Here is a 56,199-nt window from a genome sequence, read left to right as displayed (position 1 = left end):
GGATATCGGCGCCCATCAGCACCGGGTACATGAAAAGGCCGGCGCTGACATCGGCATCGGGGTCGTTGCCGGCGGCGGTATTTTTATCGACCGAAGCCTTGTAGGCATGGGCGCGGTTGAGTACGCCCTTGGCGGTCACACATGTCAGCAGCCAGGTCAGCTCGGGGATTTCCGGAATGTCCGACTGGCGGTAAAAAGTGACGCGCTCCGGGTCCAGCCCGGCGGCCAGCCAGCTTGCGGCGATTTCCAGGGTGGATTGCTGGATGCGCGCCGGCTCGTCACATTTGATGAGGGCGTGGTAGTCAGCCAGAAAATAAAAGCTCTCGGCGCCGACGCCCGTGCTGGCTGCCACCGAAGGGCGAATGGAGCCGACATAGTTGCCCAGGTGGGGTGTGCCGGTGGTGGTGATGCCGGTGAGAAAGCGCTGCGGCGCGGAGTTTTGTTTGTTTGTCATGGCAGTCATCGAACCAGCATCGCCAGCGGCGTCAACACAATTTCAAGAACGGCGTAGGACAGGGTCATCAGCGGTCGCATCCACCAGTCGGTCAGCACACCGGCAATCACCAGCGCCATCACCACAAAAAAGCCCCAGGGCTCGACGCGCGACACCAGCTCGGCCTGGCGCCAGGGCAGCAGGCCCACCAGCACGCGTCCACCGTCCAGCGGTGGCAGGGGGAACAGGTTGAACACCATCATCACGATATTGACCAGGATGCCGGCCTGGCACATCTTGATGAAGAAAGGCTCGGTCACCGTTGCGCCTTGCAGCAAGTAAAGCGCGATACCCCACAGCAGGGCTTGAGCCAGGTTGGCGCCCGGGCCAGCGAGTGCGACCCAGATCATGTCGCGCTTGGGGTTGCGCAGGTTGCCGAACTGCACCGGTACCGGCTTGGCATAACCAAACAGGAAGGCGCCCGAGGTGGCGAAATACAGCATCAGCGGCATCACGATGGTGCCCAGCGGGTCTATGTGTTTGATCGGGTTGAGGGTCACGCGGCCGAGTGTCCATGCGGTGTTGTCGCCAAAGTAGCGGGCCACATAACCGTGGGCCGCTTCATGCACGGTGATGGCAAACAGCACAGGCAGCGCGTAGATGGCGACGGTTTGAATCAGGTTGGCAATGTCCATGCGGCAATTGTCTCAGACGCGCGTCCCGGAAAGGGCGCTGGCCCGGGCAAAAGCCCCCACGGCCCCGCGCGGTTGTGCGCTTGTCTAAAGTAAGCCCCATGGATTCCTTGTCTCAAATTGCCTTGGGGGCTGCTGTTGGTGTGGCGGTGATGGGCCGCCGTACCGCGGTGTGGAAGTCTGCCCTGTGGGGGGCGGTGGCAGGCACGCTGCCCGATCTGGATGTGCTGATCGACCATGGGGATGCCATTTCCAACATGGTGCTGCACCGGGCTGAAACCCATTCACCGTTCTGGCTGACGCTGGCCTCGCTGCCTCTGGCCGCAGGCGTGGCGCGCCTGCATGGTCAGATGGCGCTCTGGCGCCGCTGGTGGCTGGCGATCTGGCTGGCGCTGGTCACTCACCCGCTGCTGGACGCGATGACGGTGTATGGCACGCAACTGGGTCTGCCGTTTACCAACCATCCCTACGGCGTGGGCAGTGTGTTTATTGTGGACCCGCTCTACACCCTGCCCCTGCTGGTGGGTGCGGGCTGGGCGCTGGCCGGCCGTGGCAACAGCCGTGGACTGCGCGCCAACGCGGTCGGCCTGGTGCTGAGCAGCGCCTATCTGGCGTGGGGTGTGATCGCGCAGGCGCAGGCCACCCGCGTGGCCGAACAATCGCTGATGGCGCAGGGCATCCCGGCGCAGCTGCTGCTGGTCACCCCCACGGCTTTCAACTCGCTGTTGTGGCGCGTGGTGGCGGTGGACGGGGAGCACTATCACGAAGGTTTTTATTCGCTGTTCGACGCGCAACCCCACGTGGACTTTGATCGCTTTCCGCGCGGGGCTGCCCTGGCCAATGAGTTGTCTGGCATCCCGCACGTGCAGCGGCTGAGCGCTTTTACCAAAGGGTTTTACAAGCTGCGTGAAGAGGCCGGGCGGGTCTTCATCACCGACTTGCGCATGGGTCAGGAGCCGCGCTACATCTTTGATTTTGCGGTGGCACAGCGACACAGTGCCTTGAGGGCGCTGGAGCCGCCCGAGCAGCTCGGTGCGCGCCCTGACCTGGCGCGCGGGCTGCCTTGGCTTTGGCGGCGCATGTGGGGCGAGGAGCTGCCGCCACCACGCTGAGTTGTGCAAGGGTTCGCCCGAACTCCTAAAGCCCCAGGCGCTGCAGCCCGCCGCGCCCCAGCCGCACGACCAGCGCCTCGCCGCCTTCGCCCATGGGGGTCAGGTCGATCACGGTGGTGGCCTCTTTGGGGCAGGCGCCTGCGTCGATCACGGCGGCCAGATCGTGGCCCATCTGTTCGCGTATCTCAGCCGCGTCGTTGAGTGGCTCGGTTTGCCCGGGCGGGATCAAGGTGGTCGCCAGCAGCGGCGCGCCATGCAGTTCCAGCAGGCATTGCAGGGTTTTATGGGCCGGCACCCGCAGGCCTATGGTTTTGCGCGAGGGGTGGCTCAGGCGCCGCGGGACTTCCCTGCTGGCTTCCAGAATGAAGGTGTAGGGCCCGGGTGTGGCCGCCTTGATCAGCCGGTACTGTTTGTTGTCCACCCGAGCGTAGCTGGCCAGCTCGCTGAGGTCGCGGCACAGCAGGGTCAGGTGGTGTTTGTCGTCCACCCCGCGTATGCGGCGCAGGCTGTCGGCGGCGGTTTTATCGTCGAGGTGGCAGACCAGCGCGTAGCTGGAGTCGGTGGGCACGGCCACAATCGCGCCGCGTGTCAGCAAGGCTGCTGCCTGCCTGAGCAGACGCACCTGCGGGTTATCGGGGTGGATGTCAAAAAACTGGGCCATCGGGGATTATCCGCAAGGGATCAGGATTCTGCCGGCCGCACATTGAACTGGCTCAGCGCGCGGCTTTCGCGGGCGGTCAGCCAGGCACCCACGGCGCCGCAGACAGCAATCAACAGCACACCGGCCATGGACCAGCGATCCGGCACGTGCGCAAAGGCCACCCAGCCGCCCAGCATGGCAAAGGCGATCTGGGCGTAGAGATAGGGGGTCAGTGTGGCCGCCGGGGTACGCATGTAGGCCAGGATCAGCATGAAATGGCCTACGGTGGCTGCCGCGCCCATGAGCACCAGCCAGCCCCACAGCGACCACGAAGGCAGGCTGGTCCAGACAAAGGGCAGGGCGGCAGATGCCAGCAGCGTGCCGACCCAGCCGGTGTACAGGTGCATGGTGATCGGGTCCTCGGTACGCGCCAGTTTGCTGGTGAGGACCTGAAAACCGGTGTTGGTGACCACCAGGCACAGGGGCAGCAGCATGGTCCAGTCAAAATTTTCGCCTCCGGGGCGGATGATGACCAGCGTGCCGACAAAGCCGCCTACGACCAGCGACCAGCGCAGGGCAGACACCTTTTCGCCGAGTGCGGTGGCTGCCAGCAAGGTGATGACCAGCGGCACAATCGCCCCGATGGCGGTGAACTCGGCCACCGGCATGTACTTCAGGCTTAAAAACGCAAACAGGCTGCTGAGCAGCAGCAGCAGGCCGCGCAGGCACTGGAATTTTGGATGCGCGGTGCGCAACACACTCAGGCCCCTAAGCGGCAGTACCACCGCGGTGGTGGCGGCTGCCTGGAAAAAATAGCGAAACCACAGCGCCATCAGGATGGGCACACCGGCGCTGACAAATTTGGTGGTGGTGTCCAGCACGGCAAAACACGCGACGGCCGCTATGACGAGTGCGATACCCGCCAGGACAGAGGGCGACTGCCTCACTGAATACGGTCTTCCAGCAGCTCCCAGACGGGTATCAGACCGCCAGGTAAAAAGGGCAGGGAGCCCAGGTCGGTATGGCTTTCATCGGGGCTGTGGAAGTCGCTGCCGCGCGACGCCGCCAGGCCGAACTCTTTGGCGGTTTCGGCGTACTTCACATACTCCTGCACGGTGTGGCTGCCGGTCACCACCTCCACAGCCTGGCCGCCATGCGACTTGAATTCGGTGAACAGCGCGTATTCTTCATTGGCGGTGAATTTATAGCGCCCCGGATGGGCGATGACCGCCACGCCTTTGGCGCTGGTGATCCAGTTCACCGCATCACGCAGGCTGGCCCAGCGGTGCGGCACATAGCCAGGCTTGCCTTCGGTCAGGTATTTGCGAAACACCTCGGAGGTTTCCTTGCAGACACCGGTCTCCACCAGAAAGCGGGCAAAGTGCGTGCGCGAGATCAGCTCCGGGTTGCCGACAAACTTGAGTGCGCCTTCATACGCACCCTGTATGCCGACTTTGGCCAGGCCGTCCGACATTTCCATCGCGCGTTGTTCGCGGCCGCCCCGGGTGGTGTGCAGGCCGTTCAGCATGGCGGTGTCGTCCGGGTCAAAACCCAAGCCAACAATGTGCACAGTTTCGTTGGCAAAGGTCACCGATATTTCGGTACCGGTCAGGTAGCGCAGGCCTTGCGCCCTGGCCGCGGCGGCCGCCCGGTGCTGCCCGCCAATTTCATCGTGGTCGGTCAGGGCCCAGAGTTCGACGCCATTGGTTTTGGCGCGTTCGGCCAGCGCCTCGGGGGTCAGGGTGCCGTCTGACACGACGGAGTGGCAATGCAGGTCGGCGTTCAGTATGTTTTTGGCTGTCACTGGCTCATTTTAGGCTTGAAGCCCCGCCCCTGCCGCCGCCCGCCCCTTGGCCTTGCCAATCGCCTACCATGGCGGTTTCACTTGCATTTCTGGGCCTTGGCATGATCACTGTTCACCACCTCAACCACTCCCGCTCGCAACGCATCCTCTGGTTGCTGGAAGAACTGGGGGTGCCCTATGAGATCAAGCGTTACGAGCGCGATGCCAAAACCATGCTGGCGCCGCCTTCGCTGCGCAAGGTGCATCCGCTGGGAAAATCGCCGGTGATCACCGACGGTGAGCTGACGCTGGCCGAATCGGGCGCCATCATTGATTACCTGATTGAGCGTTATGGTGCGGGGCGCCTGAGCCCTGCGGCGGGCACGCCGGAAAAGCTGCGTTACACCTACTGGCTGCATTACGCCGAGGGCTCGGCCATGTCGCCGTTGCTGCTCAAGCTGGTGTTCGACAAAATCGAAACAGCGCCCATGCCGTTTTTTGTCAAACCGATTGCGAAGGCCATCAGCGGCAAGGCCAAAAGCAGTTTTATCGAGCCGCAGATCCGCCAGCACCTGGACTACCTGGAGGCCGAGCTGGGCAAGGGCGCGTGGTTTGTCGGTGATGAATTCAGCGGTGCGGACATCCAGCTGAGTTTTGCAATCGAGGCCGCAGCCGCGCGTGGCGGCCTCAACAAAAGCCGGCCGCGCCTGATGAATTATCTGGAGCGTATCCATGCACGCCCGGCCTATGCGCGCGCGCTGGAGCGTGGCGGTGAATACACCCTGCTGGCTTGAGCTTCAAGGCTTTCAGGCCCTCAGCCCTTATGGAGCTTGTGTAGGCAGCTATCAATTGCATAGCGTCTGACTGCTCCGCCCTATCTCAGCGAAAGCCGAAATACGACAGGATGAAGCCGATGATCACGACAAGGCCGACGATGTAAATGATGGTGTTCATGCTGTCCTTTTGAGTTGCAGTGGCGCGCCGACGGGTGCGCCTTGTGAAACAGAGCATGACCGGGGCCATGGCGACTGGCTGTAGGCAGCGTCACCCGCGCGCAGTCAGACAAGCACTACAGCTCGGCCGCTTCCACCAGAAAACGCACCCGCTTCACACCCTGCCATTCATCGGCATCCAGCCGGAAAGCCAGCTTGACGCGCGCCGGCAAAGACTCGGTGTGACCAAACCAGATGCCATCTACCGGCTGGCCCTGGTGTTTGAGCTTGAGGGCCAGGTGTTTGTCGCCAACCAGGCGCTGCGACACCACTTCGACCTCTTCGCTGAAGGTGGGGGCTGCAAAACCCTGGCCCCAGACTTCCTTGTGCAGCGTGTCCACCAGGTCAGCGCGGCGGTACTGCGGTGCCAGCGGTCCGTCGGTATCGAGGCGGCGCAGCAGGGTAGCAGCGTCCAGCCATTCATGCGCCACCTGCTGCAGTGCCTGTTCAAACACTTCAAAGTGCTCTTCGGCAATCGTGCAGCCCGCTGCCATGGCGTGGCCGCCAAAACGCAGCAATACGCCGGGGTGGCGCTTGGCCACCAGGTCCAGCGCGTCGCGCAGGTGAAAGCCAGGGATGGACCGACCCGAGCCCTTGAGCTCGTGCTCCTTGCCCGGCGCCTGGCTGGCGGCAAACACAAAGGTCGGGCGGTGCAGCTTGTCCTTGATGCGAGAGGCGACGATGCCAACCACGCCTTCGTGAAAGTCCGGATCGAAAATGGCGATCGCCGGCGGCGGCTCATCGTCCATGTCGATCATGGCGTCGGCCGCGTACTGCGCCTGCTCGCGCATGTCGGCCTCTATCGCGCGGCGCTCACGGTTGATACCGTCCAGCGTTTTGGCGAGCTCGTCGGCGCGGGCGGGGTCGTCGGTCAGCAGGCATTCGATGCCCAGCGTCATGTCGCTGAGCCGGCCAGCGGCATTGATACGCGGGCCCAGGGCAAAACCAAAGTCAAAGCTGGTGGCCATGGCCGCCACACGTCCTGCGGCGGTGAACAGGGCCGCCACCCCGGCTGGCAGGGCGCCTCTGCGTATGCGTTTGAGGCCCTGTGCCACCAGTCGGCGGTTGTTGGCATCGAGCCTGACCACGTCGGCGACCGTGCCGAGGGCCACCAGCGGCAGCAGGGAATCCAGCTTGGGCTGGGTGACCGCATCAAACACACCGCGCTGGCGCAGTTCGGCGCGCAATGCCAGCAGCACATAAAACATCACGCCCACGCCGGCAATGGATTTACTCTCAAAGCTGCATCCAGGCTGGTTCGGATTGACGATCACTTCTGCGTCGGGCAACACGATGTGGCCGTCTATCAGCGCAGGCAGGTGGTGGTCGGTCACCAGAACCTGCATGCCCAGCACACGTGCACGCGCCACCCCGTCCATGCTGGCAATCCCGTTGTCCACCGTGACCAACAGATCGGCGCCCGTCGCCTTGACCCGTTCGGCGATCGGTGCCGTCAGGCCATAACCATCGACGACCCGATCGGGCACGATGTAGCTGACGTGTGTGGCGCCCAGCAGACGCAGGCCGCGCAGCGCTACGGCGCAGGCGGTGGCGCCGTCGCAGTCGTAGTCGGCCACCACGCAGATTTTCTTGTGTGCGGCCATCGCGTCGGCCAGCAGCACCGCCGCCTCTGCCGTACCTTTCATGGACGCAGGGGGTAACAATTTGCCCAGGTCAGCGTCCAGTTCGTTGGCCGACACCACACCGCGCGCGGCATAAAGCTGGGCCAGCAGGGGGTGAATACCGGCCTGCTCCAGTACCCAGACACTGCGCGGGGGTACTTCACGTACTATTATTTTCATAGCTGCTCAAGCACACCAACAAAGGGCTGGTGGCCAAAAAGATTCCTGACTTTGGCCCAAAGGCCAGTGTGGGTCGATTCAAAGCTCAAGGCGTTGCGCTCGCCGCACAGGCTCAGGCGGACCGTGTCACCACCTTGCTGTAGCGCCAGCAGGCGTGCGCCTTCGCCTGCGTCCAGCGCGGACCAGGCTTGCGTGTAGAGCGGCCAATCGTCATAAAAGACCGCCTGTGCCAGGTCTTGCGCAAGCGTGGCTTCGGGTTGCGACTGCGGCAGAAAGGTGTCGGGCAGGGCACCCGTGCCACTGATCCAGAAAGAGTTGATGCCGGCCTGCTTTCTCGCTGCGCGTGCATCGTTGACCGCATGGGTATAAAGCAGCATCTGCATCTCGTTCTGCAGCAGGCGGATCTGTCGGGTGGCGGGCATCCAGGGCTCCACATTGCGGCCCAGCACGCGGTCCAGTGAGGCGCTGGGCAGCATCCTGAAAAGTTCGCCCTCGGCCAGCCAGCGTGTTGGCTCTGCGTAGTGCAGGGTGATGCCCTCGGTCGCAAAGTAGGGTTGCATCGCGACCAGCAGGGCGCGTGAGTCTTGTTCCTGCAAACCCAGCGCAGCCGGGTCGGTCAGGGTGGCGTGGTCCCGGCCCATGGCCCAGTGGCAGGGGGTGATGAGCGCCCAGGCCCCTTCGCCGGGGGTGCCACCGTTTTTCAGTAGTTGCCAGGCGGCCCAGGGTATCAGCCCATCTGTCATCGGCAGGTTCAGCGCACGGGCCAGTACCCGCTCGTGGGGTGGCGACAGCGAGCGCTCATCCCCGTTGTCGGTATGGATCGGCTTCATGCCCTGCAGCAACTGGTTGAAGTTGCGAAAGGCCGCAGGCGGCAGGGCTTTCATGGCGGGCAGCCAGTCGGCGGCCGAACAGGCGGCAAAAGGCAGCACCAGGTGGTGGCAGATCGGGGGCGGCGTCACAGGCATGGCCCTATTGTCCGGGATGCCACAATTGGCGCCATGCAAATTCCCTACGAACTGATTTTGGGCTGGCGCTACACCCGCGCCGGCCGCGCCACGCGGCGCAACGGTTTTATTTCCTTCATCTCCGGCGTTTCCATGCTGGGCATCGCGCTGGGCGTGGCGGCGCTGATCATTGTGCTCAGCGTCATGAACGGCTTCCAGAAGGAAGTGCGCGACCGCATGCTGGGCGTGATCTCGCACATCGAGGTGTTTGCGCCTAATGGCGCGGCCCTGCCCGATGTGGCCAAAACCCTGGCCGAGATCAAGCAAAACCCGAATGTGCTGGGCGCCGCCAGTTTTATTGCGGCCCAGGCCCTGCTGGCGCGCGGCGAAGACATGAAGGGCACCATCGTGCGCGGCATAGACCCGGCGCTGGAGGGGCAGGTCACCGACCTCGCGGTGGACCTGAAGGACACCGCCTTGCCAAAGTTGGTGCCTGGCGGCTTTGGCGTGGTGCTGGGTGGCGAGCTGGCACGCGCGCTGGGCGTGCGTGAGGGAGATCTGGTGACACTGATTGCCCCCAGCGGGCAGGTCACGCCCGCCGGTGTGGTGCCGCGCCTGAAACAGATGACGGTGGTCGGCACTTTTGATTCCGGCCACTTTGAGTACGACTCGGCGCTGGTGATGCTGCACCAGGACGATGCTGCAAAAATTTTCAGGCTGGAGGGCCCGACTGGCATCCGCATCAAACTCAAGGACTTGCACCAGGCGCGCGAGGTGGCGGCAGAACTGTCGCGCAGCCTCAGCGGCGATTTGTTGATACGTGACTGGACGCGGCAAAACAAGACATGGTTTGCCGCCGTGCAGCTTGAAAAACGCATGATGTTCATCATCCTGACGCTGATTGTTGCGGTGGCCGCCTTCAACCTGGTCAGCACGCTGGTGATGACGGTGACCGACAAACGCGCCGACATCGCGATCTTGCGCACCCTGGGCGCCAGCCCGAAAAGCATCATGGGCGTGTTCATGGTGCAGGGCGCCATGGTGGGTGTCATCGGTACCTTCTCGGGCCTGCTGCTGGGCCTGGTGATCGCGCTGAACATCGACGTGCTGGTACCCGCCCTGGAGCGCCTGCTGAACGCCAATTTTTTACCCAAAGACATCTACCTGATCAGCCGCATGCCGAGTGACCCCCAGTACGCCGACATCATGCCGATTGCGGTGATTGCGCTGGTGCTGGCATTTCTGGCGACCATTTATCCGAGCTGGCGCGCCAGCCGCGTGAACCCCGCAGAGGCTTTGAGATATGAATAAAAGAATTTGTGGGTGCGCGTATGAGTGATGTAGTTTTAAAAGCGCAAGGCCTGACCAAACGCTTCCACGAAGGCCCGATTGACCTGACTGTGTTGCACGGCGTGGACCTGCAGGTGATGGCCGGCGAAACGCTGGCCATCGTCGGCGCCTCAGGCTCCGGCAAAAGCACCTTGCTGCACCTGATGGGCGGGCTGGACGCACCGACCAGCGGGAGTGTCGAACTCAAGGGGCAACAGATGTCGTCACTGTCGGCGGCCGAACAGGGCGATTTGCGTAACCAGCACCTGGGCTTTGTCTACCAGTTCCACCACCTGCTGCCAGAGTTCAGCGCGCTCGACAACGTGGCGATGCCGCTTTGGATACGGCGCCAGGACCGCGACAAGGCGGCACAGACCGCCACTGCCATGCTGGCCAGCGTGGGCCTGAAAGACCGCATCCACCATCGCCCTGCCGAGCTGTCGGGCGGTGAACGCCAGCGTGTGGCCATTGCCCGCGCGCTGGTCACACGTCCGGCCTGCGTGCTGGCCGATGAACCCACCGGCAACCTGGACCGGACCACCGCCGACGGCGTCTTTGAACTGATGCTGCAACTCGCCCGGGATCACGGCACGGCCTTTGTGATGGTGACCCACGACGAAACCCTGGCGGCGCGTTGCGGTCGGCGTTTCCGGCTGGTCGAGGGACGGCTGTCGGAATGGGCATGAAGCCGCTGGCCAGCCAGAACCCGCTTCGGTAGCCGGTCAGTCCGGCATAAGGGCATTGGCCAGCCTGCCGCCCTGAAAAGGGCCGGGCGTGCATAATCCTTGGTCGCCTCGCGGCGCGCCTGCGCGTTTCCTCAGCCGGGTGAGCCCTTTAACACGCCGTGGCATTACCTTGCTTGCTTGCGGTCCAGGACAACACCACCCGCGCATGACCGATCACTACACCGCCCTTGGGTTGGACAGCGCTGCAACGCTGGCTGACATCAAGAAGGCCTTTCGCCAGAAGGCGTCGTTCTGGCACCCCGACAAAAATGCCGATCCCCAGGCGCCGGCGCGTTTTCGGGCGGTGCAGGAAGCGTATGAAGTGCTGTCGGACGCGGAAAAACGCCAGGTCTACGACGACAACCGCCGTCGCAACCTGCTCGACAGTCCGCTTGCCACCGCAACCGAGATCTGGAAGAGCTATTTAAACCCGCTGCTGTGATACCGGCCGGCACCATGACCCATCACATGAAAAAACCTGCAGCATGAGCATCTCCCCCTATTTCCTCGACCTGCGCTCGGCTTACCAGTCCGAAATGGACGACCTGCGCTTCGACACCGAGGGGCGCGACGTCTTGCGCCAGCGTCTGGCCGGCAAACGCCAGGAAATCGGTTTTTTGGTCCAGATGATGGAGCTCAGTCCCGAGATGGTGGCGGTGGTGTTTCACCAGGGTTTTGATTTCACCAGGCGGGAGGCCATGGATCATCTGCTCACGCATGACGGCGCTGGCTTTCCGGCATGGAGCAGCCTGGCGGGCAGCTTTGAGATGGCGCCCTGGGCCAGTGACCTGGCCAGGATCGTTCTGCAGGCGCCGGGCGGGGACAAATTCCTGACACTGACTGCAGGCCTGGAATACATGGCCGGCCTGCCGGTCCCCGCCGGGATGATGGTCGCCGGCGAAGACGAGGATGACGACGAAGACGAAGGCAGCGACCAGGACGGCGACGATGACCTGGTGATCTTTGATGACGACGGAGACGGTGGGCAAGGCAGCGATGTCCGTGCACGCCAGGAGGCTGCTGCCTCCTGGCTGGTCCAGCAAGGCTTCGATCAGAAAGACTGATGCAGCCACCCCTGACATGGAAGATGAAACCCTGATGACAACGCACCTCGCCCTGATCGAAAGAACCCAGACCCTGATAGCGGCCGGCGATATCGTCGGTGCCGAGTCGGCTCTGGTGGAGCTCGCCGACGCTGAAGGTGATGCCGCGCTGATGGTGGTGCTGGAACAGTTGCCGCCCAAGGACGTCCTGGCCGTCATCCGCGAGTACGACAACTCGCGCGAGTCGGTGGTCGGTCTGCTGGTGTCGCCCGCCCAGTTTGCCCGCGCCGTGGTGATCGAAAAGCTCTACAAGGACCTGACCCGCACGCATTTGCGCGGTATGGTCAACGCGGTCATCTTCCGCGAGGATGCGGACCCGGTGGAATTCCTCACGGCGATCGGCGACCTCGACGGCGGCGCCGAGGCACTGGCCGATTATTTCTCCGATCAATGGAGTCGTGTCGAGGGTTTTGCCCGCAGTGGCAGTTTCGAGCCCGCCGACGAGTACGGCAAGATGCTGTCGCAGTCCGCCCTGCTGACCTCGGCGTGGGAGAAACCGCGCGTCCAGCAGGACGAAATCGCCGACCGCGACTGGATGCAACTGGCCTGGATACTGCGTTATGAACTGCCGGACCTGTTCATTGAAATGTTGATGGTGTTGCGCGCCAAGGTCAGTGCCCATCAGGCAGCTGCGCCCGAGGACGAGGAGGAGGCCGAGGACGACGGCAAGGTCGAAACCGGTGACACCGACCGTGGCAAGGCCACACCGACGGCGCGCGAGTCCGACGAGGAATCGGCGATCTGAACGCGCGCAGTCCCATGTCTTCGCCTTCAGCCGTCTCGCTCTACGACGCCCGTCCGTTTTTCGAAAAGGCGTTGCGGCATGGCGTGTTGCACGGCATCATCGACCCCGAAAAAATCGAGGCGATGCGTATCGAGGGCCCCAAGGGCATGGTGCAGATTGCGCGTTATTTCGGCAACGAGTTCTTGCGCCCTGAGCTTGAAAAAGCCCGCGACCGCATGGTCAACCTGGTCAGTCTGTACCTGGAGAGCAGTTGCGACGGCGACCTGCAGCAAGCGGCCGAGTCGCTGCGCGATTTTTCGCTGTTGTCGCGCTCCAAGGGCGGCTCCGACATGCTCAAGGCGTTGATCGCCATGCCGCAGAACAGCCACTTTGGCATGAACGAGCGCGGCGGCTTCACCGACGCGCATATTCCATTGCTGGCCAAATGGTCGCTGCGCAGCCTGGCCGACTACCAGTCTGAACTGACCAGGCGCAGCCAGGCAGGGCAGTTGGTGGATGCGGCGCTCTGGCTGGCCGGAGAGCTGGGCATGGACGCCGACGATCTGGAAGAGGCAGGCAAAGATGCCGAAGCGGTGATACGCACCGCATTGCTGGTTTTGGCCTCTGGCCGCATCGAGATGCCCGACTGGGTGGCGTTCGAGAAGATGGTCGGCGCCTTACGCAAGAAGCACGCGGGCGGCGCTGCGGTGCTGCCGGTCGCCTTACCCAAAAAACTGCCAGCTCATCTCCGCAGCGCGGTGGAAGTGGTGCGCCAATCGGTGATCACCGATGCACCCAAAATACTTGATTCGGCCTTGCCGGTGCGCCAGTTGTTTGACCGAAGCCCTGCCTTCATGGGCCGGTATTTCTGGGTGGAAGACGGCCTCCAAGAAGTCGACCACCACGACCGCCAGGCGTCTACGGCGTGGAACAAGGTCACTGGCGGCAACAGCGACGATGGTTCGCTGCTGACCCTGTTGCTCTGCGTGGCCGCAGGCGCTACTCCCAAAACCATGTTGACTGAAAAAGGTGCTGCGGCCCTGGTGCGAAAGATCCGCAAATCCGGTTTCGAACCGGCGCTGGCCCGCCAGTACATCCTGGACAACGCGCCGGTGCAACACCACGACGCTTACGCCAGCTTGTGGGACGACTTCATGGAAGAGGCGCAGGGTACGCTGCAAAGCGACGCGGTACACGCGCTCAATGACGCTGTGGCCTTGTTGCGGCGCGAATGCCATGTTCAGTAGGGCGGTTGGCGCCCGGTGTGGCGGACCCTGCTTTTCTTAAGGAATTTTGGGCTCTAGCCCTTGTCCTGTATGCGTGAGCAGCTATTGAATTTATAGCGAATTTATGGCGCTGGCGGTCATTCCTGACTTGATCCTAATCCACGTCTGATGACTATCACCGTTCGGGCAGAGCCTGTCGAAGCCATCTTTGCCTCAAGGCCTCAGGTTAGCCAGCAAGCCGGGGGTTGCCCGGCAGCAACTCACTTTCTTTTTGCGTCGCCAAAAAGAAAGTAAGCAAAGAAAAAGGCGACCCTGCTGTCTGCGTCCCCTCTTCGCTGGCGCTACGAGGGGCAACCTGCGGTGCTCGGGCCAGCCGGGGCCGGGCTCGAACTCGCCTTCGGCTCAGACAATCGCCCGTCCTGATCCGTCTGGACCTGCGCTCCTCGGCGCATACAGAAGGGTGGGGTGGAAAACCAATGCGGGGACAAATCCGGAGTGCAGGAAGCGCGCAGCGCTTCCTGCACGGGAATCCCAAGGGACAGTCAAGTTTGCACGCGAGCGCAGCGCACGCGGCCAAATGAGGCTCCCTTCTCTCGCCCAGCGGGGCGAGGGAAGGGCGGGGGGTTGGGAGTGGGGAGTTGAAACTACTGTCTGAGGCAAGCTGAGGATGCAGCGTGATGCCTGAGCATGCAGGCGAACCGGGCGCGGCTTCAAAGTATCCGGTTGAACCACAGCAGCGACAAGCCCGCCGACAACAGTGCCAGCAGCGCCGCCGCCAGCGCCAGCAGGCCGGAAATTTCAGTTTCCTTTTTCTCGACGGTGAGCCGCGAACTCAGGGTTTCATAGACCTTTTTCAGGTCGGCTGCCGTGCCTGCGTAGTAATACTCGGCCTGGGTTTTGGTGGCGATCGCCTTGAGGGTTTCCTCGTCCAGCTTGACGCGCATGGACCAACCTTCAAAACCTATGGTCTCGCCATCGACCGTGCCTATGCCCACGGTGTAAATGCGCACCCCGCGGTCGGCGGCCATCTTGGCCGCCTCCAGCGAATCCACGCCGGTGGTGCGCTGGCCGTCGGTCAGCAAGATGATGGCGGCCGAGGTGTAGGAGCCGGGCGCGACCGGTGTGAACTCCTTTTTGGGCTCCTTCGGGGCCTGGTCGATGGCCACGCCGCTGTTCCGGTTACGGCCATAGGTCAGCGAGGCGAGATCAATGCCGGCATTGGGGAACAGCTCACCGAGCGACACCACGATGGCGTTGCCAATGGCCGTGGCACGTTGCAACTGGAATTTGTCAATCGCGGCCACCAGGTCTTCGCGGCTCAAGGTGGCTGGTTGCACCACCGAGGCGGTACCGGCAAAAGCCACAATACCGACCCGCACGCTGCGCGGCAGCTCAGCCAGGAAGGCTTTGGCCGCATTTTGCGAAGCAACCAGGCGGTTCGGCTGTACGTCGGTGGCCCGCATGCTGCCCGACACGTCCATCGCCAGGATGATGGTTTCCTGCTGTGAGGGCAGGGTGATGACGGCAAAAGGCCGTGACGCCGCCAGCAACATGGCGGCCATGGCCAGCAAAAACAGCAGGGGCGGGATGTGGCGCCTGAAATTCTGCCCCGTGCCCATGGCTTCGCGCACGATGGACAGACTGGCGTAGCGCAGCGCCATCTTCTTCTTGCGGCGCAGCAGCCAGACATACAGCGCCACCAGTACAGGCAGGGCCAGCATCAGCCAGAGAAACTGGGGCCACAGGAAAGTCACGGGTGAGTTCACAGCGGGTCTCCTTGGGTCAGGCCATTGTCAGGCGGCCACCTTGAGATGGTCGGGTAGCCTGCGCAGGCCTTTACCAGCCGCACCTGAGGCCTGGCCACGGCGCTTGCGCAGCTCGGTAAATCGCATGATGGCATCGACCAGGTCGCCATCGGTGGAGAGTTCCAGCGTATCGACCCCCGCCCGCGTCAAGGACTGGCGCAACTCCGCCTCGCGCTGGGCGGCAATGCGGGTGAAACGTTGCCGGAAACCCTTGTCGTGGGTGTCTACCAACAGTTGTTCACCCGTTTCTGCGTCGCGGATCGGGATCAGACCCAGGTCGGGCAGCTCGAGTTCCAGCGGATCGAGCAGCCGCACCGCCACCACTTCATGGCGCTGGGCCAGCTGTCCCAGGGTTTTCTCCCAGCCGGGCTCGCTGATGAAGTCAGACACCACAAACACGGTAGAACGGCGGCGCAGAAACTGGGCGGCGGAGCGCAGGAGGTCGTCCAGGCGCGTGGGCGCCGTACCTTCGATTTTCGGCCGGGCCTGCATGCTGTGCAGCAGGCGCAGTACATGACCTCGCCCCCCGCGTGCGGGCAGTACCGTGTCCACACCGGTGCCATACAGCATGGCGCCGACGCGGTTGCCGTGGCGCGTCAGTACGCGTGCCAGCACCGCTACAAATTCGCTGGAGACCTGGCTTTTGCGTTGCGGACCGGAGCCAAAATCGACCGAAGGGCTGAGGTCCAGCAAAAACCAGCTGGCCATCTCGCGGTCTTCGGTGAACACGCGCACATGCGGCAGCTGCAGCCGCGCGGTGACGTTCCAGTCGATGTGGCGTACATCGTCGTGGTGCTGGTACTCACGCAGATCGGCCAGATCCATGCCGGTGCCGCGCATCAAGGTGCGGTAGTCGCCCTGCAACAGGCCGTCAAGCCGGCGCAGCACGGTCCACTCCAGGCGGCGCAGCACCTGCTCGGCGCCTGCCCCGGTCGATCCCGAAACGGGCGTGGCCTGAATCCCGCCGGACGTCGCAGCGCGGTCCGCTGCTTCGGTGGGCTCCGCACTGGAAAATCTGCGCAACCAGCTCTTCATGATCAGTCAGCGCCCCCAACGGACCGAGGAGCACTCCCCATCAAGCAGGGGCCGCGGGACTGGCTTCGCCGCACCGCAGGCGCAGCGGCCCCCTCGGGGGGCAGAGAGCTACACGCAGTGAGCGAACCTGGGGGCAACATATCTAGGCGGCTAGCTTCTCGTGTTCAAGCGGTTTTGCCGGAGCTGGTATTTTTGCCATGATTTTCGAAACCACGGTGTCCGCGTCAAGTCCTTCCGACAGTGCTTCATAAGACAGCACGATCCTGTGCCGCAGCACATCAGGTACGAGGTCGGTCATGTCCTCAGGCAGAACGTAGCTGCGACCACGCAGCATGGCCAGCGCGCGTGCGCCCTCGGTCAGGTTGATGGAGGCGCGCGGGCTGGCGCCGAAGGTGATGAAACGGGCCAGGTCCTTCAGCCCGTGTTTTTCAGGAGTACGCGTGGCCGACACCAGACGCACCGCGTACTGGATCAGGGACGGGTCCACATAGACCTGCCTGCATTCCCGCTGCAGCGCCGCCAGTTGCTCGGTGCTGGCAACGCTGGAGACCGCGACGGCCGGGCCAATCACGCGCTGGACAATCACAAACTCTTCTTCATCGGTCGGGTAATCCACCAGCACCTTCATCATGAAACGGTCCACCTGCGCTTCGGGCAGGGGGTAGGTGCCTTCGGTTTCGATCGGGTTTTGCGTGGCCATCACCAGAAAAGGCTCGGGCACCTTGTGGGTTTCACCGGCTATCGTGACCTGGCGCTCCTGCATGACTTCCAGCAGCGCGCTTTGCACCTTGGCCGGTGCGCGGTTGATTTCGTCGGCCAGCAGCAAGTTGGTGAAAACCGGCCCCAGTGAGGTGCTGAAGTCGCCGGTTTTCTGGTTGTAGATGCGCGTGCCCACCAGATCGGCCGGCACCAGATCGGGCGTGAACTGGATGCGTTTGAAGTTTCCCTGTATGGTGTTGGCCAGGGTCTTGACGGTCAGGGTTTTGGCCAGTCCTGGTACACCTTCAACCAGCAGATGACCCTGGGCCAGGATGGCAACCATGACACGCTCCAGGAAGCGGTCCTGCCCGACCACCACGCGTTTGACTTCGTAAAGAATCTGCTCCATCAGTTGTGCTGTCTGGGGGTCTTGTGCAGGCGTCTGGTTTTGCATGGGGTTGTCCTTCAGAAAGGGGTCAGGCCGACGGCGGAGGCGGCGTTTTCAATGGGCACAGCGAAAGCAATACCGACAAAACTGCGCTGCTGGTTGGGGTTGAGAATGGCGGTGACAATGCCGACCACTTCGCCATCCATGGTGACCAGCGGACCGCCTGAATTGCCCGGGTTGGCGGCGGCGTCAAACTGGATCAGGTTGCGGATGTCCTGTTTGCCCTCGGGCGAGCGGAAGGTCCGCTTGAGGCCCGAGATCACGCCCGCAGAGGCTGAAGGTCCGATGCCGAAGGGGTAACCCACGGCCAGCACGTGGTCGCCAGGCGCGAGGTCGCCGGTCGAGCGCATGGTGGCTGCAATCATGTCGTCAGGGATTTTGTGGGCCTGCAGCACCGCCAGGTCGTTTTCTGGCTGGGCGCCGGTAATGTGGGCGGTGGATTCCAGTCCGTCGGAAAACACCACCTTGATGGTCTGCGCGCCTTGCACCACATGCAGGTTGGTCAGGATGATGCCCTTGTCCACGATGACCACGCCGGTACCTACCCCGTACTCCACGTCTTCCTTGCCGTCCTTGCTTTTGCCGTAGCCGGTGACCCGCACCACCGACGGGCGGATCGCCTCATAGGCTTTGGCTGCTGCCGATGGCAACTGGGTGGTCTCCAGCGTCTTCAATACCGCGGCATTGATGTCTTCCTGCGTCAGCCGGCGCTGCGAGGGCCGCAGGGAAAGCGACAGGCTGACAAGAAGCAGCACGGTCAGGACCAGCAGGGCGGCCCAGAGGAGACGCGGATTGGACCAGGAGAAAAAAGCCGATACGCCAGCAACAGGGCCCGGGGATCGGGCTTGAGCGCCAGGTGCTGGCTGGTCAATCGGCTCCTGGGTAGGTCGGCGGGAGCTGCTGTAAAGGGCTGGCCTGCGCATCCGTTTCACCTGTGCATGTTGGTTTCTGGGCTGACGAAACTGACGGTATCACGTCTGGTACTTCCGTGCACGTTGGTCATATAGAAGGCGGGGATATTCACCGAAGAATTGATGACAGTTTCCAGGACAAGTTCCAGAGCGGGTTGCCGCACGGGTTCTAGGGCATTATTCGGGCATGCTTTTCTGGATAGACACCCATTGCCACCTGGATGCGCAGGAATTCGATGGGGACCGCAGTGACATGAGGCGCAGGGCTACAGGCGCGGGTGTGGGGCACTGCGTCCTTCCGGCGGTCGGCGTTTCCAGCTTTGACAGGGTCAGGGTCCTGGCGCATGAATTCGGCGACAGCTATGCGCTGGGCATACATCCGCTGTGTATCAAGGACGCGCTGGACGGCGACCTGGCGCTGCTGGACACCGAGTTGGCGCGGCGAAAGGACGACCCGCGCCTGGTCGCGGTCGGAGAGATCGGGCTGGACTTCTTTGTGCCCGAACTGAACCAAAGCCCGCTGCGCGAACGGCAAGAACATTTTTACCGCGAGCAGCTGCTGCTGGCGCGCAAACATGCTCTGCCGGTGATCCTGCACGTGCGCCGGTCGGCCGACCGGCTACTCAAGCATTTGCGTGAACTGGCGCCCCTGGGGGCTGGTTGGCAGGGCATTGCCCACGCCTTCAATGGCAGCGAGCAGCAAGCGGAAGAATTCATCAAGCTGGGTTTCAAACTCGGGTTTGGCGGGGCAGTGACCTTTGACCGGGCGCTGCAACTGCGGCGGCTTGCGGCCGCCCTGCCCTTGTCTGCGCTGGTGCTGGAGACGGATTCACCCGACATTCCCCCGCACTGGCTTTACAAAACCGCTGAACAACGCGGTCAGGGTCAGGTCCAGGGCCGCAACGAGCCCGACCAGCTGCCGCAGATCGCCGCCGTGGTGGCGCAGCTGCGTGGTGTGCCGGTTCAGGCGCTGGCCGATGCGGCCTGGGCCAACTCGCTGGCGGCTTTGCCAAAACTGAAGGGCCTGCTGGCATGTTGACGGGGCTGGCGCCGCTGGTCTGCAGCCAGACGCGTTTGTTGATCCTGGGCAGTTTTCCCGGCGTGGCCTCGTTGGCAGCGCAGCAGTATTACGGCCACCCGCAAAACCACTTCTGGAAGATATTGCAAGCCATTTGGCCTTCTGACCCAATAGGAACAAGCGTAGACAGCTATCAAAAACGTAGCGAATGGTTGCTCTCGAAGCGCCTTGGTGTGTGGGATGTGTACGCGGCCTGTGAACGCGAAGGGAGCCTGGACAGCCATATTCGCCAGCCGGTGGTCAATGATTTTGCGCGGCTGCGGCAGATGTGCCCGGCGCTGGAGGCCCTTGCCCACAACGGTGGGGAGAGTTTCAAACAGCTTCGCCATACTTCGTTGTTGGGCTTGCCAGTTTACAAACTGCCTTCCACCAGCCCCGCGAATGCCTCCTGGTCCTTTGAGCGCAAACTTGCCGCGTGGCGCGACGTATTTGAAAAGCACCGACTGATCACCTGAACCCATGGCCCGCAAAGACACCACCAACACTGCACTGGCAAATCTGCCCGAGGTCAACTTCTCCGACGCCGGCGATGTCCGCTATTTGCACCTGGGCACCCAGTGGGTGCAGGGCTCGATGCTGCTGGACAAACCCTTCGACATTGAGCTGGAGTATGCGCAGCGCATGATGGTCTGGCTGCTGTTTGTGGACGCTTCGGCGGTGGCTGCGCTGCGTGCCATGCAGCTGGGTCTCGGCTCGGCGGCGCTGACCAAGTTCTGCTACAAGAAACTCAGGATGAAAACCACCGCGGTCGAGCTCAACCCGCAGGTGATTGCGGCTTGCCGGCTGTGGTTCAAGCTGCCGAAGGACGATGCGCGCCTGCAAGTCATCCTGGCCGACGCGGCGCAGGAAATCCGCAAACCTGCGCACCACGGCCAGGTGGATGTGCTGCAGGTGGACCTGTACGACCATGAGGCGGCAGCGCCCGTGCTGGACAGCGAAGCGTTTTATGCCGATTGCCGGAACTTGCTGTCGGAGGGCGGCGTGATGACCGTCAATCTGTTTGGCCGCGACTCCAGTTATCTGCGCTCGCTCGAAAAAATTGCCGGAGCCTTTGGACCGGAAGCGGTCTGGGCCTTCAAGCCGACGCGGGAGGGCAACACCGTGGTGGCCGCGCAGCGTGAGCCAACCCGGCCCGAGCGCACGGAATTGGTGCAACGAGCCGATTGCATTGAATCGCGCTTCGGCCTGCCAGCCAAAAAATGGCTCAGACTGTTCAAGCCGGTGTGGTGAGCCGAGGGTGGACGCCCCTGCAGATTGATCAGTTACAGTGCCACCATGCGTTCAGCGATGCCCCCCAAACCTCACCCTGAGTCGGCAGCCAAAGCCGTACCCTCCGGTCCGCTGGATTGGCGCCGCCTGGTGGAATGGCTCAGTGAAGACGGTGTGATCTCTGCCGCCGAGGCGCAGCGCACGATTGCCCGTTGCTCGCAGGTGCAAAGCGCGCAGCATCCGCTGGTGCGGCTGGCCAGCGTCAGCATGAGCCGTCTGGCTGACGGCAAGCCGCTGGATATTGAAACCATCGCGCAGTGGCTTGCCGGTCGGGCCGGCCTGGCCTATCTGCGGATTGACCCCCTGAAGGTGGATGTGGGCAAGGTGGCCGACAGCATGTCTGCGGTGTATGCGGAGCGGCACAAGGTATTGCCGGTACAGGTTACCGCCTCAGAAGTGGTGGTGGCCACTTCCGAGCCTTTCATCACCGACTGGGTCTCCGAGGTGGAGCGCCAGGCCAAACGCAGCGTGCGCCTCGTGGTCGCCAACCCGACAGAAATCGCCCGCTACACCGCCGAGTTTTTCGCGCTGGCCAAGTCGGTCAAGGCGGCCATGAAGGCGGGCGGCAGAGAGGGCGCGGCCAGTTTTGAGCAACTGGTGGAGCTTGGCAAAACCAACAAGCAGCTCGATGCGAATGACCAGGGCGTGGTGCAGGTGGTCGATTGGCTCTGGCAATACGCCTTCGACCAGCGCGCCAGCGACATTCACCTGGAGCCGCGGCGTGACCAGGGCGTCATACGTTTTCGCATCGACGGCATCTTGCACCCTGTTTACCAGTTGCCCATGGGGGTGCACAACGCGATGACCGCGCGTATCAAGCTGCTGGGGCGCATGGACGTGGTTGAAAAACGCCGGCCGCAGGATGGACGCATCAAGACCCGTAACCAGCGCGGGGACGAGGTCGAGATGCGCCTGTCCACCTTGCCGACAGCCTTCGGCGAAAAAATGGTGATGCGGATTTTCGACCCCGACACCACCGTCAAGGACCTGGATGCGCTGGGTTTTTCGCAGCACGACGCAGCGCGCTGGGAGTTGCTGGTCAAGCGGCCCTTCGGTATTGTGCTGGTCACCGGGCCGACCGGATCGGGCAAAACCACCACGCTGTATTCGACCCTCAAGCGTATCGCCACCGAAGAAGTCAATGTCAGCACGATTGAAGACCCGATCGAGATGATTGAGCCCGCTTTCAACCAGACGCAGGTGCAGGCGCATCTGGATTTTGATTTCCCCGAGGGCTTGCGCGCGCTGATGCGGCAAGACCCGGACATCATCATGGTGGGCGAAATCCGCGACCTGCAGACCGCCGAGATGGCGGTACAGGCCGCGCTGACCGGGCACCTGGTCTTCAGCACCCTGCACACCAATGACGCGCCTTCGGCGGTGTCGCGCCTGATGGAGCTGGGTGTGCCTTCCTATCTGATCAATGCCACATTGCTGGGCGTTCTGGCGCAGCGGCTGGTGCGCACCTTGTGCCCGCAATGCCGCGAGAAAGATGAAGGCAGCTCACGCGAGGCGCTGACAGAAATCGTCAAGCCCTGGCAGATCAATGGCGGTTACCAGCCCTACAAACCGGTGGGCTGTGTCGATTGCCGCATGACGGGTTTCATGGGGCGCATGGGCCTGTATGAGCTGCTCACGGTCAGTGAGGCGTTCAAGGACAAAGTCACCAAGGAACCGAGTATTGATGCGCTGCGGCGCCAGGCGGTGCTTGATGGCATGCGGCCGCTGCGGCTGGCCGGCGCGCTCAAGGTGGCAGAGGGCGTGACCACCATTGAGGAAATTCTCTCTACCACACCGCCGTTGTCCTGACTGCTTTCTTACGCAAGCCTTCCGATTTTCGCGGCCTGGCAGCCTAAGTGAAAGCCACATATGCGCCAGGGGCAATTGAATGCACAATCCATCGATTCCAGTTTATAGAGGAGACAAACCGTGAATATCAAAAGTCAGAAAGACTTTTTTGCCGGTCTCATGTTCATGGGTGTCGGTGTCGCGTTTGCGTGGGGTGCAACGACCTACAACGTTGGCACCGGGGCACGCATGGGCCCGGGCTATTTCCCGCTGATGCTGGGCGTCATGTTGGCACTTATTGGCGTGGTGATTACCTTCAAGGCCCTGGTGGTCGAGACGGTAGGCGGGGACAAAATCGGCAAGTGGGCCTGGAAGCCGCTTTTCTTCATCATTGCGGCCAACGTGGTATTCGGCATTTTGCTGGCGGGCCTTCCGGCCATCAAGTTCCCTGCTTTCGGCATGATTGTGGCGATCTATGCCCTGACTTTTATTGCCAGCATGGCTGAGGCTGGCTGGAAATTCAGGACTACCCTCATTCTGGCAACCGTACTGGCCGTCGGCAGCTATCTGGCCTTTGTCATTGCGCTGAAGTTGCAGTTCCCCGTGTGGCCGTCCTTCATCACCGGCTAAGGAAAAGAAAATGGATCTGATTGCAAACTTGTCCCTGGGTTTTGGCGTTGCGTTCACGCCGATCAACCTGCTCTACGCTTTCGCCGGCTGCCTTCTGGGGACATTGATTGGCGTGTTGCCCGGCATTGGGCCGGTGGCCACCATTGCCATGCTCTTGCCGGCGACCTACGCGCTGCCCCCGGTTTCCGCGCTGATCATGCTGGCTGGCATTTATTACGGCGCGCAGTATGGCGGTTCGACCACCGCCATCCTGGTGAACCTGCCTGGTGAGTCGTCGTCCGTTGTAACCTGTATTGACGGCTACCAGATGGCCAGGAAGGGGCGAGCGGGGCCGGCGCTGGCCGCAGCAGGCTTGGGGTCCTTTTTTGCCGGTTGTGTTGGTACCCTGATTCTTGCTGCCTTTGCGCCGCCGCTGACCGAGCTGGCTTTCAAGTTCGGCCCCGCCGAGTACTTCGCCCTGATGGTGCTGGGCCTGATCGGCGCCGTGGTGCTGGCGTCCGGCTCCTTGCTCAAGGCTGTCGGCATGATCGTGCTGGGCTTGCTCCTGGGTTTGGTGGGTACCGACGTGAACTCCGGTGTCGCACGCTTCAGCTTTGACATTCCCGAACTGACCGACGGCATCGGTTTTATCGTGATTGCCATGGGGGTGTTCGGCTACGGTGAGATCATCAGCAACCTGGCACAGCCCGAGCATGAGCGTGAGGTGTTCACCGCCAAGGTGTCGGGCCTGATGCCGACCAAGCAGGACTTCAAGGACATGACGCCGGCCGTTCTGCGCGGGACCATACTGGGCTCATCGCTGGGCATTCTGCCCGGCGGAGGCGCGCTGCTCGCTGCGTTTGCTGCCTACACGCTGGAAAAGAAAATCAAGATGAAGCCAGGCGAAGTTCCCTTCGGCCAGGGCAATATCCGCGGCGTGGCCGGTCCCGAGTCGGCCAACAATGCCGGTGCGCAGACCTCTTTCATTCCATTGCTCACCCTGGGCATTCCACCCAACGCCGTGATGGCGCTAATGGTGGGCGCCATGACGATCCACAACATCCAGCCCGGACCGCAGGTCATGACCAGCAACCCCGAGTTGTTCTGGGGGCTGATTGCGTCTATGTGGATCGGCAACGCGATGCTGATCATCCTGAACCTGCCGCTGATCGGCATCTGGATCAAGCTGCTGACCGTGCCCTACCGCTTCCTGTTCCCTGCGATTGTGTTGTTCTGCGCGATTGGTGTTTACTCGACCAACAACAACACGTGGGACATATGGATGGTCGGCATTTTTGGCGTGATTGGTTATCTCTTCATCAAACTGGGGACAGAGCCGGCTCCCCTGCTGCTGGGTTTCATCCTGGGGCCCATGATGGAAGAAAACCTTCGCCGCGCGCTGCTGCTCTCACGCGGCGACTGGAGCGTCTTTGTCACCCGTCCGCTTTCGGCCGGCCTGCTGGCCGCCGGTGCCCTGCTGCTGGTCATCGTTTTGCTGCCCGCCGTGAAAAGCAAACGGGAAGAGGCTTTTGTAGAGGAGTAGGTCGGGCAACTCCCAAAGACGGCGCCTTCGGGCGCCTTTTTTTTGGGTGAAACAGTCCAGCCCTGCAATGATGGACCGGCCGCCTTGCGGGCGATGACCGGGGTGCAAACCGTTGCACAATATCCGGATGAAACGTCCACACACCATTTTCCCCGCAGCGTTCTGCCTGGCCATCGCAGCGATCATGCCCGTTGCTGCGCAGACGACCGGCGCGGCCTACCCGGCACGCCCGATCCGCATGATCGTGCCGTTTCCGGCAGGGGGTGCGACCGACATCCTGGCGCGTGCACTGTCACAAAAACTCGGCGAAAAAATCGGGCAAACCGTGGTGGTTGACAACCGGCCCGGCGCTGGCGGGACCATAGGTGCCGATGCCGCATCCAAAGCGGCTCCGGACGGTTACACCCTGCTGCTGGCCACCTCCAGCACGCACAGCATCGGGCCGGCGATCAACGCGAAAATACCTTACAACGCCGAGGCGGATTTCACGCCGATTGCCTATGTCGCCAGCTCGCCCAATATTGTGCTGGTGCCCAACTCGTCGTCGTCCCGGACCATGCGCGAATTCATCGACTTTGCCCGCAAAAATCCGGGGCGCCTGAACTACGCCTCCAGCGGCAACGGCACCATCGTGCATCTGACCACCGAATATTTCAAGGCGCAGTCAGACACTTTCATCCTGCACATTCCCTACCGCGGGACGGCGCTGGCCATGCCGGACCTGATCAGCGGCAAACTTGATGTGCTGTTTGACTCCCTGGTGACCGGGATGCCGCATGTCAAGGACGGCAAGTTGCGCGCGCTGGCGGTCACCAGTCCAAAACGTACCGCGCTTGCCCCCGACCTGCCGGCGGTGTCAGAAACGCTGCCCGGCTTTGAATCGGTGACCTGGTTTGGCGTCTATGGCCCCAAAGGTTTGAGTGCCGATCTGGCTGGCAAGGTCAATCAGGCGGTCAATGCCGCGTTGGCCGACGCTGAGGTGAAAGAGCGCTTTGCGCGGCTCGGGGCCGAGCCCACTGGCGGCACACCTCAGGCTTTTGCCGCCATGGTCAGGGCAGACAACAGCAAGTGGAAAAAAATCATCAGCGAGCGCAAGATCACGGCGGAGTGACGGCCCACCCCATGAACCGATAACCCGGCGACAAGGTCTGCAGCACTGTGAGCGGGCCATATGACCTGTAACAAACCCTCATGAACTTCAACTACAACAACCCCTATCCCTCCACCCGCCTGCCGCTGTTCGCACGCAATGTGGTGTCCACCTCCCATCCGCTGGGCGCGCAGGCCGGCCTGCGCATGTTGCTCAAGGGCGGTAACGCGGTGGACGCCGCCATTGCGGCTGCGGCCACCATGACAATTGTCGAACCCGTCAGCAATGGGTTGGGCAGCGACGCCTTTGCCTTGATCTGGGACGGCAAGGAGTTGCACGGGCTCAACGCATCTGGCAGGGCGCCGCAGGCCTGGACGCCGGATTACTTCAAGCGCAAATATGGCGCAGCATCCGCGCCGCCCAAGCGCGGGCTTGATTCGGTGTCCGTGCCTGGCGCGGTGGCCGGCTGGGTGGCAATGAGCGAGCGCTTTGGCAAGCTGCCTTTTGCCGATCTCATGGAGCCGGCGATTGAGGCGGCCGAGCGGGGTTATCTCTTGCCGCCTGTGGTGCAGCAAAAATGGGCGGCGGCCACCGGCGAGCTGCAATCCCAACCCGGTTTTGCGCAGTCCTTTCTGCCCTGGGGCCGTGCGCCGAATGTGGGCGAGCTGTTTCAGTTCAAGGCGGCGGGCCGGGCGCTGCGTGCCATTGCCCAGAGCAAAGGTGCGGCCTTTTACGGCGGCGAGATTGCGCAGGCCCTTGAGAAATTCTCGACGCAACATGGCGGCAGCCTGACGGAGAAAGACTTCGAAGCCTACAGGCCCGAGTGGGTCAAGCCCATAGGAAAAAATTACCGTGGCTACACCCTCCATGAGATTCCGCCGAACGGTCAGGGTATTGCGGCGCTGATTGCGCTTGGCATTCTCGACAAGTTTGATGTGGCGGGCATGGCGGTGGACGGCGTGGATTCGCAGCATCTGCAGATCGAGGCGATGAAACTCGCCTTTGCCGATGTGTACAAATACGTGGCCGAGCCATCGTCCATGGCGGTGAGCGTCGATCAAATGCTCGATGACGCCTACCTCGCCTCGCGTGCCAAACTCATCGACATGAAAAAGGCCCAGGACTTCGGCGCCGGCAACCCGGTCAAGGGCGGCACGATTTACCTTAGCGCCGCCGACGAAGACGGCATGATGGTCAGCTTCATCCAGAGCAACTACATGGGTTTTGGCTCCGGCTGCGTCGAGCCGGAGTTCGGCATCAGCCTGCAAAACCGCGGCCACGCTTTCAGTCTGGAGGCGGGGGCCAACCAGGTCGCGCCGGGCAAGCGGCCGTTTCACACCATCATTCCAGCCTTTCTGACCAAGGACGGGCAGGCGGTCATGTCGTATGGCGTCATGGGCGCCAACATGCAACCACAGGGCCACATGCAGACGCTGGTGCGCATGCTGGACTACAAGCAGAGCCCGCAGGCTGCCTGCGATGCGCCACGCTGGCGCTACAACGCCGGCTTCGAGATCAACGTCGAATCTGCCATGGACCCGCAGACGGTGCAGGCCCTGGCGGAGCGCGGCCACCGCATGGAAGTCATCAACGATTCCTACCAGGACTTTGGCGCCGGCCAGTTCATCTGGCGAACTGGCGACCCGAAGGTTGAAGGTTATGTGGCTGCCAGCGACAGTCGGCGTGACGGCCAGGCTGTCGGCTTCTAGAGTCCATCTTGAACCCGGATCCAGAGCAAAAAACTTCGAAAACCCATATAGGCTGTGCGCCAACAGCTCCTAAAAGCATAGCGGTTGGCCTGGTTCTGGCCACCGTTGGTGCGATTGCCTTCAGCGGCAAGGCGATCATCGTCAAGCTCGCTTACCGCTACGGCGTGGATGCGGTCACGCTCATCATGTACCGCATGTTGTTCGCGCTTCCGATTTTTGCGGCGATGGCCTGGTGGGCCAGCCGCGGCAAAGCGGCCTTGAGCCGCAAGGACTGGCTGGGCGTGCTCTGGCTCGGTTTTACCGGCTATTACCTCGCGAGCTTTCTGGATTTTGCCGGGCTGGCGTATATCAGTGCATCGCTGGAGCGCCTGATTCTTTATCTCAATCCCACGCTGGTACTGCTGCTCGGCCTCATGCTCTACGGCAGGCGTATCACGCGCCCGCAGATGCTCGGGATGGCGGTCAGCTATGCCGGTGTGGTGCTGGTGTTTGGCCATGAGATCAGCTTGCTGGGGCGCGAGGCAGCCTGGGGAGCGTTATTGGTTTTTCTGAGCGCCATCAGTTATGCGCTCTACCTGGTCTACAGCGGCGAAATGGTGAAACGGCTGGGTGCGCTGCGGCTGGTGGGGCTGGCCACCAGCGTCGCCTGCGTGTTCTGCATCGTGCAATTTCTGGTGTTGCGGCCGCTGGATGCCGCCTGGGTGGCCCCGCAAGTGATCTGGTTGTCGGTGCTCAATGCCACGTTGTGCACGGCCGTGCCGGTGCTGATGGTGATGATGGCCATTGAACGCATAGGCGCCGGGCTGGCGGCGCAAACCGGCATGGTGGGGCCGATGTCCACCATCCTGATGGGGGTGCTGATTCTTGGCGAACCGTTCACCGCCTGGGTGGCGGCGGGGACCGTCCTCGTCATTGCCGGGATTTTTGTGTTCAGCCGATCTGGCAAATGATGTTGCTCGCGGATTCCTTGCATCACGCTCCGTCCCCGGTTCGCTGCGGGCAGTAGGGTCGAACTCCCCACTCCCACCCCTAGCCCCTCCCTCGCCCCGCTGGGCGATGGAGGGGGACTTCATTTGGCCGCGTGTGCTGCTCTCGCGTGCAAACATGACGGTCCCGTGGTCCGACGATGACGCGCTCTGCGCGCCATCGTCTCCCCGAATCCGCATCCGCTCCCGTTTTCATTCCCCCCACCCGTCGGGCTGGGCCGAGGAGCGCAGCTGAAAACGGACCAGGGCGAGCGATTGTCTGAGCCGAAGGCGAGTTCGAGCGAGACCCCGTTTTCGGCGAGCACCGCAGGTTGCCCGTAGCGAAGCGAAGGGTCCCAGACCATCGGGTCGCCTTTCTTTTGGCTACTTTTCTTTGGCGACGCAAAGAAAAGTGCCTCGCCCGCCGGGGCGAGACCCGGCTTGCTGGCAAACCACAAACAGAGGATGCAAAGGCAGCTTCAACAAGCTCAGCCCGAACGCCGCAAAAAAACTAGCCTTACTTCTTCACCGGCACCCGCCGCCCCGCAGGAGCAGCCACCGAGGGCGCATCGGCACTGCTGGCAGTGCGCGCAGCCTCCAGCCGCTCCATGCGCTGCGCCACCGTGATCACTGGCTGGCCGGACAGGCTGTCCAAGCGGTTGCCCATGGCCTGTTCCAGCAGGTCCAGTCGTTGCTGTGCTGGCGGGTGGGTACTCAGCGACAGGGCAAACAGCGGGTTGTCGGGGGTGGCGGTTCTCAGCTGTTGCAGCACCGCGAGCAGACCGTAGGGGTCGAAGCCGGCCCGTGCTGCCAGCGCCACACCGTTGCGATCGGCATCGAACTCATCGCTCTGGTCCAGACCACGCGTGTACAGATCACGCCCCAGGCTGAGAAACTGTGCCGACACGGCACCCGCCAGTTGTCCCTTGACCTGCGAACCGACCACTTGCGTCAAAAGCCCGGCGCGCGCGGTTTTGGCAATCGCCTGCAGATGGTGTTTTCCGGTGACATGTGTGATTTCGTGAGCCAGAATGCCTGCCAGCTCGGCCTCATCACTCACGCGGTCCACCAGGCCTTTGGTCACAAACACATAACCGCCGGGCGCTGCGAAGGCATTGAAACCCGGATCGTCCAGCACGGCAAAGGTCCAGGGCAATTGCGGACGTGTGGACTGCAGGCTGATCCAGCGCCCCAGCTGGTTCACATAACGCTGCAGCGCCATATCGGGGTGCAGGGGCTTGCTGCCAAGAAGCACCGCCGCAAGCTGGCGGCCAATCTCGATTTCTTTGGGCTCATCAATCTGCGCCAGGGATTGCGAGAGCAAACCAATCAGGTCGCCGGTGTTCGCCGCATTGCCGCCGGCTGGCGCCAGGCTGGCGCCCAGCAGGTTGCCCAGCATCCCTCCCGGCGAAGTGGGTGCGGGCTGCGACGGCGCTTCGGCAGGGGCAGCTTGACGCAGAAAGTTGCCCAGCATGTTCAAGGCCTTGCCGGCATCCTGGCTGTGCGCCGGTGCGCAAGCCAGCGCTGCAACCAGCGCCAGGCAGCTTGCACGGTGGGGGAGGTGGGTGGAGTTCATGCGCACAGCTCCTGTTACTGGTTGCTGTTGTTCGTGGCCGGGTTGCTGCCGGGCACGGGTGCCGGTGCAGGCAGTGCCTCTACCGGACGGCTGGTCAGCGCCGCGCCACTGGCAAACTGCCTGGCCTGGTCTGCATCCAGCCGCAGGGCATCGGCCTGCGCCACGGCAGCCATATTCGGCTGGGCCCGTGCCAAGTCTTCTGCGCCCAGGCCGCGAATACCCACGGTGGAGGTGGCTGTGGTTGCCCCGCCCTGGGCACTGCCCCGGTTGAAAAAACTGGTCAAGCCGCGCAACGCGTTGGTGCCTGCGCCCGGGGCTTCGGCAGTCACCGCAGAGCCGACATCAAACATGTGTACCCAGCCGGTGTTGCCCTCGGCGGTGCGCACCTGAATCCAGGCGCCCTGGCGCGCGCCCAGGCGGGTCAGCGGCGCGCGCGCCGCAAGCGCAGCCAGGCTGCGTGCATTTTCACCGGGCGCTTCGCGCAATTCGGCGGCGCGTTTGAGCAAGACCGAGTCGCTCTGTGCGTACGCCAAAGAGCTGCCCAGCAGCAGCAGGCTGAAAACCAGTCCGTGAAAGCGGTTGAACTTACTCAGTATCATGGTCTTCAACTTTTTTACATGAATCGGAAATTATTATGGATTTAGGCATTGCAGGCAAATGGGCGCTGGTCTGCGGCGCAAGCAAAGGCTTGGGACTGGGCTGCGCGCAGGCGCTGGTGCGCGAGGGCGTGAACGTGTTGATTGTGGCGCGCGGCGCAGACGTGCTGGAGGCGACTGCTGCAAAATTGATAGCTGATGGCGCACGACCAGAAAGGGCTGAGGTGTTATTTGTTGCTGCAGACATCACCACGGTGGAAGGCCGCGCGGCGGTGTTTGCAGTGCGCAAGGATTTTGACATCGTGGTCACCAACGCCGGCGGCCCGCCACCGGGCGACTTTCGCAGCTGGGACCGCGATGCCTGGCTCAAGGCGGTGGATGCCAACATGCTGACACCGATCGAGCTGATCAAGGCGACCGTGGATGGCATGGCCGCGCGCGGCTTTGGCCGCATCGTCAACATCACTTCCAGCTCGGTCAAGGCGCCTATCGACATCCTCGGTCTGTCCAACGGTGCGCGCAGCGGCCTGACTGGTTTTGTCGCCGGTGTGGCGCGCACCAAACTTGCAGCGCAGGGCGTGACCATCAACAACCTGCTGCCCGGTGCCTTCGACACCGACCGGCTCAAGGGCACCATGAAGGGCGCTGCCGAGAAAACCGGTCAACCGCTGGAAGCCGTACTGGACGCCCGTCGCAAAACCATTCCAGCACAGCGTTTTGGCACGCCCGAAGAGTTCGGCGCGATCTGCGCCTTCCTGTGCAGCGTGCATGCCGGCTACATGACGGGGCAGAACGTGCTGGCCGATGGCGGGGCTTATCCCGGTACATACTGAATTTGTGAGCAATTGAGGCCGCACCGCCCGTTTGCGGCGGCTGGACGGGTTTTACCTGGAGCAGGCCATGCAAACTGAATCTTTTGATGCCATCGTCATAGGCGCGGGGCAGGCCGGTCCTGCATTGGCTGCGCGTTGCGCCCGCGAGGGGCTTCGCACAGCGGTGATAGAGCGCGGGCACTTCGGCGGTACCTGCGTCAATGTCGGCTGTGTCCCGACCAAAACCATGGTGGCCAGCGCACGGGCCATCCACATGGCCAGGCGCGGCGCGGAGTTCGGATTTTCAGCAGGGCCTGTCCAGGTGGCGCTGGAGCGTATCAAGGCCCGCAAAGACGCGATTGTCCTCGCGTCGCGCAGCGGCGTGCAGCAGTGGATGCAGGGGCTCAAGCAGGCCGAGGTGATACAGGGCAATGCCGTATTTACCGGGCCACAGACGATTGCGGTGAACGGGCGCGCCCTGACCGCGCCCCGCATCTTTATCAATGTGGGCGGTCGCTCGGTGGTGCCTGATCTGCCGGGCCTCAGCGATGTCCCCTATCTGGACAACACGTCGATCATGGATCTGACGGAAGTTCCTGATCACCTGGTGATCGTGGGCGGCAGCTACATCGGTCTGGAGTTTGCGCAAATGATGCGGCGGTTCGGGGCGCGGGTAACGGTCGTGGAGCGTTCGCAGAAGCTGCTGGCCCGCGAGGACGAGGACGTCTCCGACGGCATTCGCGCGATCCTGGAGGCGGAGGGCGTGGTGTTTCAGCTCGGCGCCGAATGCCTGTCTCTGGCGCGCGACGGTAGCCGTGTCGTGGTTGGAGCCGTCTGCGAGGCAGGCACTCCCGCGTTGGTGGGCAGTCATGTGCTGCTGGCCGTTGGGCGTCGCCCCAACACCGATGGGCTGGGTCTTGAAACCGCGGGCATTGAGATGGACGAGCGCGGCTATATAGCCGTGGACGATCAACTACGCACCAGCGCTGAAGGCGTCTGGGCAGTGGGCGACTGTAACGGGCGGGGTGCTTTCACGCACACCGCCTGGAACGACCACGAGATTGTGGTGGCCAACCTGTTTGACAACGATCCCAGACGCGTGAGTGAGCGCACCGCGTGTTACGCACTGTTCATTGACCCGGCGTTGGGTCGGGTCGGCCTGACCGAGCGCGAAGTGCGGGCAACTGGACGCCCCGCGCTGATTGCGAAGATGCCGATGCAGCGGGTGGGACGCGCGCGTGAAGCTGGTGAAACCCAGGGCTTCATGAAGGTTCTGGTGGACGCCGGCACACAGCATCTGCTGGGCGCCGCCATCCTGGGTCTGAACGGCGATGAAGTGGTGCATGGCTTGCTGGACATCCTGGCGGCTGGACTGCCCTACACCGCCATTTCGCGCACCATGCACATCCACCCCACGGTCAGCGAACTGGTGCCCACCCTGCTTCAGCAACTCAAGCCGCTGGCGCCCGCATAGCTCTGCAGGCCGCGCCCGGCGCTGCAACGCGGGCGTTTGCGCGTGGACCCGTCAACCGGGCGCGGGCTACCCTCTCCCCGGCATCAAAGTTATAGTCCGGTTCATGAAAAAAGCCGCATCGACCTTGCTCATTTTGCTGGCAGCCGTAGCCGCCTACCTGTGCCTTTGGCCGGTACCGATAGAGCCCGTGAGATGGCAGCCCAGCCCCGCGCCCGGTTACGTCGGGCCGCATGGGTTGAACAACAAACTGGCGGGCCTGAAGATGATTGCGCTGGGTGCCGAGGAAGGCCCCGAGCACATCGTGCTTGCACGCGATGGCAAGCTGTATGCGGCCGTCGCCAGCGGTAACATCTTGCGCATGAACCCCGACGGCAGTGCGGAGGAGGTGTTTGCCCATACCGGTGGCCGGGTGCTGGGCTTTGATTTTGATGCCGCAGGCAACTTGATTGCGGCCGATGCGGTCAAGGGCCTGCTGTCCATCAGCCCGGCCAAAAAGGTCACCGTACTGGCCGACAAGGTCGGAACGGACCCGATCCGTTACGCCGATGCGGTGGTGGTGGCCGGCAACGGAAAGATCTACCTCAGCGACGCCTCAACCCGTTTTGCGCCGGCCAGCTGGGGCGGCACCTTTGAAGCCAGCGTGCTGGACATTCTGGAGCAATCGGCCACCGGGCGGGTACTGGAATACGACCCCGCCACCGGCAGCACCCGCATCGTTGCCAAGGGCCTGAGCTTCGCCAACGGTGTGGCCTTGAGCGCGGACGGCAAGAGCCTGTTTGTGGCCGAAACCGGGCGTTACCGGGTCTGGAAAATTGCAGTGGAAGCCAACCAGCTGGACCTGGCCCAGGCCCATCCGCAAGCCCGCGTGCTGCTGGACAATTTGCCCGGTTATCCCGACAACCTGATGCGTGGCCTGGACGGCAAAATATGGCTGGGTTTTGCAAAGCCGCGCAACCCGGTGGTTGACAACATGGCGGACCAGCCCTTTTTGCGCAAACTCACGCTCAGGCTTCCCCGCGCGTTGTGGCCCATTCCCCAATCCTATGGGCATGTCACGGCTTTCACCGAAGACGGAAAAATTGTGGCCGACCTGCAAGACCCGAGCGGGGCATATCCGGAAACAACAGCGGTCACCGAAACACCGGATCGCCTTTACATCCAGAGCCTGCATGCCAGAAGCCTGGGCTGGCTGCCGAAGTAGACGGCCGCATGAACGGCATTAGGGCGCAGTGGGCAATGCGCCTCAGCGCCGGGACGACACCACAATCCCGCCAACGATCAGCAAAAAGGCCATGCCGTGGTAGGCCTGCGGCAACTCGCCCAGAAACGCCGCTGACAGCAGCGCCGCAAACAGAGGGGTGAGGTTGGCAAAGAAGCCGGCCACCGCGGGCCCGGCACGCAACACGCCAATGCCCCAGCAGCGGTAGGCCAGAATGGCCGGACCAACGGCCACGTACAGCAGCGCTGCAGCCAGCGGCCAGCCCCAGCTGATGTGCGCGTCGGTCAACGCCCATTCGCTGGCTGCAAACAGGCCAGACCATCCCAGGCCAAAGACCATTTGCGCCATCAGGAAGGCGGCCCAGTCGTTGCGAATGGCGGTCGGTTCTTTCGGCTGCGACAGCAGCCAGCTGTAAAAGGCCCAGGCCATGGTGGCCAGCAACACATACAGATCGCCGGGTACCAGCCGCACCCCGGCCAGCAGAGCCCACTGGCCGCGCGACAGCACCACCAGCACCCCGGCGATGGACAGCAGCGCCCCCAACATCTGGCGGCGCGATACCTGTTGCGCAAAAAACAGCCAGCCTATGCCCAGCATCCAGACCGGCGTGCTGGCTGCAACCAGGGTGACGTTGAGCGGGGTCGATGTCTGCAGCGCCAAATATTGCAGGGCGTTGTAGGCACCCACGCCCAGCAGGCCCAGCACGGCGAACCGCCGCCAGTGTGGCCACAGGCCACTGCCCCGCCGCAGCACCCAGCCGGCCAGCGGCAAGAGGATGACAAAGGCCAGCGCCCAGCGCAGGAAGTTCAGGGTGATAGGGGGTACCAGCTGGTTGACAAGCCGCCCGACCACCGCGTTGCCGGCCCAGAGCAGCGGCGGCACCACCAACAGCAAGGCGGTGCGAAAGTTCAGGCCGGGTGTCATGCAGCGACTTTAACCATCAGGCGGCTGGTTTGCCTGAAATAGGCCGTTCAACCAGATGGCGCCGGGGCGAGTCGTGCTGCATCCCGCGTAGGGCGCTGATTCGTGGCAGGATGCAGACCGCATTCTTCTTTTCGCTTCCCTTCAACCGCACCCCAAGGAAACACCCACCATGGCACAGACCACCTCGCAAGCCGTTCGCATTGACCAGAACGGCGGTCCCGAAGAGCTCAAACTGGTCGAGGTCAACGTCGGCGATCCGGGGCCCGGTGAAATCCGCATCCGCCACAAGGCGATTGGACTCAACTACATCGACGTGTACCAGCGCGCCGGGCTTTACAAGCTGCCCATGCCGCTGCAACTGGGCATGGAAGCGTCGGGCGTGGTCGAAGCCGTCGGAGAGGGCGTTACCCACCTGAAGGCGGGTGACCGCGCCGCCTACGCCAGTCAGCCGCCCGGCAGTTATTGCGAACTCCGCGTGATGCCGGCCAAATGTGTCTGCAAGCTGCCCGACGAGATTTCTTTTGAGACCGGTGCAGCCATGATGCTCAAGGGCCTGACTGTGCAGTACCTGCTGCGCCGCACGCAGCCGCAGGGCGGGTTGTCGAATGGCGATTTTGTGCTGTTCCACGCCGCAGCCGGCGGCGTCGGCCTGATCGCCTGCCAGTGGGCCAAAGCCCTGGGCCTGCAGCTCATCGGCACGGCCGGTTCGGACGCGAAATGCGCCCTTGCCCAGGAACACGGCGCGGCCTTCACGATCAATTACGCAAAGGAAGATTTTGTCGCCCGGGTCAAGGAGATCACCCAGGGCCAGGGCGTGAAGGTGGTGTACGACTCGGTTGGCAAGGACACCTTTCTCAAGTCGCTGGATTGCCTGCGGCCCTTTGGCCTGCTGGCCAATTTTGGCAACGCCTCGGGCAAGGTTGAGCCGCTGGACATCGGCCTGCTGGCGGCCAAGGGCTCGCTCTACGTGTCGCGTCCCACGCTGTTCACCCACATCGCCACGCGCGAGACCACGCAGGACATGGCCGATGAACTGTTTGCCATGGTCATCAGCGGCAAGGTGCAGATTCCGATTGACCAGCGCTTCCCGCTGGCCGAGGTGCAGCAGGCGCACCGCTCGCTGGAGGCGCGCAAAACCACCGGCTGTACCATCCTGACCTTGTAAAGCAGCGGCAAAAACTGTGTAAAACTGGTCGCGTGATTCAACGCGCGGTGCCCCTTTGGCGTTAAATACGCTTCAGGAGTGCCCATGCCGACCACAGCCCCCATCGCCAGCCTGCTTGCTCTTGCCCTCGCGGGTTGTTTCACCCTCACGCCGTGGCCGGTGCATGCCCAGACCGACGGCGCCATCGGCGGATCTGCCAACACAGCCGCTGCCTGGCGGGCCAGTTCACGCCTCGGGTATGCGCCCACGCCGGCCTCGGCCCAGTCCGCCTCGGCCGACCCGCGCGCCTGGGCCTTGCAGCAGGTGCAAGCCGCTTACGCAGCCAGCCGCCGCCCGCCCAACATTCCCGCAGAACTGTCACGTTTCAATGCGCCGCTGAACGACATTGCACGCGACTTTCATGTCGAACGAGAGGCACGCCGAACCCGGCGTGATCAGCCTGCCCCCACCGCGCCTGGGCAGGCCATGCAACCAGCGGCTGGCGGTGACGAAGCCTTCAGCCGCGAAATGGCCCAAAGCGCCGCCGCCTGGCGCCTGATGGCCTGCAGCGACCCGGCGCTTGAAAACCCGCTGCTCGCGCGCATGACCGAGTTCTGGTTCAACCACCTCAATGTGTTTGTTGGCAAGGGCCCGGTGCGGCCTTTTGTCGGGCATTACGTCGTCAATGTGATTCGGCCCCATGCGCTGGGCCGCTTTGAAGACCTGTTGCTTGCCAGCGCCCAGCACCCTGCCATGCTGCTCTATCTGGACCAGGCGCAAAGCAACAACCGTGGCCTGAACGAAAACTACGCCAGGGAGCTGATGGAGCTGCACACCCTGGGTGTCAACGGCGGCTATACCCAGAGCGATGTGCGCGAGCTGGCGCGCATTCTCACCGGCTGGACGGTGAACCTGCGCGGCGGCGAGGGCTTCCGGTTTGCCGAGCGCCTGCACGACACCGGCGACAAAACCCTGCTGGGCCGCACTTACGTGAACCAGGGCGAGGCCGAAGGTCAGGAGGCGATTCGCGCGCTGGCGCGGCACCCGGCCACGGCGCGGCGTATTGCCACGCGGCTGGCCAGCTTTTTTGTAGCCGACCAGCCGCCGCCTGCGCTGGTGGAGCGTTTGAGCAAAATCTTTCTCAGCACCCAGGGCGACATGCGCGCCATGATGCAGGCGCTGGTGGCCGCGCCCGAGTTCTGGGCCGCAGGCAACAGCCTGTTCAAGACGCCGCTGGACTTTGCCTGTTCGGCATTGACCGCTGCGGGCGGCGTCAAGGAGCGTCGCGACATCGTTCAGACCCTGGGTTTTCTGGCGCAGGCCGGTCAGCCCATGCACGGCTGGCAAACACCCGATGGTTACAAGACCGACGCCGCCACCTGGCTGGCGCCCGAGGCGCTGACCAGGCGTGCCGACTTTGCCATGGGTGTGGCGCAGCGTATGCCGGAACCGGTTTACCTCAACGCCTTTTTGAGCCCTGCCACGCGCGAGCGGATTGCGCTGGAGCCACTGCCCTTGCGCACCGGCCTGGTCCTGGCCAGCCCCGATTTCATGCGCAAATAAGCGCCAAAGAAACACCAAGGAAGCGCCATGCCTTTGAAGCCACCCTTTTTGCACCGCCGCAGCCTGCTGGGCCTGGGCGCACTGTCCGCCTTGTCGCTGCGTGCCGGCGTCTGGGCGCAGCCGCTGCCTGGCGGCAACGCCCCACTAGAAGGCGGTCGCCTGGTGGTGGTGTTTTTGCGCGGTGCCTATGACGGCCTGTCGGCGCTGGTGCCGTATGCCGACAGCGACTACTACGCGTTGCGGCCCACCATTGCGATCGCCGAGCCCGATGGCACGGCGCAAACCGCCCTGCGGCTGGACAAGACCTTTGCGCTGCACCCGGCGCTCAGCCCCTTGCTGCCGCTGTGGCAGCAGGGCGTGCTCGGTTTTGTACCGGCGGCCGGCTTGCCCGCGCCGAACCGCTCGCATTTTGATGCGCAGTACCAGATGGAAATTGCGCAGCCTGGCAAAACCAGCGGTGCGCCCGGTTGGCTCAACAAGCTGGCCGGCCTGCGCAGCGGCCCTGCCGCTGCACTCGGCGTGGGTGAAGCGAATCCGGCGATTCTGGGCGGGCCGGCGGCCGTCAAACTGGTTCCGCGCGGGCAGGCCGCCGAGCGTACCGGCGTGTTGGCCAACGACAAAACGCGCCAGGCCTTGCTTGATCTTTATGCGGGTGACGACAAGATCAGTGAGGCCTTTCGCCGGGGTGCGGGTAGCCGCATGCAAAGCGCGCAGGAGCTCAGCACAGAAAAGGCTGCTGCCGGCGTCCGGCGCAATGCCATGGCCGAGCGCCAGCTGGACCGCGACGGCACACCGGCCAGCGCCCAGGCGCAATCGGCACAAATGCTGGCCGCCAGCAACGGCGCGCCCGACCCGGTTGGCGCGCAGCTGGACGCGCAACACCTGGGCACGCTGATGCGCAACGACCGCAGCCTGCGCCTGGGGTTTTTGTCAGCGGGCGGCTGGGACACCCATGCCAACCAGGGTGCAGCCACTGGCCAGCTCGCCAACAACCTGGGCAATCTGGCGCGTGGCATTGCGCAGTTGCGCCAGGACTTTTCCGAACCTGGCGACGTGATTGTGGTGATGAGTGAGTTTGGCCGCACCAGTGCAGAGAACGGCACACGCGGTACCGACCACGGTTTTGGCAACGCGATGTGGCTGATAGGCAACCGCGTGGCCGGCGGGCGCTGGCACGGGCAGTGGACCGGTCTGGCGCGCGGCAACCTCAATGAAGGCCGGGATCTGCCGGCGCACCACGACTACCGCGCGGTGCTGGCACAGGTGCTGCGCCGCACCTTTGCGCTCACTGACACGCAACTCGCCACCGCGCTGCCTGGCGCCAGCTGGGACCGGCGGCTGGATGGCCTGCTCGCCAGGTCTTGAGTATTTTTGGCTTCCAGCCCTTATGCCACTTGCGTAAGCAGCTACTGTTTTAATAGCAAATTTGACCGGCCTGCCTGTGCCGGTGGGAGCCAGGCAGGCGCTGCGTTTTAATACCGCATGCGCCCACCCGTTTTTGACCCGACCCAACTGCGCGCGCTGCGTGCCGCCGCCTCTCAACCGCCCCTGCGGCCCCGTGTGCCGCTGTGGTCGGGCGCGTCGGTGATTGGCTCGGTAGAACCCGGATTTTTGGATCAATTAGGCCTTCAGCCCCTACCGGACGGGCGTATGCAGCTACTAAAAGAAGAGCGGCCTGAAGGCCCTGGCTGGCACCTGATGGGCGATGTGACGACCGGACTGAACCATCTGGCCGACGTATTGCGGCGGGCCGGCCTGGCCGGTGCCTGGCGTGACGAGCAACTGTCGGTGAATGACCAGCATGGCCGCCGGCTGGGCACCGTTGAGCGCGCTGCGGTGCGCCCGCTGGGCATCAGCACACAAGCCGTGCATCTGGTCGGGCAGACGCCTGATGGCCGCTTCTGGGTGCAGCAGCGCGCGTTTACCAAACCCAACGACCCGGGTTTGTGGGACACCCTGATGGGCGGCATGATCTCTGGCGCCGACACGCTGGAAAGCGCCCTGGAGCGTGAGACCTGGGAAGAAGCCGGGCTGCACCTGGCCGACCTGCAGGGGCTGCGTTATGGCGGGCGTATCCACACCTGCCGCCCTGCCCGCGATGGTCGCGGCGCGGGTTATCTGGATGAACACCTGGACTGGTACCACTGCACCGTAGCCGACGGCCTCGTGCCGGTGAACCAGGACGGCGAGGTGGACAGCTTCGCCTTGTTGGAGGGGGAAGAGCTGCTGCAAAAAATGCAGGACCAGGAATTCACGCTGGAAGCGATGCTGATCCAGGCGGCGCTCTGGGGCGCCAGTTAGGAAACTGCCTGGCCGATCTCCGGCCAGCGGCGGTGCAGGTACAGCCAGGCCAGCAGGCCAATGCCCATCATGCCCAGCGAGGTGGCCGCCAGCGCGACGGTGGAGTGCATGATCAATGGCGCGATCACTCCGGCCACGATGCCGTTGGCAGTGGAGCCGACAAAAGCTTGCAACGAAGAAGCCATTCCTCGCCGCTCGGGGTACAGGTCGAGCACCAGCAGCGTCACCACCGGCACCATCAGGGCCCAACCGAAGGCGAACACCGCGATAGGGAACAGCGCCCAGGACACGTGCGCCTTGAACAGTAAATTGGCCGCGAGGTTGACAACTGCAATCAGCAGCATGATGACAAAGCCGTGGCGAATCTGCTGCTTGGGCGCAATCTTGCCGGCCATGCGGCCACTGACCCAGGCACCGGCCATGATGCCAGCAATGGTCAGCACAAAAAACCAGAAAAATTCTGTAGGCGCCAGCCCCAGGTGTGAGCCCAGAAATTCAGGCGCAGACAACACATACAAAAACATGCCGTTGAACGGCACCCCGCTGGCCAGCGCCAGCAAAAAAAAGCGTGCGCTGGAGCCCAGTTGCCAGTAGCCGCGCATCAGGTTCTTCACGTTGAAAGGCTGGCGCTGCGATACATGCAGCGTCTCGGGCAGCAGTTTGTAGTTGGCCGTCCAAAGCAGCACACCCACCCCGGTGAGGAACCAGAAGATCGCGTGCCAGTTGGTGTGCACAAACAGCCAGCCGCCAATGATGGGCGCAATGGCCGGGGCCACGCCGAAATAAATCGTCACCTGGCTCATGACTTTTTGCGCCTGGGCCGGTGGAAACATGTCGCGTATCACCGCGCGCGACACCACAATGCCGGCCCCGGTGGACAGCCCCTGTAGCGCCCTGAAAAACACCAGCTGGCCAATACTTTGCGACAGCGCACAGCCAGCCGAGGCCACGGTGAACATCGCAATGCCCCACAACACCACCGGGCGGCGGCCAAAGCTGTCGGCCATTGCGCCGTGAAACAAATTCATGAAAGCAAAGCCGAACAGGTAGGCCGACAGCGTCTGTTGCATTTCGACCGGTGTGGCACCCAGCGAGCGCGCAATGCCGGTGAAGGCCGGGATGTAGGTGTCGATGGAAAACGGCCCCAGCATGCCCAGCAGGGCCAGCAGCACCGCCAGCATCCAGCGCGGCGCGCGCCAGAGCCGGTCGGCGTCCGGGTTCATGCGTGGTCTACCCGTTGGTCAGCGCAACTCATCGGTCAGCACACTCTGGCGCAAGCGATTCGGCGCCAGGGCACCGGCAGAGTCGAGGATGGGGTAAGCGATGGAGCAGATGTGCGAGTTGATGCGTTTCAGGTCGCTGATCAGGTCGATGTGCAGCGAGCTGGTTTCTATGCTCTGCATGGTGTTGTCGGACAGCCGGCCCAGATGCGTGGTGGCGTAGGCGCGCTCCAGGTCGCGAAAGCGCGCCTTTTCTTCCAGCAGTTTTTGTGCGTCGCGCACGCTGCCATTCAAAAACACGCTCATGCTCAGGCGCAGGTTGTCGATCAGGCGCTGGTGCAGCTCGCAGATTTCGGCCATGCCCGCCTCAGAGAAGCTGCGGCCCGGCTTGATCTTCTTGTCCTCGATGTCGATCAGCACACGTTCGATGATGTCGCCGATCTGCTCCATGTTGATGGTGAAGCTGATGATGTCGGTCCAGCGCCGGCTTTCTTCTTCACCCAGCGCCTCGCGCGAAATCTTGGTCAGGTAGTACTTGATCGCCGAATACAGCTCGTCCACCGTGTCGTCGAGTTTGCGCAGTTCTTCGGCCAGCCGCAAGTCGTTGTGGCGTATGACCTTGAGCATGCCATTGAGCATGCTTTCCACCACATCGGCCTGGTGCAGCGCTTCACGCGCCGCGCAGGAAATGGCCAGCGACGGCGTGGCCAGCGCCGAAGGGTCCAGGTGGTGCGGTCGGGCACCGGGCGCACTGCCTTTGTCAGGGCGTGGCAGAAATTTTTCTGACCAGTGCGCCACCCAGCCGATAGAGCCAATAAAAGCGATGCCGACCGCCAGGTTAAAGGCCAGATGAAACAGCACCACCATGGTGGCGGTGGCGCCCAGATACGGCGACACATGGCGCAGCCACAGGCCTACAAAAGGCGCGGCAATCAGCACACCCAGCAGTTTGAAGATCAGGTTGCCCAGCGGCACCTGCCGCACCTCGATGGCCGAACGGGCGGTGGTCAGTACCGCCAGCAGGCCGCTGCCCAGATTGGCACCCAGCACCAACCCCAAAGCCACGTCTGGCGGAATCACGCCCGAGCCAGCCAGCGTGGCTGTCAGCAGCACAATCGCCAGGCTGGAATACGACACCACCGCCAGCACCGCGCCGACGGTGATCTCCAGCAGCAAATCGCTGCTGAGCGTGCCCAGCAAGGTTTTGACGGCCGGGTTGGCCGTCAGCACGCCGGTCGAGTCGGTGACCAGCCGCAGCGCCAGCAGCATCAACCCCAGGCCAATCAGGATGCGCCCGAAGCGCCCCACGTTGCTGGACTGGCGCGAGATGAACAGCACCACGCCGGTAAAAATGAACAGCGGCGACAACCAGGACAAATCGAATGAAAACAGCACGGCCATCAGGCTGGTGCCGATGTCGGCGCCCAGCATCACGGCCAGCGCCAGGGGCAGTGCGATCAGTCCCTTGCCCACAAAAGACGAAACAATCAGGGCAGTGGCGGTGCTTGATTGCACCAGCGCTGTCACCCCAAGACCAGACAGTGCAGCGGTGAAGCGGTTGCCGATGCTGCGTGCCAGCACCTGGCGCAAATTGGCGCCGAACACGCGCAGGATGCCGGTGCGTACCAGGTGGGTGCCCCAAACCAGCAGCGCTATGGCTGCCAACAGATTCAACAAGTGCTTCATAAGGTCAAGCGGCCACTATAGTCTGAGCAGTTCGTCCGTGGAGAAATAGCGACGCCTTGAGAGGTGGGGCAGGAGGACGCGCGACAAGCAAGGACTCATTTGGTTCGCTTGACGCGCAGCAGCTCATCGAGAATCAGGCAGACGGCGCCTATGGTGATGGCGCTGTCGGCGATGTTGAATGCCGGGAAGTGCCAGCCGGCGTAGTGAAAGTCCAGAAAATCCACCACGTATCCGTACAGCATGCGGTCCAGCACATTGCCGACGGCGCCGCCCAGAATGCAGGACAGGGCAAACGCGAACAGTTTTTGCCCGGGGTGCGACTTGAGCATCCAGACAATGAAGATCGTGGCGGCAATGCCTATGCCGGTAAAAAACCAGCGCTGCCAGCCGCCCGCATTGGCCAGAAAGGAAAAGGCTGCGCCGCTGTTGTGCACCCGCACTACATTGAAAAAGCTCGTCACGTAGGTGGCGTCACCAAGCTGGTAGTAACCAAGAATCAACACCTTGGTGAACTGATCGGCAATAAACAGGATCAGCGCGAGGCCCAGCCACGGGAACAGGCTGGCGGACTGGGTTCCAAAGGTGGTTTTGGCCATTATGCGAACTTCCTGTCTTCACCCGCACCGAAGAGGTTACTGGTGCAGCGGCCGCACAGGCCAGGGTGTACCGCATCATGCCCGACATCGGCGCGGTAGTGCCAGCAGCGCTCACATTTGGTATCTAAACTGGCTTTGACCCTTGTGGATTGTGCGCTACCTGCTATTAATTCAATAGCAGATGTGATGAACACAAACTTCAGGTCATCGGCCAGGCTGGCCAACAAAGCGTGGTCGTCGGCCGTTACCTGCAGCGTCACGTCGGCCTGCAGCGAGGAGCCCACCTTGCCGTCGGCCCGCAGCACTTCGATGTCTTTGTTGACGGCATCGCGCAGTTCTCGGATGCGGCTCCATTTCGCCAGCAAGGCATCGTCTGGCGCGGCCAGCTCGGCATAAGTTTCCATGAAGATCGACTCGGAGCTGCCAAACACCGTCCACGCCTCTTCCGCCGTGAAGCTCAAAAACGGTGCCATCCAGCGAAGCATGGCGTGTGTGATCTGGTGTAGCGCGGTCTGTGCGCTGCGCCGGGCCAGCGACTTGGGTGCCGTCGTGTAGAGGCGGTCTTTCAGGATGTCGAGGTAAAACGAGCCCAGGTCTTCGCTGCAATAGATCTGCAGTTTGGAGACCACCGGGTGAAACTCATACACCTCGTAGTGCGCAAGAATGTCGGCCTGCAGCTGCGCCGCGCGGCTCAGCGCGTAACGGTCGATCTCCAGCATCTGCTCATACGGCACGGTGTCTTTCGCCGGGTCAAAGTCACTGACATTGGCCAGCAGAAAACGCAGGGTGTTGCGGATGCGGCGGTAAGCATCCACCACCCGCGCCAGAATTTTGTCGTCGATGGCCAGGTCGCCCGAATAGTCGGTGGAGGCACACCACAGGCGGATGATCTCTGCGCCCAGCTTGCCCGACACCTCTTGCGGTGCCACCACATTGCCTTCGCTTTTGCTCATTTTTCGGCCCTTGCCGTCCACCGTGAAGCCGTGTGTCAGCAGGCCCTTGTACGGCGCATGGTCGTACATCGCGCACGAAGTGAGCAGCGAGGAATGGAACCAGCCGCGGTGCTGGTCGTGGCCCTCCAGGTACAGGTCGGCTGGCCAGGTGGATTGGGCCGCGTGGCTGTGGCGAAGCACATGGTCGTGCGTGGTGCCCGAGTCAAACCAGACGTCGAGGATGTCGGTGCTCTTGATGTAATCCGGCGCGTCATTACCGATGATGGACTCGGCCGTGGCCTTGCTCCAGGCCTCCACCCCACCGGCCGCCACCATGCTTGCTGCCTGGTCCATGATTTCCATGGTGCGCGGGTGCAACTCGCCCGTGGCGGTGTGGATAAAAAACGGCAGCGGCACGCCCCAGTTGCGCTGGCGGCTGATGCACCAGTCGGGTCGGCCTGCGATCATGTCGCGCAGGCGGGTTTTGCCGTTTTCCGGGTAGAAGCTGGTCTCGTCGATCGCGTTCAGCGCGAGCTGGCGCAGAGTTTGCGGCGCCTTGTCTTTGGTGAAAACGCCTTCGCCTTCGTCCATGCGCGCAAACCACTGGGCGGCCGCGCGGTAGATCACCGGCGTCTTGTGGCGCCAGCAGTGCGGGTAGCTGTGGGTGATGGTTTCGGTGGCAAACAGGCGGCCAGCGTCGCGCAGGGCGTCGATCACCAGCGGCGCGGCTTTCCAGATGTTCAGGCCGCCAAACAGCGGCAGCTCATCGACATAACGGCCGTTGCCCTGCACCGGGTTCAGGATGTCGTCATAAGCGATGCCATTGGCCACGCAGGAGTTAAAGTCTTCCACGCCGTAGGCAGGCGAGGAGTGCACGATGCCGGTGCCGTCATCGGCGGTGGCGTAGTCGGCCAGAAAGACCGGGCTCAGGCGGCGGTAGCCGGCATCGACATCGTGCAGGGGATGCATGAAATTGAGCAGGGCCAGATTTTTGCCTGGGGTTGTCGCGAGCACGGTGCCGGTGAGTTTGAAGCGCTCCATGCACTTTTCAACCAGTGAGGCGGCCAGCAGCAGGATGCCGCGCTCGGTATCAACCAGCGCGTACTCCAGTTCGGGGTTCAGGTTCAGCGCCTGGTTGGCGGGGATGGTCCAGGCGGTGGTGGTCCAGATGACCGCAAACGCGTCTTTCGCCAGGCCCTTCAGGCCAAAGGCCGCGGCCAGTTTGTCGGGCTCGGCACACTTGAAGCCGACGTCCAGCGTTTGCGACTTCTTGTCGGCGTATTCGATCTCGAACTCGGCCAGTGAAGAGCCGCAGTCAAAACACCAGTACACGGGTTTCAGGCCCCGGTACACAAAACCGCGTTCCATGATGCGTTTGAGCGCTCGGATCTCGTCGGCTTCGTTGCCGGGGTTCATGGTCAGGTAAGGATTGGCCCATTCACCGAGCACGCCCAGGCGCTTGAAGTCCTCTTTCTGCGCCGCGATCTGCTCGGTGGCAAAAGCGCGGCTTTTGGCCTGCACGTCGTCTCTTGAAAGATTGCGGCCATGGAGTTTTTCGATGGCGTTTTCGATCGGCAGGCCGTGGCAGTCCCAGCCCGGCACATAGACCGCGTCCAGCCCTTTGAGCTGGCGCGCCTTGACGATCATGTCCTTGAGAATTTTGTTGGCGGCGTGGCCGATGTGGATCTGACCGTTGGCGTAGGGCGGGCCGTCGTGCAGCACAAACTTCGGTTTGCCGGCACGCACATCGCGCAGCTTTTTGTAGATGCCCTTGTCGTCCCATTCCTTGACCCAACCGGCTTCGCGCTTGGGCAGGTCGCCGCGCATCGGGAAAGGTGTATCGGGCAGGTTCAGGGTGCTGCGGTAGTCGGTTTTGGTATCAGGCATGGAATACTTCTGTTGAGGCGGGCTGCGGGGGCAGGGCCGCCGTGATGCGGATCGGGAAGGCAAGCCGTTGCCCGGGAGGGGCGGGGCCAGAGGCGACGAGATCGTCTAAATTCGGTCGCGTGTGGTCTGGCGGCTGGTTTCCGTGTGCATGGACGCAAAAAACGCCCGCGCGTCGTCACAGTCTCTGGAGATGCCCGCCTTGAGGCTGTCCAGACCGTCGTATTTCAGCTCGTCGTGCAGTTTGTGTAGCAGTTCCACACGGATGATTTTACCGTATGCCCCCTCGGGGCCCAGGTCGGCCGGCCAGCTCAGGCAATGGGTCTCCAGTAACACGCGTCCGCCATTGACATCTGCAGCGTCCAGCGAAGGCCGTATGCCGAGGTTGGCGACGCCGTGCAGGGGCTGCTCGCCCAGGCCAAACACCTGCACCGCAAAAATCCCGCTGGCCGCCGGTTTCCAGTGCGAAAAGCGCAAATTGAGGGTACGAAAACCCAGATCGCGGCCCAGCTTGCGGCCATGCACCACATGGCCCGAGATGCTATAGGGCCGGCCCAAAAGGCTGGCCACCCGGCTCATGTTTCCCTGGCCCAGGGCCTCCCTCACTGCCGAGCTGGACACCCGGGTGTTGCTGACTTCATAGCTGTTCATGCGGGCCACATCAAAGCCGAGGCCTTCACCGGCGGCGTCCAGCACGGCGTAGTCGCCCGTGCGTTTGGCGCCGAAGCGGAAGTCGTCACCCACCAGCACGTAGCGAACACCCAGGCCCTTGACCAGCACATCCTCGATGAAGGCTTCAGCCGGCTGGGCGGCCAGCCGCGCATTGAAGGGCAACACCACACACTGGTCGATGCCGCAGCGCGCCAGCTCAGTGAGTTTGTCGCGCAGCGTGGCAATACGCGCCGGCGCCAGTTCGGGTTTGCGCGCGCTTGCTGCAAAGTAGTCGCGCGGATGGGGCTCAAAGGTCATCACGCAGCTGGGCACGCCCCGGTGCTGGGCCTCGTTTTTCAGCAATGCCAGCATGGCCTGGTGGCCGCGATGTACGCCATCAAAGTTGCCAATGGTCAGCGCACACTGGGGCGCAAGCTGGGGGTGCAGGTATCCGCGAAAGATCTTCATGGGGGAATTATCGTTTTAATAGCGCCGGGAGTCGGTGGGATGCGGCTCCAAAGGCCAAACAGGCCCATGCAGGGCGCTTTGTCATGAATTGCCTGTATATTGAGGGCTCAGACAGTTTGAGTCCGGTTCCATGCGTTTTTATAAATGTTGGAGGTTCGTTTGAAGGTCTTGAAACTCTCAGCCCAGGGCTTGCCACAATCGTGGATCAGCCTCGAACAAGCGGTTTTGCACTATGCATCCGATGAAGTGCGCTGGGAGATGGGTGCGCGGGTGGCCACGTTTCATGGTGGTCACAACGCCATCACGGGCAACCAGTCCATCATCACCGTCAACAGCATCATTGGCACCAAGGGCGTGCCCAACATCAACCCCTTCAACCTCAAGCCGGGGCTGACCAACGGCAAGCTGTTTGCCCGTGACCGTAATGTGTGCGCCTACTGCGGCGACCATTTTCACGAGGAAGAACTGACGCGTGAACACATCATCCCGTTTGCGCAAAACGGCATCGACACCTGGATGAACGTGGTCACCGCCTGCCGCGCCTGCAACCACCGCAAAAGCAGCCGCACGCCCGAGCAGGCCAACATGCCGCTGCTGTACACACCGTATGTGCCCAGCCTGTGGGAAGACTTCATTTTGCGCAACCGCCGCATCCTGGCGGACCAGATGGAGTTTTTGATGGCGCATGTGCCGAGGACTTCGCGGCTGCTGGTTTGAGTTTGGCGGGGCAGCTATCCCGGTGCATCAGGTACGGCGCGGTTGTTCCGTAGTTTCTCGGACGAATCAAAGTACGGTTCTCCAATACGAAACTTCCCAATCAGGGTTGATGTGAATCGTTGGAACATACCTGCTTGGTTGGAGCAAGAAGTCCTGGCCAGAGACGCATCCTGCGTTTACTGCGCAATCGACTTTTCGGTGCCGTCCCCGACGCGTGGGGCCAAGGGGTCTTGGGAGCACATCGTCAACGACGAAAAAATCGTCACTCGCCAAAATATTACCAAGTGCTGTATCTCTTGCAACTCAAGCAAGGGAGCAAAAGAGTTGCGGATTTGGCTTGCGTCAGGCTACTGCAGGCGCAAAGGCATATCTGAAGTTACTGTTGCCCAAGTGGTGCGCGACATGTTGTCTACTTCCGCAGCACAGTCAGGCGATCAGTAGTCCGACCTACGCGATTTGCTGGCCGGTCTTAGGAGCTAGACGCGTTCCAGCAAGTCACGATCTCATTCGGGACTCGTCAGTTGCCGCCAGAATCTGGCGGCAATTGACGACCTCAGTACGTCAGCTCCAGCACCACCAGATGGTTCTCAGCCACAGGCCAGGTCCGCCCGGTGATTTTTTCTCCGTTGAACTCCGCAGAAATCGGGCGCACGCCGTCTACCGCCAGATTGATCTTGGCGCTGGACACGCCTGCGCCGGCAGGCGGCACGCCTGGCAGCGCCTTGCCGTCGAACGACATCTTGTCGCGCGCGGCATCGAAGTAGCCGCGTGGCCGGTTCAGGGTGACGCTGGACTTGGCGGTTTTGTCGGCCTCGGCCAGACGGTCTGCGCGCATGTGAATCAGCTGGCTGGAGCGTCCAAACGGGCTGCGGTAGATGTGTGTGGTCGCATATCCGGGGGCAGTGATCACAAACTCGTAGGGTGTGCCGGCTTGTGCGGCGAAGGGCCCCCAGATACCGTCGCTGCCCACGGTTTTGGTGTGCACCGCATTGCCGATGCGCGCGCCGGTGGCGGCGTCGGTCGCGTACACCGCCAGTTGCGCGCCCGGCAACGGCAGGTTGTTGGTGTAGTTGCCCGATGCCGGGTCGGTCGGGCTCAGGCCCAAGCCGGTGATCTTGCCGTTCAGCACCACCGGCGCTGCCGGCTGGACGGCTGTGGTCTGCGGGGCTTTGCCGGTGATGAAGCGGTAGGTCGCGTCAAAAGCGGCGGGCGAAAAAGATGTTTCGCGGTGGTCCACACGCGGCAGCACCGTGTTGGTCGCGCCCTTGAGCGCCGGGCCGTCAAACGTGACGTTGGTGGCTGTGCCTTTGGCCCCTATCCACAAGCCGTCGGGCTGGGCAAACTTGTCGTTGTTGTCCGAGCGCAGTGTCAGCCACTTGACCGGGCCGGTCACCTCGTCACCTGCGGCGTTTTTAGGCGCATTGAGCCCGGTCAGGAAAGGGCCGGTGCCAGAGAACTCATTGGCTTCGCGGAAACCCTTGATGGCCCAGACGCCATGATTCGGCGTGCCACCAAGGATGGCGTGGCTGGCGCGGCTGGCGCCGCCGCCGTTGTAGATGTAGTTGCGAATCGCATTGCCGCCGCGCGAGTTGCCGACCAGCACGACCTGGCGCGCGCCGGTGGCCTGCAGCACCGTGTCCACTTCGGCCTTCAGGTAGGCCATGTGTTCTGCCGTTGATGTGCGGCCCGGCTGGGCCTTGCCGTCTTCGTCGCGCGCCAGCGGGTAGGGCAGGTCGATCGCATGCAACCGATCGCGCGGCCAGCCATTGGACTCAAAACGCCAGACCGTGCTTTGCCAGATGGAGGCGCTGTCGCCGTTGCCATGCACAAAAACAATCGGCGGCTGCGACTCGAGGCTGGGTGCTGTGGCACAGGCCGCCAGCAGCAGGCTGCTGGCGAGGACGGCAAAGAGGCTGCGACGTGAGGTCATGGTTTGTCTCCCGATGAAAAAAGCCCGCGTGGCGGGCTGGTTGTTGTGGTGATCGTGATCAGGCAAAAACGCCTGCGGTGTCCTGCATGCGGGCCGAGACCTCGCCTAGGTGGTGCAGGGTGTCGCCGAAACTCATTTCCATTTGTGTCAGCTTCTTGAAGTAATGGCTGACGATGTATTCGTCGGTCACGCCGATGCCGCCGTGCAGTTGCACCGCCTGCTGGCCGACAAAACGCATGGAGTTGCCGAGCTGGTACTTGGCTCGGGCCAGCGCCGCGCGCCGCTCTGCGGCTGGGGCGTTGAGTTTGAGCGAGGCGTAATAACTCATGGAGCGGGCCAGCTCCAGCTGCATCTTCATGTCGGCCACACGGTGCCGCAGGGCCTGGAAGCTGCTGATAACCACGCCAAACTGCTTGCGTGTGTTCATGTACTCGACGGTGATGGCCAGGGTTTTGTCCATCACGCCGACGGCTTCGGCGCAGGTGGCGGCAATACCGATGTCCACCGCATGTTCCAGTGCCGTGAGGCCGTCCAGGGTGATCAGCGTGGCCGGCGTGTCCTTCAGCACCACGTCGGCAGCGCGGCCGCCGTCCTGTGTGCCGTAGCCGCGTGTGGTGACACCGGCGGCCGTGCGTTCCACCAGGAACACCGCGATCTCGCCGTTGGCCAGCGCCGGGACAATGAAAGCGTCGGCCTGGTCACCGGCGGACACTACGGTTTTCGTAGCAGACACGGTCCAGCCGGCGGGGGCTGAAGTCGCTTTTGCTTCGCAAACATCAAGTTTGTAGCGGGCCTTGCGCTCCTGCGAGGCCAACACCACCAGCGCTTCGCCGCTGGCGATTTTTGGCAGCCAGTCGGCTTTGACCGCGTCTGGCGCGTAGCCGGCCAAGACGGCTCCAGCGATCAACGCCTGCGCCAGGGGCTCGGCCACGATGCCGCGGCCCAGCTCTTCCATCACCACCATGCCTTCAACCGGGCCCATGCCCATGCCGTCATTGGCTTCCGGAATGTAGAGGCCGCACAGGCCGAGTTCGGCGAGCTGGCCGTAGGCTTCGCGCGAGAAACCGCCGGCTTTGGCGATGCCGCGACGGCGCTCGAAGTCATAACCCTTGTCCACCCATTTGCGGACCGCGTCGCGCAACTGTTCCTGGTCGTCTGTGAAATCGAAATCCATGTTGTTGTTCCTTCTGGTCAGCCGAGCACGAATTGGGAGACGATATTGCGCTGCACCTCATTGGAGCCGCCGTAAATCGTGGTCTTGCGCAGGTTGAAATAGGTGGAGGCCAGCGGCGCATTGGCGGTCACGCCGCCAGGGAAGTCGCCTTGCCAGCCGGCTTCCATGGCTTCTTCTATAAAGGGCAGGCTGAAGGGGCCGGCGGCCAGCATCATGAGTTCGCTGTAGCGCTGCTGGATTTCGCTGCCGCGGATTTTCAGCAGACCGGCGATGTCCAGCGAGTTTTTGCCCGATTTTTCGGCCGAGAGTACACGCAGCACCAGCATTTCCAGCGCCACCACATCGACTTCGAGCTTGGCTATTTCGTCGCGAAAGCGGGCATCGTCGTACACACCTTCGGCCTTGGCGATACGCTTGAGCCGCTCCAGCTCGCGCTTGGCCCGGTTCACGTCAGCGATGTTGGTGCGTTCGTGGCTGAGCAGGTGTTTGGCGTAAGTCCAGCCCTTGTTTTCTTCGCCCACCAGGTTGTTGGCCGGCACTTCGACATTGTCGAACCAGACCTCATTGACCTCGGCCTCGCCGTCCATCAGCACAATCGGGCGCACGGTGACACCGGGTGACTTCATGTCGATCAGCAGGAAGCTGATGCCGGTTTGCGGCTTGCCTTCGGTGCTGGTGCGCACCAGGCAGAAAATCCACTCACCGTACTGGCCCAGCGTGGTCCAGGTTTTCTGGCCGTTGACGATGTATTTGTCACCCACACGCTCGGCGCGGCATTTCACCGACGCCAGGTCCGAGCCTGAGCCCGGCTCGCTGTAACCCTGGCTCCACCATACTTCGCCGCTGGCAATGCCGGGCAGAAAGCGCTGCTGCTGCTCGGCGCTGCCAAAAGCCATGATCACCGGCGCCACCATCACCGGGCCGAAAGGCACGACACGCGGTGCACCAGCGAGTGCGCACTCTTCTTCAAACAGGTGTTTTTGCACCGCGTTCCAGCCGGGGCCGCCAAACTCTTTGGGCCAGCCATGACCGAGCCAGCCTTTTTTGCCGAGGATTTTGGCCCAGCGCTGCATGTCGTCGCGCGACAGGCGCAAGGCGTTGTGCACTTTGTGCGAAATATCGGCTGGCAGGTTGGCACCTACCCACGCGCGTATGTCTTCGCGGAATTTCTGTTCTTCAGGCGTGAAAGCTAAGTCCATGAGGGTCGTGTCTCCATCGTTTCCAGTAACTCCGGCGTTTTTAGCACGGTCGTTCGGAATTTTATGTCCCAGTTGGGACAAATAGCGAGCGATTCCACTTTGCAGAACACGGGCGCGAATCGATGGCTGGCCGGGCCGGGATAATCAGTACATCTTGCCTTCGTACCGCACCATCATCAGCGCCCTCAGTGTCGGCCAGATTCTTGTCTGGGCCATCATGTATTACGGCTTTTCCTCGTTTGTGCTGCCCATGCAGCGCGACATGGGTTGGAGCCAGCCGGACATCATGGGGGCGTTCACCCTGGGTCTGATGGTCTGGGGCCTGGCGACCTATGCAGTGGGCGCGGCGATTGACCGGGGGCGCGGGCGTGCGGTGCTCAGCGGTGGTGCGCTGCTGGGCGCTGTCGGTTGCGTGCTCTGGTCGCAGGCGCACAGCCTGCCACTGCTTTACGCCGCCTGGGCGCTGCTGGGGCTTGCCATGGCGATGACGCTGTATGAGCCGGCCTTCATGGAGATCACCAAACGCTTTCCCGATCGCTACCGCCAGGGCATCACCACCATCACGCTGGTCGGCGGTTTTGCCAGCACGCTGTCGTTTCCGGCGGTGGCCTGGCTGCAGGCCCGCCTGGGGTGGCGCCCGGCCTTGCTGGTGATGGCGCTGGCCCTGCTGCTGGTGGCGCCACTGCACGCATGGGTACTGCGCGGTGCCTGGAAGCGGCCGCTGATACCCGGCGAGGCACCGGTGGAAGTCGCGCAGGACCAGGCGACGCTTCGACAGGCCATGCAAGGCCGGACCTTCTGGCTGCTGACAGCCACCTTCACGCTGTACACCTTTGCGTTGTCCACCGTCTGGGCGCACCTGATGCCCGCCTTTGAGTCGCGCGGGTTATCGCAGACCGAAGCGGTGGCCGTCATGGTCTGGTTCGGGCCTGCGCAGGTGGCCGGGCGTTTTGCGTTTTTGTGGCTGGGCCGGGGCCTGAACCACCGGGTGCTGGGGCTGGTGGTGCTGGCGCTGTTTCCGCTGGCCCTGGTGATTTTTGCAGTGGGCCAGCAAGCGCTGGTGCTGGTGCTGTTTGCCGTGCTGTTTGGTGTGGCCAATGGCTTGATCACGATTGTGCGCAGCAACATCGTGCCCGATTTTTATGGCCGCGAACACGTAGGGCGCATCAGTGGTGCGATGTCCGGCATTGCGTTGTGCACCCGCGCCGCCGCACCCTTCCTGACCGCCTGGGTGTTGCTGGATCTGGGTGGTTACAGCGGCCTGATCTGGCTGCTGGTTGGTATGGCGGCGGTGTCACTGTTGCTGTTTGCGCTGGCCAGGCCGCCGCAGCAGGGCGAGTCGCGATAATGCGGAGCCATGATGTCCAGCAAGCCAAATAACATTGTCATCCTGATCTCTGGTGCCGGCTCCAACATGGCGGCGATTGTGCGTGCGGCGCAGGAACAGGACTGGCAGGGCGCCTTCGGCGCGCGTATTGCGGCGGTGATCAGCAACCGCCCACATGCCGCTGGACTGCAGGTTGCGCAGGCTATGGGTGTGATCACGGGCGTGCTGGACCACCAGAGTTTTGACTCGCGCGAGGCTTTTGATACTGCACTGATGCAACAGATTGACAGTTACCAGCCGGCGCTGGTGGTGCTGGCCGGATTCATGCGTATTCTCACGCCGGGTTTTGTGCAGCACTATGCAGGGCGGCTGATCAACATTCACCCTTCGCTGCTGCCGGCTTTTCCCGGCCTGCACACGCATCAGCGCGCGATTGATGCAGGCTGTGCAGAGGCCGGTTGCACCGTGCACCAGGTCACCGCCGAGCTGGACCACGGGCCCCTGCTGGCGCAGGCGGCCGTGCCGGTGTTGCCGGGCGACAGCGCGGACACGCTGGCCGCACGTGTGCAGGCGCAGGAGCACCTGCTCTACCCGCAGGCGATACACGACTGGTTGCGCGCAGCAGCTTGAGGAAACATCTCGATACCCGAGTCTTTTGAGTGGGTGAATCCAGTGCTGTGCACACCCCGTATTGAAGTTGGCGGCTGACATCCCATTCTGGATGCCCGCCCATTGTTCAACTTCACCAAAGGTACTCCCATGCAAACGAAACACAAACTGGCCTCCATCGGCCTGGCTATTGCGATGTCCGTCGCCGCGGCATCTTCCTTCGCACAGGTGATGGTGGGTGGCGCGCCCATGCTGGCTTCCAAAGACATCATTGACAACGCCGTCAACTCCAAAGACCACACCACCCTGGTCGCCGCCGTCAAGGCTGCGGGCCTGGTTGATACCCTGAAAAGCGCCGGTCCTTTCACCGTGTTTGCACCGACCAACGCTGCTTTTGCCGCCTTGCCAGCCGGCACCGTGGACACCCTGCTCAAGCCTGAAAACAAGGGCATGTTGAGCGGCATCCTGACCTACCACGTGGTGGCGGGCAAGATGGATGCCGCAGCATTGACCAAGGCGATTGCCGACGGCAAAGGCTCTGCCATGCTGAAAACCGTGGCGGGCGGCACGCTGACGGCCAAGGCCGCAGGCGGCAAAGTGATGGTGAGTGATGAAAAAGGTGGCTCGGCCACAGTCACGATCGCCGACGTGTACCAGTCCAACGGCGTGATTCACGTGGTGGACAAGGTGCTGTTGCCCAAATGATTTCAGGCAGGCCTCACGGTTTGCGCCGCTTGGGGGCTTTTGTTTGTTTGCCCGACTACTGCGATGCGAGCTGGTGCCGCGCTGCCTTGACAATGCTGGCGGCATCGACGCCAAAGAATCCGCGCAGCGCGGCCCGTGTATCGCTGCGGCCGAAACCGTCGGTGCCCAACGTCAGGTAGCTGCGTTCGGGCGGCAGGAAGGCGCGGATGCTTTCCGGCACTGCGCGCACGTAGTCGGTGGCCGCGATGATGGGGCCTTCGCTGGAGTTGAGTTGCTGCGCGATGAAGGTCTCCGTCGCGGCTTCACCGGCCAGCGCACGCCGCTGGCAGGCGGCACCGTCGCGCGCAAGTTCGCTCCAGCTGGTGACGCTGAAAACGGTGGCTTCAATGCCTTGTGCTGCCAGTTGCTCTGCCGCCTTGATCACCTCGGTCAATATCGCGCCAGAGCCCATCAGCGTGATTCTTTCAAGCCTTTTAGGGCTCTGGCCCTTATCCAGCGTGCGTGAATAGCTACTGAATTGATAGCATCCCCGGAGGATGTCTGCTTCTGCGCCGGGCCGCAGGTCCGGCTGGGCATAGTTCTCGTTCATCAGCGTGACGTAATAAAAAACGTCCTGCTGTTCCACCATCATCTCGCGTACGCCCTGGTCGATGATGACCGCCAGCTCGCAGGCAAAGGCCGGGTCGTAGGCCTTGCAGTTGGGAATCGTTGCTGCCACCAGGTGACTGGTGCCGTCCTGGTGTTGCAGGCCCTCGCCGCCGAGCGTGGTGCGGCCTGAAGTGGCGCCCAGCAAAAAGCCGCGTGCGCGTTGATCAGCCGCGGCCCAGATCTGGTCGCCGACACGCTGGAAGCCGAACATCGAGTAATAGATATAAAAGGGCAACATCGCCAGCCCGTGCACGCTGTAGCTGGTGGCAGCCGCCGTCCAGCTGGCCAGCGCGCCGGCTTCGCTGATGCCTTCCTCAAGAATCTGTCCGTCGAGCGCCTCGCGGTAACTCAGCACCGAGCCGATGTCTTCCGGCGCGTACTTCTGGCCCA

51 protein-coding genes and 1 pseudogene (1 of these 52 only partly in view) are annotated in these 56,199 nt (G+C 62.8%); 28 read left to right on the top strand and 24 right to left on the bottom strand.

Going from position 1 to position 56,199, the window contains the following annotated elements; translation table 11 throughout:
• A protein-coding gene (locus tag Q8L50_RS05560) for a tryptophan--tRNA ligase (protein WP_305347665.1) crosses the window boundary here: on the bottom strand, positions 1-454 show its start. 878 nt of this gene lie to the left of the window's left edge; 454 of the gene's 1,332 nt are visible here — the first part of the coding sequence; the start codon lies at positions 452-454; the stop codon falls past the left edge of the window.
• Between the two features lie 5 nt (positions 455-459).
• Positions 460-1,128, bottom strand: coding sequence for a site-2 protease family protein (locus Q8L50_RS05555; RefSeq protein ID WP_305347664.1), 669 nt, complete (start codon positions 1,126-1,128; stop codon positions 460-462).
• A 98-nt stretch (positions 1,129-1,226) separates the two neighbouring features.
• Between Q8L50_RS05555 and Q8L50_RS05550 the strand changes: the two genes are divergently transcribed.
• Positions 1,227-2,237, top strand: a complete 1,011-nt coding sequence (locus Q8L50_RS05550; RefSeq protein WP_305347663.1) for a metal-dependent hydrolase — start codon at positions 1,227-1,229, stop codon at positions 2,235-2,237.
• Positions 2,238-2,262: 25 nt separating this feature from the next.
• Here the strand turns inward: Q8L50_RS05550 and Q8L50_RS05545 are convergent, their stop codons facing one another.
• The 3 genes from Q8L50_RS05545 to Q8L50_RS05535 are packed head-to-tail and all read right to left on the bottom strand — an operon-like array spanning position 2,263 to position 4,681.
• Positions 2,263-2,898, bottom strand: coding sequence for an L-threonylcarbamoyladenylate synthase (locus tag Q8L50_RS05545; RefSeq protein ID WP_305347662.1), 636 nt, complete (start codon positions 2,896-2,898; stop codon positions 2,263-2,265).
• 20 nt (positions 2,899-2,918) lie between these two features.
• Positions 2,919-3,851, bottom strand: a complete 933-nt coding sequence (locus Q8L50_RS05540; RefSeq protein WP_370869754.1) for a DMT family transporter — start codon at positions 3,849-3,851, stop codon at positions 2,919-2,921.
• Positions 3,821-4,681, bottom strand: a complete 861-nt coding sequence (locus tag Q8L50_RS05535) for a 3',5'-nucleoside bisphosphate phosphatase (RefSeq protein WP_305347660.1) — start codon at positions 4,679-4,681, stop codon at positions 3,821-3,823. The genes Q8L50_RS05540 and Q8L50_RS05535 overlap by 31 nt, the downstream gene beginning before the upstream one ends.
• Before the next feature lie 101 nt (positions 4,682-4,782).
• Here Q8L50_RS05535 and Q8L50_RS05530 point away from each other — a divergent pair, with 101 nt between their 5' ends.
• Positions 4,783-5,454: a glutathione S-transferase family protein gene (locus tag Q8L50_RS05530; RefSeq protein ID WP_305347683.1), complete on the top strand. Its 672-nt coding sequence runs from the start codon at positions 4,783-4,785 to the stop codon at positions 5,452-5,454.
• Positions 5,455-5,539: 85 nt separating this feature from the next.
• On the opposite strand, the gene Q8L50_RS05525 is transcribed toward Q8L50_RS05530, so the two are convergent.
• From Q8L50_RS05525 to Q8L50_RS05515, 3 genes are read right to left on the bottom strand one after another with little or no spacing between them, the layout of a single operon-like run.
• Positions 5,540-5,683, bottom strand: coding sequence for a hypothetical protein (locus Q8L50_RS05525; RefSeq protein ID WP_305347659.1), 144 nt, complete (start codon positions 5,681-5,683; stop codon positions 5,540-5,542).
• A gap of 46 nt (positions 5,684-5,729) precedes the next feature.
• Positions 5,730-7,454: a single-stranded-DNA-specific exonuclease RecJ gene (recJ, locus tag Q8L50_RS05520; RefSeq protein ID WP_305347658.1), complete on the bottom strand. Its 1,725-nt coding sequence runs from the start codon at positions 7,452-7,454 to the stop codon at positions 5,730-5,732.
• Entirely contained in the window at positions 7,451-8,419 is a 969-nt protein-coding gene (locus Q8L50_RS05515) for a hypothetical protein (RefSeq protein WP_305347657.1), read from the bottom strand. Before Q8L50_RS05515 ends, recJ begins: the two co-directional genes overlap by 4 nt.
• Before the next feature lie 33 nt (positions 8,420-8,452).
• Between Q8L50_RS05515 and Q8L50_RS05510 the strand changes: the two genes are divergently transcribed.
• The 6 genes from Q8L50_RS05510 to Q8L50_RS05485 all read left to right on the top strand — a co-directional run bounded on the left by Q8L50_RS05510 (position 8,453) and on the right by Q8L50_RS05485 (position 13,526).
• Positions 8,453-9,709, top strand: coding sequence for a lipoprotein-releasing ABC transporter permease subunit (locus Q8L50_RS05510; RefSeq protein WP_305347656.1), 1,257 nt, complete (start codon positions 8,453-8,455; stop codon positions 9,707-9,709).
• A 20-nt stretch (positions 9,710-9,729) separates the two neighbouring features.
• Positions 9,730-10,413 carry a lipoprotein-releasing ABC transporter ATP-binding protein LolD gene (gene lolD / locus Q8L50_RS05505; RefSeq protein WP_305347655.1) on the top strand — a complete coding sequence of 228 codons (684 nt, stop codon included), beginning with the start codon at positions 9,730-9,732 and terminating at the stop codon, positions 10,411-10,413.
• Positions 10,414-10,618: 205 nt separating this feature from the next.
• Positions 10,619-10,894, top strand: a complete 276-nt coding sequence (locus Q8L50_RS05500; RefSeq protein ID WP_305347654.1) for a DnaJ domain-containing protein — start codon at positions 10,619-10,621, stop codon at positions 10,892-10,894.
• A gap of 43 nt (positions 10,895-10,937) precedes the next feature.
• Entirely contained in the window at positions 10,938-11,516 is a 579-nt protein-coding gene (locus Q8L50_RS05495; RefSeq protein WP_305347653.1) for a hypothetical protein, read from the top strand.
• Positions 11,517-11,550: 34 nt separating this feature from the next.
• A complete protein-coding gene (locus Q8L50_RS05490) occupies positions 11,551-12,300 on the top strand; it encodes a hypothetical protein (RefSeq protein ID WP_305347652.1) in 750 nt (249 codons plus the stop codon).
• Between the two features lie 14 nt (positions 12,301-12,314).
• Entirely contained in the window at positions 12,315-13,526 is a 1,212-nt protein-coding gene (locus Q8L50_RS05485) for a hypothetical protein (RefSeq protein WP_305347651.1), read from the top strand.
• Between the two features lie 689 nt (positions 13,527-14,215).
• On the opposite strand, the gene Q8L50_RS05480 is transcribed toward Q8L50_RS05485, so the two are convergent.
• The 4 genes from Q8L50_RS05480 to Q8L50_RS05465 all read right to left on the bottom strand — a co-directional run bounded on the left by Q8L50_RS05480 (position 14,216) and on the right by Q8L50_RS05465 (position 18,415).
• Positions 14,216-15,259, bottom strand: a complete 1,044-nt coding sequence (locus Q8L50_RS05480) for a VWA domain-containing protein (RefSeq protein ID WP_305347682.1) — start codon at positions 15,257-15,259, stop codon at positions 14,216-14,218.
• Between the two features lie 39 nt (positions 15,260-15,298).
• Positions 15,299-16,345, bottom strand: a complete 1,047-nt coding sequence (locus tag Q8L50_RS05475; RefSeq protein ID WP_305347650.1) for a DUF58 domain-containing protein — start codon at positions 16,343-16,345, stop codon at positions 15,299-15,301.
• 142 nt (positions 16,346-16,487) lie between these two features.
• Positions 16,488-17,498 (bottom strand): MoxR family ATPase, encoded by a 1,011-nt coding sequence (locus tag Q8L50_RS05470; protein WP_305347649.1) that lies wholly within the window; start codon positions 17,496-17,498, stop codon positions 16,488-16,490.
• A gap of 11 nt (positions 17,499-17,509) precedes the next feature.
• The gene (locus Q8L50_RS05465; RefSeq protein ID WP_305347648.1) at positions 17,510-18,415 is read right to left on the bottom strand and encodes a S1C family serine protease; all 906 of its coding nucleotides are present in this window, start codon (positions 18,413-18,415) and stop codon (positions 17,510-17,512) included.
• A gap of 175 nt (positions 18,416-18,590) precedes the next feature.
• On the opposite strand from Q8L50_RS05465, the gene Q8L50_RS05460 reads away from it, so the two are divergent.
• The 9 genes from Q8L50_RS05460 to Q8L50_RS05420 all read left to right on the top strand — a co-directional run bounded on the left by Q8L50_RS05460 (position 18,591) and on the right by Q8L50_RS05420 (position 28,439).
• Positions 18,591-19,442, top strand: coding sequence for a TatD family hydrolase (locus tag Q8L50_RS05460; RefSeq protein WP_305347647.1), 852 nt, complete (start codon positions 18,591-18,593; stop codon positions 19,440-19,442).
• Positions 19,436-19,936 (top strand): DNA-deoxyinosine glycosylase, encoded by a 501-nt coding sequence (locus Q8L50_RS05455; RefSeq protein WP_305347646.1) that lies wholly within the window; start codon positions 19,436-19,438, stop codon positions 19,934-19,936. Before Q8L50_RS05460 ends, Q8L50_RS05455 begins: the two co-directional genes overlap by 7 nt.
• A gap of 4 nt (positions 19,937-19,940) precedes the next feature.
• Positions 19,941-20,711: a spermidine synthase gene (locus Q8L50_RS05450; protein WP_305347645.1), complete on the top strand. Its 771-nt coding sequence runs from the start codon at positions 19,941-19,943 to the stop codon at positions 20,709-20,711.
• A 45-nt stretch (positions 20,712-20,756) separates the two neighbouring features.
• Entirely contained in the window at positions 20,757-22,559 is a 1,803-nt protein-coding gene (locus Q8L50_RS05445) for a GspE/PulE family protein (RefSeq protein ID WP_305347644.1), read from the top strand.
• Between the two features lie 120 nt (positions 22,560-22,679).
• Positions 22,680-23,168: a tripartite tricarboxylate transporter TctB family protein gene (locus Q8L50_RS05440; protein ID WP_305347643.1), complete on the top strand. Its 489-nt coding sequence runs from the start codon at positions 22,680-22,682 to the stop codon at positions 23,166-23,168.
• 10 nt (positions 23,169-23,178) lie between these two features.
• On the top strand, positions 23,179-24,690 hold the full coding sequence (locus Q8L50_RS05435) for a tripartite tricarboxylate transporter permease (protein WP_305347642.1): 1,512 nt from the start codon (positions 23,179-23,181) through the stop codon (positions 24,688-24,690).
• A 127-nt stretch (positions 24,691-24,817) separates the two neighbouring features.
• Positions 24,818-25,801 carry a Bug family tripartite tricarboxylate transporter substrate binding protein gene (locus Q8L50_RS05430; protein WP_370869753.1) on the top strand — a complete coding sequence of 328 codons (984 nt, stop codon included), beginning with the start codon at positions 24,818-24,820 and terminating at the stop codon, positions 25,799-25,801.
• Positions 25,802-25,881: 80 nt separating this feature from the next.
• Positions 25,882-27,489 (top strand): gamma-glutamyltransferase family protein, encoded by a 1,608-nt coding sequence (locus Q8L50_RS05425; RefSeq protein ID WP_305347641.1) that lies wholly within the window; start codon positions 25,882-25,884, stop codon positions 27,487-27,489.
• 47 nt (positions 27,490-27,536) lie between these two features.
• Positions 27,537-28,439 (top strand): DMT family transporter, encoded by a 903-nt coding sequence (locus Q8L50_RS05420; protein WP_305347680.1) that lies wholly within the window; start codon positions 27,537-27,539, stop codon positions 28,437-28,439.
• A gap of 532 nt (positions 28,440-28,971) precedes the next feature.
• Here Q8L50_RS05420 and Q8L50_RS05415 read toward each other — a convergent pair.
• Together Q8L50_RS05415 and Q8L50_RS05410 are read right to left on the bottom strand one after the other, a co-directional pair.
• Positions 28,972-30,030 carry a M48 family metalloprotease gene (locus Q8L50_RS05415; protein WP_305347640.1) on the bottom strand — a complete coding sequence of 353 codons (1,059 nt, stop codon included), beginning with the start codon at positions 30,028-30,030 and terminating at the stop codon, positions 28,972-28,974.
• 14 nt (positions 30,031-30,044) lie between these two features.
• Positions 30,045-30,629: an SH3 domain-containing protein gene (locus Q8L50_RS05410; RefSeq protein WP_305347639.1), complete on the bottom strand. Its 585-nt coding sequence runs from the start codon at positions 30,627-30,629 to the stop codon at positions 30,045-30,047.
• Between the two features lie 35 nt (positions 30,630-30,664).
• Between Q8L50_RS05410 and Q8L50_RS05405 the strand changes: the two genes are divergently transcribed.
• From Q8L50_RS05405 to Q8L50_RS05395, 3 genes are all read left to right on the top strand, one after another.
• A complete protein-coding gene (locus Q8L50_RS05405; protein ID WP_305347638.1) occupies positions 30,665-31,459 on the top strand; it encodes an SDR family oxidoreductase in 795 nt (264 codons plus the stop codon).
• A gap of 67 nt (positions 31,460-31,526) precedes the next feature.
• Complete coding sequence (locus Q8L50_RS05400; protein WP_305347637.1) at positions 31,527-32,912, top strand: FAD-containing oxidoreductase; 1,386 nt, start codon at positions 31,527-31,529, stop codon at positions 32,910-32,912.
• Between the two features lie 103 nt (positions 32,913-33,015).
• Positions 33,016-34,113 (top strand): SMP-30/gluconolactonase/LRE family protein, encoded by a 1,098-nt coding sequence (locus Q8L50_RS05395; protein WP_305347636.1) that lies wholly within the window; start codon positions 33,016-33,018, stop codon positions 34,111-34,113.
• Positions 34,114-34,155: 42 nt separating this feature from the next.
• On the opposite strand, the gene Q8L50_RS05390 is transcribed toward Q8L50_RS05395, so the two are convergent.
• Positions 34,156-35,055, bottom strand: a complete 900-nt coding sequence (locus Q8L50_RS05390; protein WP_305347635.1) for a DMT family transporter — start codon at positions 35,053-35,055, stop codon at positions 34,156-34,158.
• A 169-nt stretch (positions 35,056-35,224) separates the two neighbouring features.
• On the opposite strand from Q8L50_RS05390, the gene Q8L50_RS05385 reads away from it, so the two are divergent.
• From Q8L50_RS05385 to Q8L50_RS05370, 4 genes are all read left to right on the top strand, one after another.
• Positions 35,225-36,220, top strand: coding sequence for a quinone oxidoreductase (locus tag Q8L50_RS05385; RefSeq protein ID WP_305347634.1), 996 nt, complete (start codon positions 35,225-35,227; stop codon positions 36,218-36,220).
• A gap of 84 nt (positions 36,221-36,304) precedes the next feature.
• Positions 36,305-37,762 (top strand): DUF1800 domain-containing protein, encoded by a 1,458-nt coding sequence (locus Q8L50_RS05380; protein ID WP_305347633.1) that lies wholly within the window; start codon positions 36,305-36,307, stop codon positions 37,760-37,762.
• A 27-nt stretch (positions 37,763-37,789) separates the two neighbouring features.
• On the top strand, positions 37,790-39,127 hold the full coding sequence (locus tag Q8L50_RS05375; protein WP_305347632.1) for a DUF1501 domain-containing protein: 1,338 nt from the start codon (positions 37,790-37,792) through the stop codon (positions 39,125-39,127).
• Between the two features lie 117 nt (positions 39,128-39,244).
• A complete protein-coding gene (locus Q8L50_RS05370) occupies positions 39,245-40,063 on the top strand; it encodes an NUDIX domain-containing protein (protein ID WP_305347631.1) in 819 nt (272 codons plus the stop codon).
• Here Q8L50_RS05370 and Q8L50_RS05365 read toward each other — a convergent pair.
• The 5 genes from Q8L50_RS05365 to Q8L50_RS05345 form a co-directional block, all read right to left on the bottom strand.
• A complete protein-coding gene (locus tag Q8L50_RS05365; protein WP_305347630.1) occupies positions 40,060-41,286 on the bottom strand; it encodes a multidrug effflux MFS transporter in 1,227 nt (408 codons plus the stop codon). The genes Q8L50_RS05370 and Q8L50_RS05365 overlap by 4 nt on opposite strands.
• Before the next feature lie 18 nt (positions 41,287-41,304).
• Positions 41,305-42,969, bottom strand: coding sequence for a Na/Pi cotransporter family protein (locus tag Q8L50_RS05360; RefSeq protein ID WP_305347629.1), 1,665 nt, complete (start codon positions 42,967-42,969; stop codon positions 41,305-41,307).
• A 95-nt stretch (positions 42,970-43,064) separates the two neighbouring features.
• On the bottom strand, positions 43,065-43,565 hold the full coding sequence (gene lspA / locus Q8L50_RS05355) for a signal peptidase II (protein ID WP_305347628.1): 501 nt from the start codon (positions 43,563-43,565) through the stop codon (positions 43,065-43,067).
• Positions 43,565-46,384: an isoleucine--tRNA ligase gene (gene ileS / locus Q8L50_RS05350; protein WP_305347627.1), complete on the bottom strand. Its 2,820-nt coding sequence runs from the start codon at positions 46,382-46,384 to the stop codon at positions 43,565-43,567. The genes lspA and ileS overlap by 1 nt, the downstream gene beginning before the upstream one ends.
• A 105-nt stretch (positions 46,385-46,489) precedes the next feature.
• Entirely contained in the window at positions 46,490-47,500 is a 1,011-nt protein-coding gene (locus Q8L50_RS05345) for a bifunctional riboflavin kinase/FAD synthetase (RefSeq protein WP_305347626.1), read from the bottom strand.
• 159 nt (positions 47,501-47,659) lie between these two features.
• On the opposite strand from Q8L50_RS05345, the gene Q8L50_RS05340 reads away from it, so the two are divergent.
• Positions 47,660-48,217, top strand: a complete 558-nt coding sequence (locus tag Q8L50_RS05340; protein ID WP_305347625.1) for an HNH endonuclease — start codon at positions 47,660-47,662, stop codon at positions 48,215-48,217.
• A 553-nt stretch (positions 48,218-48,770) separates the two neighbouring features.
• Here Q8L50_RS05340 and Q8L50_RS05335 read toward each other — a convergent pair.
• The 3 genes from Q8L50_RS05335 to Q8L50_RS05325 are packed head-to-tail and all read right to left on the bottom strand — an operon-like array spanning position 48,771 to position 52,520.
• Positions 48,771-50,147, bottom strand: a complete 1,377-nt coding sequence (locus Q8L50_RS05335; RefSeq protein WP_305347624.1) for an alpha/beta fold hydrolase — start codon at positions 50,145-50,147, stop codon at positions 48,771-48,773.
• Positions 50,148-50,205: 58 nt separating this feature from the next.
• On the bottom strand, positions 50,206-51,321 hold the full coding sequence (locus Q8L50_RS05330) for an acyl-CoA dehydrogenase family protein (RefSeq protein WP_305347623.1): 1,116 nt from the start codon (positions 51,319-51,321) through the stop codon (positions 50,206-50,208).
• Positions 51,322-51,338: 17 nt separating this feature from the next.
• Complete coding sequence (locus Q8L50_RS05325) at positions 51,339-52,520, bottom strand: acyl-CoA dehydrogenase family protein (RefSeq protein WP_305347622.1); 1,182 nt, start codon at positions 52,518-52,520, stop codon at positions 51,339-51,341.
• A 154-nt stretch (positions 52,521-52,674) separates the two neighbouring features.
• Between Q8L50_RS05325 and Q8L50_RS05320 the strand changes: the two genes are divergently transcribed.
• The 3 genes from Q8L50_RS05320 to Q8L50_RS05310 all read left to right on the top strand — a co-directional run bounded on the left by Q8L50_RS05320 (position 52,675) and on the right by Q8L50_RS05310 (position 55,161).
• Positions 52,675-53,868, top strand: a complete 1,194-nt coding sequence (locus Q8L50_RS05320) for an MFS transporter (RefSeq protein WP_305347621.1) — start codon at positions 52,675-52,677, stop codon at positions 53,866-53,868.
• A 12-nt stretch (positions 53,869-53,880) separates the two neighbouring features.
• Complete coding sequence (purN, locus tag Q8L50_RS05315; RefSeq protein ID WP_305347679.1) at positions 53,881-54,477, top strand: phosphoribosylglycinamide formyltransferase; 597 nt, start codon at positions 53,881-53,883, stop codon at positions 54,475-54,477.
• A gap of 129 nt (positions 54,478-54,606) precedes the next feature.
• Positions 54,607-55,161, top strand: a complete 555-nt coding sequence (locus Q8L50_RS05310; RefSeq protein WP_305347620.1) for a fasciclin domain-containing protein — start codon at positions 54,607-54,609, stop codon at positions 55,159-55,161.
• Positions 55,162-55,216: 55 nt separating this feature from the next.
• Here the strand turns inward: Q8L50_RS05310 and Q8L50_RS05305 are convergent.
• A pseudogene (locus tag Q8L50_RS05305) lies at positions 55,217-56,199 on the bottom strand (transketolase C-terminal domain-containing protein); the annotation flags it as partial.

The organism is Polaromonas sp. (assembly GCF_030680935.1).
Taxonomy (GTDB): Bacteria; Pseudomonadota; Gammaproteobacteria; order Burkholderiales; family Burkholderiaceae_C; genus Polaromonas.
The sequence above is the reverse complement of the archived record's forward strand: the minus strand, read 5'-3'. Positions and strand labels throughout refer to the sequence as shown.

What these genes read in the sequence shown, in the direction of transcription:
- Q8L50_RS05525 (WP_305347659.1), bottom strand. Translation starts at nt 5,683, where the DNA reads ATGGCCCCGGTCATGCTCTGTTTCACAAGGCGCACCCGTCGGCGCGCC.
- lspA (WP_305347628.1), bottom strand. Translation starts at nt 43,565, where the DNA reads ATGGCCAAAACCACCTTTGGAACCCAGTCCGCCAGCCTGTTCCCGTGG.
- Q8L50_RS05400 (WP_305347637.1), top strand. Translation starts at nt 31,527, where the DNA reads ATGCAAACTGAATCTTTTGATGCCATCGTCATAGGCGCGGGGCAGGCC.
- purN (WP_305347679.1), top strand. Translation starts at nt 53,881, where the DNA reads ATGTCCAGCAAGCCAAATAACATTGTCATCCTGATCTCTGGTGCCGGC.
- Q8L50_RS05310 (WP_305347620.1), top strand. Translation starts at nt 54,607, where the DNA reads ATGCAAACGAAACACAAACTGGCCTCCATCGGCCTGGCTATTGCGATG.
- Q8L50_RS05405 (WP_305347638.1), top strand. Translation starts at nt 30,665, where the DNA reads ATGGATTTAGGCATTGCAGGCAAATGGGCGCTGGTCTGCGGCGCAAGC.
- Q8L50_RS05465 (WP_305347648.1), bottom strand. Translation starts at nt 18,415, where the DNA reads ATGCGCAGGCCAGCCCTTTACAGCAGCTCCCGCCGACCTACCCAGGAG.
- Q8L50_RS05495 (WP_305347653.1), top strand. Translation starts at nt 10,938, where the DNA reads ATGAGCATCTCCCCCTATTTCCTCGACCTGCGCTCGGCTTACCAGTCC.
- Q8L50_RS05500 (WP_305347654.1), top strand. Translation starts at nt 10,619, where the DNA reads ATGACCGATCACTACACCGCCCTTGGGTTGGACAGCGCTGCAACGCTG.
- Q8L50_RS05555 (WP_305347664.1), bottom strand. Translation starts at nt 1,128, where the DNA reads ATGGACATTGCCAACCTGATTCAAACCGTCGCCATCTACGCGCTGCCT.
- Q8L50_RS05510 (WP_305347656.1), top strand. Translation starts at nt 8,453, where the DNA reads ATGCAAATTCCCTACGAACTGATTTTGGGCTGGCGCTACACCCGCGCC.
- Q8L50_RS05370 (WP_305347631.1), top strand. Translation starts at nt 39,245, where the DNA reads ATGCGCCCACCCGTTTTTGACCCGACCCAACTGCGCGCGCTGCGTGCC.
- lolD (WP_305347655.1), top strand. Translation starts at nt 9,730, where the DNA reads ATGAGTGATGTAGTTTTAAAAGCGCAAGGCCTGACCAAACGCTTCCAC.
- Q8L50_RS05445 (WP_305347644.1), top strand. Translation starts at nt 20,757, where the DNA reads ATGCGTTCAGCGATGCCCCCCAAACCTCACCCTGAGTCGGCAGCCAAA.
- Q8L50_RS05335 (WP_305347624.1), bottom strand. Translation starts at nt 50,147, where the DNA reads ATGACCTCACGTCGCAGCCTCTTTGCCGTCCTCGCCAGCAGCCTGCTG.
- Q8L50_RS05530 (WP_305347683.1), top strand. Translation starts at nt 4,783, where the DNA reads ATGATCACTGTTCACCACCTCAACCACTCCCGCTCGCAACGCATCCTC.
- Q8L50_RS05360 (WP_305347629.1), bottom strand. Translation starts at nt 42,969, where the DNA reads ATGAAGCACTTGTTGAATCTGTTGGCAGCCATAGCGCTGCTGGTTTGG.
- Q8L50_RS05410 (WP_305347639.1), bottom strand. Translation starts at nt 30,629, where the DNA reads ATGATACTGAGTAAGTTCAACCGCTTTCACGGACTGGTTTTCAGCCTG.
- Q8L50_RS05485 (WP_305347651.1), top strand. Translation starts at nt 12,315, where the DNA reads ATGTCTTCGCCTTCAGCCGTCTCGCTCTACGACGCCCGTCCGTTTTTC.
- Q8L50_RS05325 (WP_305347622.1), bottom strand. Translation starts at nt 52,520, where the DNA reads ATGGACTTAGCTTTCACGCCTGAAGAACAGAAATTCCGCGAAGACATA.
- Q8L50_RS05450 (WP_305347645.1), top strand. Translation starts at nt 19,941, where the DNA reads ATGGCCCGCAAAGACACCACCAACACTGCACTGGCAAATCTGCCCGAG.
- Q8L50_RS05460 (WP_305347647.1), top strand. Translation starts at nt 18,591, where the DNA reads ATGCTTTTCTGGATAGACACCCATTGCCACCTGGATGCGCAGGAATTC.
- Q8L50_RS05470 (WP_305347649.1), bottom strand. Translation starts at nt 17,498, where the DNA reads ATGCAAAACCAGACGCCTGCACAAGACCCCCAGACAGCACAACTGATG.
- Q8L50_RS05375 (WP_305347632.1), top strand. Translation starts at nt 37,790, where the DNA reads ATGCCTTTGAAGCCACCCTTTTTGCACCGCCGCAGCCTGCTGGGCCTG.
- Q8L50_RS05475 (WP_305347650.1), bottom strand. Translation starts at nt 16,345, where the DNA reads ATGAAGAGCTGGTTGCGCAGATTTTCCAGTGCGGAGCCCACCGAAGCA.
- Q8L50_RS05330 (WP_305347623.1), bottom strand. Translation starts at nt 51,321, where the DNA reads ATGGATTTCGATTTCACAGACGACCAGGAACAGTTGCGCGACGCGGTC.
- Q8L50_RS05430 (WP_370869753.1), top strand. Translation starts at nt 24,818, where the DNA reads ATGAAACGTCCACACACCATTTTCCCCGCAGCGTTCTGCCTGGCCATC.
- Q8L50_RS05390 (WP_305347635.1), bottom strand. Translation starts at nt 35,055, where the DNA reads ATGACACCCGGCCTGAACTTTCGCACCGCCTTGCTGTTGGTGGTGCCG.
- Q8L50_RS05385 (WP_305347634.1), top strand. Translation starts at nt 35,225, where the DNA reads ATGGCACAGACCACCTCGCAAGCCGTTCGCATTGACCAGAACGGCGGT.
- Q8L50_RS05515 (WP_305347657.1), bottom strand. Translation starts at nt 8,419, where the DNA reads ATGCCTGTGACGCCGCCCCCGATCTGCCACCACCTGGTGCTGCCTTTT.
- Q8L50_RS05435 (WP_305347642.1), top strand. Translation starts at nt 23,179, where the DNA reads ATGGATCTGATTGCAAACTTGTCCCTGGGTTTTGGCGTTGCGTTCACG.
- Q8L50_RS05345 (WP_305347626.1), bottom strand. Translation starts at nt 47,500, where the DNA reads ATGAAGATCTTTCGCGGATACCTGCACCCCCAGCTTGCGCCCCAGTGT.
- Q8L50_RS05455 (WP_305347646.1), top strand. Translation starts at nt 19,436, where the DNA reads ATGTTGACGGGGCTGGCGCCGCTGGTCTGCAGCCAGACGCGTTTGTTG.
- Q8L50_RS05365 (WP_305347630.1), bottom strand. Translation starts at nt 41,286, where the DNA reads ATGAACCCGGACGCCGACCGGCTCTGGCGCGCGCCGCGCTGGATGCTG.
- Q8L50_RS05380 (WP_305347633.1), top strand. Translation starts at nt 36,305, where the DNA reads ATGCCGACCACAGCCCCCATCGCCAGCCTGCTTGCTCTTGCCCTCGCG.
- ileS (WP_305347627.1), bottom strand. Translation starts at nt 46,384, where the DNA reads ATGCCTGATACCAAAACCGACTACCGCAGCACCCTGAACCTGCCCGAT.
- recJ (WP_305347658.1), bottom strand. Translation starts at nt 7,454, where the DNA reads ATGAAAATAATAGTACGTGAAGTACCCCCGCGCAGTGTCTGGGTACTG.
- Q8L50_RS05415 (WP_305347640.1), bottom strand. Translation starts at nt 30,030, where the DNA reads ATGAACTCCACCCACCTCCCCCACCGTGCAAGCTGCCTGGCGCTGGTT.
- Q8L50_RS05550 (WP_305347663.1), top strand. Translation starts at nt 1,227, where the DNA reads ATGGATTCCTTGTCTCAAATTGCCTTGGGGGCTGCTGTTGGTGTGGCG.
- Q8L50_RS05545 (WP_305347662.1), bottom strand. Translation starts at nt 2,898, where the DNA reads ATGGCCCAGTTTTTTGACATCCACCCCGATAACCCGCAGGTGCGTCTG.
- Q8L50_RS05395 (WP_305347636.1), top strand. Translation starts at nt 33,016, where the DNA reads ATGAAAAAAGCCGCATCGACCTTGCTCATTTTGCTGGCAGCCGTAGCC.
- Q8L50_RS05490 (WP_305347652.1), top strand. Translation starts at nt 11,551, where the DNA reads ATGACAACGCACCTCGCCCTGATCGAAAGAACCCAGACCCTGATAGCG.
- Q8L50_RS05425 (WP_305347641.1), top strand. Translation starts at nt 25,882, where the DNA reads ATGAACTTCAACTACAACAACCCCTATCCCTCCACCCGCCTGCCGCTG.